This window comes from Streptomyces sp. SolWspMP-5a-2, from assembly GCF_900091845.1.
GTDB lineage: Bacteria > Actinomycetota > Actinomycetes > Streptomycetales > Streptomycetaceae > Streptomyces > Streptomyces doudnae.
The window spans coordinates 1-56,976 of record NZ_FMCI01000175.1 but is presented as its reverse complement, the minus strand read 5'-3'; the positions used below and the strand labels follow the sequence as shown (position 1 = coordinate 56,976).

Here is a 56,976-nt window from a genome sequence, read left to right as displayed (position 1 = left end):
TGAGCCCGTGTGGTGCGGGGGCGGCCCCGTCCGCCGCCCCGCCTACTTGCCGACTGCGCCGTTGCGGCGACCGGGCGAACGTGAACGTAACAGCCAGGTAAGCGGCGCGAAAGACCTTGCTGAAAAAAATTGCAAGGGAATGCGGAAGTTATCCGCGTGTGATCTGTCGGCGATCGCCATGAGACGCTTGTTTACGGCGGTGGAGCGCCGAAGGACCGGTTGTGCAAGACTCTGCAAGCTCTTGCCATCATGTTCACGAGGGAGTGCGATGACCCAGCAGCCCGGACCGGGCCGCCCACCAGGCCGCACCAGGCGCGCTATTGGTGTGCAAGGGCAGAGACGACCGGTACAGTCCGGTGCCGTGACCACACGGCTAGCCGACATCGCCGCCCAGGCGGGGGTGAGCGAAGCGACCGTCAGCCGCGTCCTGAACGGGAAGCCGGGCGTCGCCGCCACCACCCGCCAGTCCGTGCTCGCCGCCCTCGACGTGCTGGGCTACGAACGCCCGGTACGGCTGCGCCAGCGCAGCGAGGGCCTGGTCGGCCTGATCACCCCGGAGCTGGAGAACCCCATCTTCCCGGCGCTGGCCCAGGTCATCGGGCAGGCGCTGACCCGGCAGGGCTACACCCCGGTGCTGGCCACCCAGACGCCGGGCGGGTCCACCGAGGACGAGCTGACCGAGATGCTGGTGGACCGCGGGGTCGCCGGGATCATCTACGTCTCCGGGCTGCACGCGGACACCACCGCCGACATGGAGCGCTACGAGCGGCTGCGGGCGCAGGGCGTGCCGTACGTGCTCGTGGACGGCTTCTCGCCGAAGGTGCAGGCACCTTTCATCTCCCCGGACGACCGGGCCGCGATGACGCTCGCGGTGACGCACCTGGTCTCCCTCGGCCACACCCGGATCGGACTCGCCCTCGGCCCGAAGCGGTTCGTGCCCGTGCAGCGCAAGATCGACGGGTTCGTGCGCGCCATGCAGGACCAACTCGGCCTGAACCCGCAGGAGATCGAGGCGGAGCTGGTGCAGCACTCGCTGTACACGCTGGAGGGCGGGCAGGCCGCGACGGCCGCGCTGATCGAGCGGGGCTGCACGGCGGTGGTGTGCGCCAGCGACATGATGGCACTGGGTGCCATACGGGCGGCGCGGCAGCGGGGCCACGAGGTCCCCCGGGATGTCTCGGTGGTCGGTTTCGACGACTCGCCGCTGATCGCCTTCACCGACCCGCCGCTGACCACGGTCCGCAAGCCGGTGCCCGCGATGGGGCAGGCGGCGGTGCGCACGCTCCTGGAGGAGATCGGCGGGACGCCCGCCCCGCACAGCGAGTTCGTGTTCATGCCGGAACTGGTGGTGCGCGGCTCCACGGCGTCGGCCCCCGGCGAGCGGAATCGTCCCTAGGACGGAGACGACGGGCCCTCCGTACCGCGCGGAAGGGGGGCCGCAACGGTCCTTCAGGCGTAGGACATGCGACCCGGACCCGACCAGGGGATGATCGGTGGGGGAAGCTGTTTCTGGCAGAATTGACGCCTATGGGTGACTCGACCGTGACCAGTCTGGAAGACCGCGAACCGGTGGCCGTCCCGGACTCCGCCACGGGCCGCAGAGGGCGGGATCTGCTGCGCCGGATGCGTACGCCGCGGCGCCCCCGGCTCTGGTTCGAGATCCTGCTGATCGCGGTGAGTTACTGGACGTACTCCCTGATCCGCAACGCGGTTCCGGAGCAGCGGGCCGAGGCGCTGCGCAACGCCGACTGGATCTGGCGGATCGAGCACGACCTCGGGATCGCCGTCGAGGATTCCGTCAACCACGCGGTGAACTCGGTGCCCTGGCTGATCGTCGGGATGAACTACTACTACGCGACACTGCACTTCGTCATCACGCTGGGTGTGCTGGTCTGGCTCTACCGCAGTCATCCGGGCCGCTACGCGGCGGCCCGGCTCGTGCTGTTCGCGACCACGGGCGTGGCCCTGGTCGGCTACTACCTGTTCCCGCTCGCGCCGCCCCGGCTGATGCGGGGCGGTGACTTCGTCGACACGGTCGCGGTCCACCAGACCTGGGGTTCGATGGCCTCGGGCGATCTGAAGCACATGTCGAACCAGTACGCCGCGATGCCGTCCATGCACATCGGCTGGTCCCTGTGGTGCGGGCTGACGATCTTCGCCCTGGCGAGCGTGCCGTGGGCGCGGGTGCTGGGGCTGCTGTACCCGGCGCTGACGCTGCTGGTCATCGTCTCGACCGCGAACCACTTCTGGCTGGACGCGGTGGGCGGCGTCGCCTGTCTCGCCTTCGGCTTCACGGTGTCCCGGCTCTGGTACGGCGCCCTGCCGTACCGGCTGCCGCGGACGGTGGAGCGGACACCACCACGCGACCGGGAGCCGACGGACGCGGGGGCGCGCGAGCGCGACCGCACGTGATCCCGGCTCACCCCTCCCGGTGACGTGCGGTCGCCGGGGTGTCACCCCTGGCGGTGACGGGGGGGCGGACGGCGACAGAGGCGCCACCGTGACCAGGGACGTCCCGGACGGCGTCAGGGCCCAGGAGCCGCGTGCCGGGCGCGGGCCCGGTGTCAGGCGCCGTAGAACAGGTCCTCGACGACCGTGCGGGCCCGGCGGGCGGTGCGGCGGTAGGCGTCCAGCATGTCGCCCACGTGTCCGGGCCCGTACCCCAAGTACCGTCCGACCGCCGCGAGTTCGCGCCCGTCGGTCGGGAAGGTGTCACCGGCCCTGCCGCGCACCAGCATCACCGCGTTGCGCACCCGGGTGGCCAGCACCCACGCCTCGTCCAGGGTCTCGGCGTCCTCCGTCGACAGCAGACCGGCCGCGCGGGCCGCGGCGAGCGCCTCCCGGGTCCTGGTGGTGCGCAGGCCCGGCTCGGACCAGCCGTGCCGCATCTGGATCAGCTGCACGGTCCACTCGACGTCCGACAGGCCGCCGGGGCCCAGCTTGGTGTGGAGCTTGGGGTCGGTGCCGCGCGGCAGCCGCTCCGACTCCATGCGCGCCTTCAGCCGCCGGATCTCCCGCACGGCGTCCTCGCCGAGGCCCTCCGGCGGGTAGCGCAGGGGGGCGATCAGGTCGACGAAGCGGCGCCCCAGGTCCGCGTCACCGGCGACGGGTTCGGCGCGCAGCAGCGCCTGGGACTCCCAGACCAGCGACCAGCGGCGGTAGTACGCCTCGTAGGACTTCAGCGTCCGCACCAGCGGCCCCGACTTGCCCTCGGGACGCAGGTCCGCGTCGATGAGCAGCGGCGGGTCGGCGCTGGGGATCTGGAGCAGCCTGCGCATCTCGGAGACGACCTTGTTGGCGGCGTCGGACGCCTCCCGCTCGGGGACGCCCTCGCGCGGCTCGTGCACGAAGAGCACGTCCGCGTCGGAGCCGTAGCCGAGTTCGTGGCCGCCGAAGCGGCCCATGCCGATGACGGTGAAGCGGGTCGGCAGGGTGTCGCCCCAGCCGCGGCGCACCACCGCGCGCAGGGTCCCGGCGAGGGTGGCCGCGGTCAGGTCGGAGACCGCGGCGCCGACCACGTCGACCAGGGCTCCCTGGTCCGCCTCGACGGGCCTGGTCTCGGTGCCGTAGGAGCCGACGATGTCGAAGGCCGCGGTGCGGAACAGCTCGCGGCGGCGCACCCCGCGGGCCGCGGTGACGCCCTGCTCGGCGTTCTCGGCGCGGCCCGCGGCGGCCAGCACCTCCTGCTCCAACGGGGCCCGCCCGCGCGGCTGGAGGTCGCCGCCGAGCAGCGCGACCGCCTCCGGGGCGCGCATCAGCAGGTCGGGGGCGAGGCGTCCGGCGGAGAGCACCCGGGCGAGGTTCTCGGCCGCGGCGCCCTCGTCCCGCAGCAGCCGCAGGTACCAGGGCGTCTTGCCCAACGCGTCCGAGACGTTGCGGAAGTTGAGGAGTCCGGCGTCGGGGTCGGCGGAGTCCGCGAACCAGCCGAGCAGCACCGGCAGCAGGGTCCGCTGGATCGCCGCCTTGCGGGTCACGCCGGACGCCAGCGCCTCCAGGTGCCGCAGCGCGGCGGCCGGATCGACGTAGCCGAGCGCGACGAGCCGTTCGCGGGCCGCCTTCGGACTCAACCGCACTTCGCCGGGCGCGAGTTGGGCGGCGGCGTCGAGCAGCGGGCGGTAGAACAGCTTCTCGTGCAGCCGGCGCACCACGCCCGCGTGCCGCCGCCACTCGCGGTTCAGCTCGGCGACCGGGTCGGCGCGCAGGCCCAACGAGCGCCCGATGCGCCGCTGGTCGGCCTCGTCCTCGGGCACCAGGTGGGTGCGGCGCAGCCGGTACAGCTGGATGCGGTGCTCCATGGAGCGCAGGAAGCGGTACGCCTCGTCGAGCTGGACGGCGTCGGACCGCCCCACGTAGCCACCGGCGGCGAGCGCCTGCAGGGCGTCCAGGGTGGTGCCGCTGCGCAGCGTCGCGTCGGCCCTGCCGTGCACCAACTGGAGCATCTGGACGGCGAATTCGACGTCGCGCAGCCCGCCGGGGCCGAGCTTCAGCTCGCGGTCTATCTCGGCGACCGGGATGTTCTCGACCACCCGGCGGCGCATCTTCTGCACGTCGGCGACGAAGTTCTCGCGTTCGGCCGCCTGCCAGACCAGCGGGGCGAGGGCGTCGACGTAGGCGGCGCCGAGGTCGGGGTCGCCCGCGACCGGGCGGGCCTTCAGGAGGGCCTGGAACTCCCAGGTGTTGGCCCAGCGCTGGTAGTAGGCGAGATGGCTGCTGAGGGTGCGCACGAGGGGCCCGTTGCGGCCCTCGGGGCGGAGGTTGGCGTCGACGGGCCAGATGGAGCCCTCGACGGTGGTCTCGGAGCAGATCCGCATCAGGTGCGCGGCGAGCCGGGTGGCGGCGGGCACCGCCTTCGCCTCGTCGACGCCCTCGGCCGCCTCGCCGACGAAGATGACGTCGACGTCGGAGACGTAGTTGAGTTCGTGGCCGCCGCACTTGCCCATCGCGATCACGGCGAGCCGGCAGAGCGCGGCGTCCTCGGGGGCGGCGGCGGACGCCAGGGCGAGGGCGGCGCGCAGGGTGGCGGTGGCGAGGTCGGCGAGTTCGGCGGCGGTCTGCGGGACGTCGGTGGTGCCGCAGACGTCCCGGGCGGCGATGGACAGCAGGCAGCGGCGGTAGGCGACGCGCAGCGCGACGGGATCGGCGGCCTCGGCCAGCCCGTGCTCGAACTCCAGCACACCGGGGTGCAGATCGCTGGGCTCGTAGGTGACCAGCACCTCCCAGTCGCGGGGGTGCCGGGCGAGGTGGTCGGCGAGCGCGGCGGAGGCCCCGAGGACGCCGAGCAGGCGGTCGCGCAGCGGTTTGGCCGCTATCACCGTGTCGAGCAGCTCCCGCCGGGCGAGGGAGCCGGGCTGCGCCTCCAGCAGCCGCACCAGGCCGAGCAGGGCGAGATCGGGGTCGGCGGTGGCACCGAGTGCCTCAAGCAGCACCGGGTCGTCGCGGACGGCGGCCAGTTCGGCGCTGTCCAGGAGCCGTTCGGCGGCGGAGGGATCGGTGAAGCCGTGCCGAAGCAGCCGCGTGAAGGTACTGCTCCTGCGCCCCGGCGCCGTCATCCCGGCCCTCCCTCGGATCAAGGTCGTACGGGGACGAGCCTAATGGCTGAGCTGGTGGGAGGCGCTGGAGCGACGACGGGGAGTCCGGCGGGGGGGCGGGCGCGACGGGTTCCCGGAGAGCGGGGCGCCCTTGCCGCCGGGGCGACCTCCGGCCGGACCACTGCACTGTCGGCAACCCGGCCACCGGAACGCCGTACCGCCGGGCACCCGACCGCCGGGCCTTTGCCCATCTGTCCCAAGCACCCCAGCCCCAAGCCCCCCAAGCTTCCCCATCCCCCGGGTGACCGTAGGGCCCACTCCCCCGTCGGCGGCGGCTCACGGCGAGCGCTCACCCCGGTCGCGCGTTCGCGGTGCTCCCCCGCCGGTCGGGGGGGCAGCAGTTCACCGGGTCTTCATCCGGCGGGTTGGGTGCCGTGGGGCGCGGGCATGTTGGCGTGTGCATGCTCAGTCCGCACCGCCAACCCCGCCCCACCCCCCTCCGGAGGTTGATGTGTCCGGCACCCCCGTGTCCCGCACCCCCGTGTTCCGTCGCGGCCGTACGGCCGTGGCGTCCGCGCTCGCCTTCACCGCGGCCGCGGCCGGCCTGTGGACCGGGCTCGGCGGCTCCCCGTCCGCGTCCGCCGCGACCGGCGTCCCCCACCCCGACCACGTGGTCGTCGCCGTCTTCGAGAACCACGCGTACAGCCAGGTCATCGGCTCCTCCAGCGCGCCCTACATCAACAGCCTGAAGTCCGGCGGCGCCAACCTCACCCAGGCGTACGCCGAGACCCACCCGAGCCAGCCCAACTACTTCGCCCTCTTCTCCGGCTCCACCCAGGGCGTCACCGACGACAGCTGCTACACACCCGGCTTCTCCTCGGCCGCGAACCTCGCCTCCGAGGTGATCGCCGCGGGCGGCAGCTGGGCCAGCTACAACGAGACCCTGCCGAGCCAGGGCTCGACCACCTGCTCCAGCGGGAACTACGCGCGCAAGCACAACCCCTGGTTCGGCTTCGCCAACGTCCCGACCTCCACGGCCCGCACCTTCGCGCAGTTCCCCACCGACTACAGCACCCTCCCCGACGTCTCCTTCGTCGTCCCCGACCTCTGCGGCGACATGCACGACTGCTCCGTCGCCACCGGCGACACCTGGCTGAAGAACAAGCTCGGCGCGTACGCGACCTGGGCCAGGACCCACAACAGCCTGCTGGTCGTCACCTTCGACGAGGACAACCGGCTCAGCGGCAACCGCATCCCGACGGTCCTGTACGGGCAGCAGGTCACCGCGGGATCGTCCAGCGCGACCACGTACAACCACTACGACCTGCTGCGCACCCTGGAGGACGGCCAGGGCCTGACCACGCACGCGGGCAACGCGGCGACCGCGAAGGACATCACCGGGATCTGGGCGTCCTGACGTGTACGTGGCGGACAGCCGCGCGACGGCGCCGGAGTCCGCGGAGCACGCCGCCCGGGCCACCCGCGCCGGGCGGCGGCGCACCGCGGTCGCCCCCACCGTGCTCGCCCTCGGCACGGTCAGCCTGGTCACCGACGTCTCGTCCGAGATGGTCACGGCCGTGCTGCCGCTGTACCTGGTGGCGGGCCTCGGCCTCTCCCCGCTGGGCTTCGGCCTCCTGGACGGTGTCTACAACGGCTTCTCGGCGCTGGTGCGGCTGGCCGGGGGCCATCTGGCGGACCGGGGCGGCGGACGGCACAAGTGGGTGGCGGGGATCGGGTACGGCCTCTCGGCGGTCTGCAAGCCGCTGCTGCTGCTCGCCCACACGCTCACCCCGATCGGCCTGGTCCTGGCCGCCGACCGGACCGGCAAGGGCCTGCGCACGGCGCCCAGGGACGCGCTGATCTCGCTCTCCAGCACGCCGGAGACGCGCGGCCGGGCCTTCGGGACGCACCGCGCGATGGACACCGCGGGCGCGCTGCTCGGCCCGCTCGCGGCGTTCCTCGTCCTGCGGGCGACGGTGGACGGCTACGACGCGGTCTTCACGGTGAGCTTCTGCGTGGCGTCGGCGGGCGTCCTGGTCCTGGTCCTGTTCGTCCCCTCCCCCACCCCGGCAGCGGGCCGCGCCGCCGCCCCCGCCTCTTCCCCCGCTCCCGCCCCGGCCCCCGCCCCGGCCCCCGTCCCGGCCGGGGAGCGTCCGACGCTCCGGGCCGCCCTCGGCCTGCTGCGCCGCCGCGAGCTGCGCCGTCTCGCGGTCTGCGCGCTGCTGCTGGGGCTGGCCACGGTGAGCGACTCCTTCCTCTACCTGCTCCTCCAGCACCGGCTGGGGGTGCCCGACCGCTGGTTCGCGCTGCTCCCGCTGGGCACGGCGGCCGCGTTCCTGCTGCTGGCGCTGCCGCTCGGCCGGATCGCGGACCGCTGGGGCAGCCGCCGGGTGTTCCTCGCGGGCCACGGGGCGCTGCTGCTCGTCTACGTGCTGCTGCTGTCGCCGTGGCACGGTCCCGCGCTGCCGTACCTGGTGCTGGCGCTGCACGGGACGTTCTACGCGGCGACCGACGGCGTGCTGATGGCGGCGGCCTCCGAACGGGTGCCGCGGGCGCTGCGCTCGTCGGGTCTCGCCCTGGTCCAGACGGGGCAGGCGCTGGCCCGTTTCGCCTGCTCACTGGCGTTCGGGGCGGCCTGGACGTGGTGGGGCGACCGGACGGCGCTGACGCTCTCCGCGGCGGCGCTCGCCCTCTGCGTGACGTACGCCCTCACCGCGCTGGGCCCCGCGAGGGCGGCCGGGCGATGACCATCACCGACGCCACCCGGAAGGTCCCGTCATGACGCTCGCACTCCGCACCCGGCTCCTGGTCCTGGTGACGGCGCTGGCCGTGCTCGCGGGGATCGCGGTGGCGGCCGTGGAGCACGCGTCGGCGCGCGCGGAGCGGCGCGACCGGGCCGCGCCGGACGGCCCCCGGGTCGCCTCGGGCCGGGTGACGCTGGACGCCCCCGGCGCGCTGGTCTTCCGCAACCTGGCGTGGGGCCCGCACCGCGACGAGCTGACGACGGTCCCGGCGGCGTCCCCGGCCGGGCCGCGCACGGCGTCGGGGGTGCGGTGCCTGCGCTTCCACGCGGCGGCGGGCACCGGGCTCTGCCTCCAGGCGGTCCACGGGGCGGTCTCGGACAGCTACCGCGCCCTGGTCCTGGACGCGCGGCTGCGGGAGCGGGCCCGCTACGACGTGCCCGGCATCCCGTCCCGGGCCCGGGTCTCGCCCAGCGGGCACTGGGTGGCGTGGACGGCGTTCGTGGGCGGCGACTCGTACGCGGGCACGGACTTCTCCACGCGCACGGCGCTGGTGGACGTCCGCACGGGCCGCCTCACGCCGTCCCTTGAGGCGTTCCGGATCGTCCTGGACGGGCACGGGTACCGCGCGCCCGACGTCAACTTCTGGGGCGTGACGTTCGCGCCCGACGACCGCACGTTCTACGCGACGCTGGCCACGAAGGGCCGCACGTACCTGGTCAGGGGCGATCTGCGGACCCGCACGGTGACGACCCTGCACGCGAACGTGGAGTGCCCGTCCCTCTCCCCGGACGGAACCCGCGTCGCGTACAAGAAGCGGGTGCCCGGCCTCCCGGCGGACGCGCCCTGGCGGCTGTACGTCCTCGACCTGCGGACCCTGCGGGAGACGGCGGTGGCGGAGTCCCGCAGCGTCGACGACCAGGCGGCCTGGCGGGACGAGCGCACCCTCGTCTACGCCCTGCCGGGCGACTACGGGGCGGACCTGTACGAGATCCCGGCCGACGGCACGGGGGCACCCCGCAGGACACTCCGGGCGGCGGTCTCCCCGGCGTACCTGCGCTAGCACCCCCGGACACCCCGGACACCCCCGGCGGCCGCGCGCCCGCCGGGGTCCGCCTAGGGAGCGGCCTACGGCCGCGCGTCTCTGGGCTCGCTCCGCTCGCGCGCCGGTCACCGTCCATGGCGAGCGCCACACGCGGCTGCGGCGCCCTGGCCGCGCGAGGAAGGCTCTACCCTCCCAGTGAGGTTTTTCCAACCTCGCGAGAGCGACTGCGAGTTGGACGGATCTGCAGAACGACGAAGCTCCTGGTAGACGAGTTGTCGACCAAGATCAACCGTCGTTCCAGGAGCTCCGTGTGCTTGTCTACCCGTCCGCCATCGATCTGCCCACCGTGCACGTGCGTCACCTGAGTCAGGTGCTGGATACGCGACGTCGGGAGATAGGCAGTCGATGACGGCGGCTGACTCCGCAGCGCCAGGCCCTGCCCGCCCTGGCCCATCTGCGGTGCGGCGACACGTACGCCCAGCTCGCGGCCGGGTTCGGTATCGGGATCGCCACCGTCTACCGCTACGTCCGCGAGGCGATCGACGTCCTGGCCGCGCTCGCGCCGACACTCGACGAAGCGATGGGGACGGCCCACATGAAGGCGTACGTCATCCTGGACGGCACCGTGCTGCCGATCAACCGAATCGCCGCCGACCGCCCCTACTGCTCCGGCAAGAACTGGCGCCTCCTGCGCAAGCTACGCTGCAGCACCCACCGCATCACCGCGATCGTCATGTCCGTCCTCACCCTTCACCTCGCGACCGCGTCAGGATGAAAACACCTCATTCTGCGAGCCCTAAGGAACAGCCGGAGGCAGCAGGACATGGGGAGTACATCTGACGTGCCGAGGCCCGGGGCGAATGTGACGGGAACCGCTCGTGAGCCCGTCGCGTCCATTTTGGGTACGCCACGAAGGGGACTGACATGGAGCCGGCCTTACGCAATTCGCCCCAGCCGCCCTCCTGCCCTCCCCGGCAGCCGAGACGGCCGGCCACCCCGCCTCCTGGTGCACCGTTGTGGCGGCTACTGCGTGAAGACGAGTGGCCCAGGCTGTCCGAGCTCCTCGCAGGGCGTCGGTCCAGGAGCCTGCGGCCCGTCGCGATCGTGCTGTTAGTGCCGTGCATGTGGTGGCTGACGGTCGCGCTCGTACTCTTCTACGAGGTTGCCAGGTCGGCTCGCAGCGTCGCCCGACGCTTCTTTCCCTGGCGCCCACAAGGGCGAGTCGAAGACGTTCCCGTACTGAGGGCACAGCGAGTAAGGGCGTGGGTCGCCCTCGTGGTATCGGGCGGGCTGCTGGCCGTCTACGGCGGCATGTCGGATGCGTGGGAACAGTTCCTGCAGCGCCTCTACCTCGCCCCGTGGCTGGCCCTGGCAAGCGCAGTACTGGTAGCGGGAGCACTCTACGGCGCAGCCCGGCCGCACAGAAGGCGGCTCATGCGCACCCACTTCAAAAGCGCCGGCCTCAGGATCCTGGGGTACGCAGGCGCCTGGATTCTCTTGCCGGCGCTGCTCATCGGTTCTCTCCTGGCCATGAGCGCAATGCTGGAGCCGGTCGCACAGACCTCCCTGCTTCTCGCGTACCTGATCGTGCTGGCTCTGTGGACGCCGTTCTGGTGGACCGTCCACTTCGTGTGTTTCGCCTCGGGTCCGGCGGTCCGCAACGCTTTCAGCCTCTCCGCCCTCCATCCCGCCCTGCCGCCCCTGACGACGAGTGCGGCGGTCTGGGTGTTCGTCCTCGTCAGCCAGTTGACGGGCGACCTTCCGCCGTTTCCGGAACCGATAGCGCTCTGCGCAGTCACAGGCGGACCAGTATCGGTGACCGCGGTGGCGTGCTGGGAGATCTACCGGCTACGGCGGCACCACGGTATGCAGTGGCGCGGCTGATCCGCCTGGCTCACGACGTCCGTCACTCGCCCGAGGAGGCAGCTTCGATGGTTGTCATATTTGGCATAGCCGGATCCTTCGCCCTCTACTTCGCCTTCCGGGAATCGCGGACACAACGCCATCTGAAGCGCGACGGAACACTCGTCAGGGGACGCGTGGTGCGCCACCGCATCGACTCTGCGGGAAGGGACGGCACCGCCACGTTCGCCGTCATCACGTTCGCCGACGCAGGCGGCGCCCGGCACACTTTCCAGGCACAGGCGTCAGGCGTCAGGCATCTGCCCGTGGGGGCCGAGGTCCCGGTGCGCTACCTGGACCGCAATCCCGGCGTCGCGCGCATCGACCTCACCGGAAAGAAGGTGGCGAATATCGCGATCCCCTTGCTCGTCGGCGTCCTGTTCTTCGGCGGCGCCGTGGCGGTAGCCGTGGATCAAGGTCACCGAAGCGGCCCCAGCCACGGCCGCTGAGCGCTGTGGAAACGTCGGGCGCGCTCGCCGCGGGGTCCCGGCCCGGCCGGCGCGCTTCCATGCCGGCGAGGCCGGTCGGCCGGAATGCCGACAGGATCAGTTTGGTGCCCTCACGGTCCGGCGCGGGCGTGGGCGTCGCTCGGCTCCGGCCACGCGGGGCCGATCGGCCCGACGACGCCCCGGTTACGGCCCAGTCCCGCTCCGGTCACGTCGTGCACGGGCAAGACGTGGGTCTCTGATGTCAGCGTGAGCCCCCGATGCCGCCTTCGATCAGTGAGCCTTTTCCAACCTGCGGTCTGCGCTGGTCACGGGTGTGCCGGTGAGTGGTCGTGTCCGGTGGGAAGGGATCAGGACCAATAGGTCCACAAGCGACCGTCGAGCGACGAACACTCCGCCAGGCATGGTCGGCGGACGCGCCGCTCAGCTACGTCACAGCTTCGGGTCGCTTGTCAGCGTGAGCTGCACCGTGCAGGGACTCCCATTCTGGGATCCTTCTGACGGCCCAGAGACGACCCCGGGGCCGCAAAGCGCGTTGGGCCGACAGTCCACAACAGTCGGCCCAACCAAGAGCGCCTAGCGACAAAAACGCTCTGACCTGCCCCTACAGCACCGGCAGGTTCTTCCGCAGCTCGAAGGCCGTGACCTCGCTGCGGTACTCCTCCCACTCCGACTTCTTGTTGCGCAGGAAGAAGTCGAAGACGTGCTCGCCCAGGGTCTCCGCGACCAGGTCGCTGCGCTCCATCAGGGTGAGGGCCTCGCCGAGGTTCTGCGGGAGGGGCTCGATGCCCATCGCGCGGCGCTCGGCGTCCGAGAGGGCCCAGACGTCGTCCTCGGCGCCCGGCGGCAGCTCGTAGCCCTCCTCGATGCCCTTGAGGCCCGCGGCCAGCAGGACCGCGTAGGACAGGTAGGGGTTGGCGCCGGAGTCCAGGGAGCGGACCTCGACCCGGGCCGAGCCGGTCTTGCCGGGCTTGTACATCGGGACCCGGACCAGGGCGCTGCGGTTGTTGTGGCCCCAGCAGATGTACGAGGGGGCCTCGCCGCCCGCGCCCGCCGTGCGCTCCGAGCCGCCCCAGATGCGCTTGTAGGAGTTGACCCACTGGTTGGTGACGGCGGAGATCTCCGCCGCGTGCCGCAGCAGCCCGGCGATGAAGGAGCGGCCGACCTTGGAGAGCTGGTACTCCGAGCCGGACTCGTAGAACGCGTTGCGGTCGCCCTCGAAGAGGGAGAGGTGGGTGTGCATGCCGCTGCCGGGGTGCTCGGAGAACGGCTTCGGCATGAAGGTGGCCTGCACCCCCTGCTCCAGCGCCACCTGCTTCATGACCAGGCGGAACGTCATGATGTTGTCGGCCGTGGAGAGCGCGTCGGCGTACCGCAGGTCGATCTCCTGCTGGCCGGGGGCGCCCTCGTGGTGGGAGAACTCGACCGAGATGCCCATCGACTCCAGCATGGTGATCGCCTGGCGGCGGAAGTCCATGCCGATGTTCTGCGGGGTGTGGTCGAAGTACCCGGAGTTGTCGGCGGGGGTGGGCCGCGAGCCGTCCAGCGGGCGGTCCTTCAGCAGGAAGAACTCGATCTCGGGGTGGGTGTAGAAGGTGAAGCCGAGGTCGGAGCCGCGGGTGAGGGCCCGCTTGAGGACGTAGCGGGGGTCGGCGAAGGACGGCGAGCCGTCCGGCATGAGGATGTCGCAGAACATCCGGGCGGTGCCGGGGGCCTCGGCACGCCAGGGCAGGATCTGGAAGGTGGACGGGTCCGGCTTGGCGATCATGTCGGACTCGTAGACGCGGGCGAAGCCCTCGATGGCGGAGCCGTCGAAGCCGATCCCCTCGTCGAATGCCTGTTCCAGCTCGGCCGGGGCCACGGCCACGGACTTCAGGAAGCCCAGCACGTCCGTGAACCACAGCCGTACGAACCGGATGTCGCGTTCCTCCAAGGTCCGGAGCACGAACTCCTGCTGCTTGTCCATCTTCCGCTTCCCCATCCTTGCTGGTCAGGCCACCTGTCTCCCGTACCACGGGAAGGCGGTCGGGCACCAGAGCATCCCACCACATCGCCATTTCATGCGCGTTGCCGACCATGATCCGGAAGCCGGCCCCGGTGTGAACGCCTCGGGTCCGGCGGGTGTACCGCTCCACCGCCCATAGTGCCTGCTCGCACCCCCGTACGTAATGCCCGGCCCGGGGGCCCGCTCCCCGGGCGCGGCCGCACGACACGCACAGGAGTTCTGGTCAATCCCGCGCCCGGACCGCGGCCGACCCCATCATTCCCCTTACGATCAGTTGACCCGATCGGCACCTTTTCCCAGAAGGACACACCTCATGGGTTCCGCCAAGGCCAAGAACAGCAGCAACGCGGCACGCAAGGCGCGTATAGAGGAGATGCGGCGGGCCGACCAGGCCCGGGAACGACGCAACCGGGTCCTGGCGATCGGCGGGAGCGTCGTGGCGGTCGCCGCGCTGGTCGTCGGCGTGGTCCTCGTCGCGCAGTCCCGGGACGACGGCGACGGCGACGGCGGCGGCAGCGCGACCAGCGACGCCAAGTCCGACGGGCACTTCACGACCGGCGCCGACGGGGTGAAGACCTGGAAGGGCACGCTGAGCCGCAACCACGTCACCAAGACCGTGCAGTACCCGACCGAGCCGCCGGTCGGCGGGGACCACGACCAGGTCTGGATGAACTGCAACGGCAACGTCTACACCAAGCCGCTGAACAACATGAACGCGGTGCACTCGCTGGAGCACGGCGCGGTGTGGGTGACGTACACCGGCAAGGCGGCCAAGGCGGACGTCGAGGCGCTGGCGGCGAAGGTGCGCAAGACGCCGTACACGCTGATGAGCCCGGACGACAAGCAGGCCGACCCGATCATGCTGACGGCGTGGGGCCACCAGCGGACGGTCAAGAGCGCGAGCGACCCGGACGTCGACGCGTTCTTCGAGAAGTTCGTGCAGGGCGAGCAGACCCCGGAGCCGGGCGCCGCGTGCACGGGAGGGCTGTCGCAGTGAGGCAGGTGGGCCTGGTCGCCGGGGCGGCGGCGGTGGCGCTGGTCGCGGCCGGCGCCATAACGTACGCGGTCGCCGAGGACGGCGGCGGCCCGGCGAAGACCCCGACCGCGGACTCGGCGGACGCCGGGTTCGCGCGGGACATGGCGGTCCACCACCAGCAGGCCGTCGAGATGTCGTACATCGTGCGGGACCGCACCGGGGACGAGGAGGTGCGGCGGCTCGCGTACGACATCGCGCAGACCCAGGCCAACCAGCGCGGCATGCTGCTGGGCTGGCTCGACCTGTGGGGGCTGCCGAAGGTGTCGTCCGACCCGCCGATGACCTGGATGGGAATGGGCGGCATGGTCTCCGGCGAGGACGGGGCGCTGATGCCGGGGATGGCGACCGACACGGAGCTGAAGCGGCTCGGCACGCTCAACGGGCGCAAGGCCGAGGTCTTCTTCCTCCAGCTGATGACGGACCATCACAAGGGCGGCATCCACATGGCCGAGGGCTGTGTCGCCAAGTGCACGGTCGGCGTGGAGAAGCGGCTCGCGCAGGGCATGGTCGACGCGCAGGAGTCGGAGATCCGGCTGATGGCCGATCTGCTCAAGGCCCGGCACGCCGCGCCCCGTTCGTAGCCGTCGGTCATGGCCGTCATCCGGAGGAAAGCCCCAATTCGCCCCGTCTGACGCTTCTTTGGGCTTCTCTTGGCTTCCGCATTCCCCTGGCATGAACGGTTCATCGCAAGAGTGTGCGCAACCGCGTGATCCTTTCCCGCGCCCCCGCCGCGGCGCGGACCCGGAGGGACCACCGCCGACCACACATGCGAAGAACCGCATCGCAGGGGGTTCTATGAGATCCAACCGCGCCCACATACGCGCCGGAGTGAGCATGGCGGCGACACTGCCGATGCTCGCCGGCGCGCTCGCGCTCGGCATCCCCGCGGCGCACGCCGCGGACAGCACCGGCCGGGACACCATCGCCGGCACCAAGCCCGCGTGGGCCACCGCGAAGGCGGACCGGGGCGCCGCCCCGGACGGCGCCCCGGTCTCCGCCCGGGTGTATCTGGCGGGGCGGGACGCCTCCGGGCTCGCGGCCTACGCCAAGGCCGTGTCCGACCCGGACTCCGCCTCCTACGGCACATACCTCACCGCCGCGCAGACCCGCTCCCGCTTCGGCGCCACCGGGGCCCAGGTGGCCGCCGTCCGCTCGTGGCTCACCTCGGCGGGCCTGAAGGTGACCGGCGTCAGCACGCACTACGTCTCCGTCTCCGGCGACGTGGCCGCCGCCGAGAAGGCGTTCGGCACCCAGCTGCACACCTACACCAAGGGCGCGGGGACCTACCGCGCCCCGGCCGGGACCGCCTCGGCGCCGGAGAGCCTGAACGGCGCCGTCCTGACCGTCACAGGCCTGGACAACGCGCCCCACAAGGCCCGCCACGCCGACACGCTCCCCGAGCCCGGCCTGGTGTTCAAGAACGCGGGACCGTTCTCCTCGTACTACGGCTCGAAGACGGCGACCACGCTGCCGAGCGCGTACGGCAAGAAGATCCCGTACGCCGTGAAGGGCTACACCGGCAAGCAGCTCCGGTCCGCGTACGGCGCGGGCGACTGGACCGGCCAGGGCGTGCGGGTCGCGATCACCGACGCCTACGCCTCCCCGACCATCGCCTACGACGCGGCCACCTACGCGAAGAAGCACGGGGACGCGGGCTGGAAGACCGGCCAGCTCCGCCAGTCGCTGCCGTCCGGGTACACCAGGACCGAGGAGTGCGACGCGTCCGGCTGGTACGGCGAGGAGACCCTGGACGTCGAGGCCGTGCACGCGGTCGCGCCCGCCGCGAACGTCACCTACGTGGGCGCCGCCTCCTGCTACGACGACGATCTGCTCGACTCGCTCAGCAAGGTCGTCGACAACCACCTCGCCGACATCGTCTCCAACTCGTGGGGCGACATCGAGGCCAACCAGACGCCCGACCTCGCCGCCGCCTACGACCAGGTGTTCCAGTTCGGCGCGGTCGAGGGCATCGGCTTCTACTTCTCCTCGGGCGACAACGGCGACGAGGTCGCCAACACCGGCACCAAGCAGGTCGACACCCCGGCCGACTCGGCGTGGGTGACCGCGGTCGGCGGCACCTCGCTGGCCGTCGGCAAGGGCGACACGTACCTCTGGGAGACCGGCTGGGGCACCCAGAAGGCGAGCCTGTCGGCCGACGGCAAGAGCTGGACCGCCTTCCCCGGCGCGTTCACCTCGGGCGCGGGCGGCGGCACCAGCGCGACCGTGGCCCAGCCCTTCTACCAGAAGGGCGTCGTGCCGAACCGGCTCGCCAGGGCCCGCAGCGCGGCCGGCAACCGCGTCGTCCCGGACATCGCGGCGATCGCCGACCCGAACACCGGCTTCCGGGTCGGCCAGACCCAGACCTTCCCCGACGGGTCGCAGCAGTACGCCGAGTACCGGATCGGCGGCACCTCGCTCGCGGCCCCGGTGGTCGCGGCCGTCCAGGCGCTGGCGCAGCAGGCGCGCGGCGGCAAGGCGCTCGGCTTCGCCAACCCGGCGATCTACGCCAAGTACGGCACGAAGGTCTACCACGACGTCACCGACAACCCGACCGGCTCGGGTCTCGCGGTGGCCCGGGTGGACTTCGCCAACGGCTACGACGCCACCGAGGGACTGCTGACCTCGGTCCGCAGCCTCGGCAAGGACAGCTCGCTGTCGGCGAGGAAGGGCTACGACGACGTCACCGGCGTGGGCTCGCCCGCGAAGGGCTACGTCGACTCGTACCGCCGCCACTGAGCGGCCGGCCGGCCTGCCTCTGATGGGGTGGCGTGGGGTGCACCACACCCCGCGCCACCCCATCGCGTCGCTCTGACGATTACACTGGCGGAGTGCCTCAACTTCGTCTCGCCCTGAACCAGATCGACTCGCGGGTCGGCGACATCGCCCGGAACAGCCAGACGATCCTCGACTGGACCCGGCACTCCGCCGCCCAGGGAGCCCACCTCGTGGCGTTCCCCGAGATGGCGCTGACCGGCTACCCGGTGGAGGACCTGGCGCTGCGCTCCTCCTTCGTCGAGGCCAGCCGCACGGCCCTGCGCACGCTCGCCGCGCGCCTCGCCGAGGAGGGCCTCGGCGACCTGCCGGTCGTCGTCGGCTACCTCGACCGCTCCGCCACCGCCCAGCCCCGCTACGGCCAGCCGGCCGGTGCCCCGCGCAACGCGGCGGCCGTCCTGCACGGCGGTGAGGTCGCCCTCACCTTCGCCAAGCACCACCTGCCGAACTACGGCGTCTTCGACGAGTTCCGCTACTTCGTGCCCGGCGACACCCTGCCGGTGGTGCGGGTGCGCGGGGTCGACGTGGCGCTGGCCATCTGCGAGGACCTCTGGCAGGACGGGGGCCGGGTGCCCGCGGCGCGCTCGGCGCGGGCCGGACTGCTGCTGTCGGTGAACGCCTCCCCCTACGAGCGCGACAAGGACGACACCCGGCTCGAACTGGTCCGCAAGCGCGCCCAGGAGGCCGGCTGCACCACCGCCTACCTGGCGATGATGGGCGGCCAGGACGAGCTGGTCTTCGACGGCGACTCGATCGTCGTCGACCGGGACGGCGAAGTGATCGCGCGGGCCCCGCAGTTCGAGGAGGGCTGCGTGGTGCTGGACCTGGAGCTGCCCGCCGCCGAGCCCGACGCGCCGACCGGCACCGTCGACGACGGGCTGCGGATCGACCGGGTCGTGCTCTCCGCGGACCCGGTCCCGGCCTACCCGCCGGAGGTCCCCGGCGGCCAGGCGCAGCGTCTGGACGACGACGAGGAGATCTATTCGGCGCTGGTCGTCGGGTTGCGGGCGTACGTCGTCAAGAACGGCTTCCGCTCCGTGCTGATCGGCCTCTCCGGCGGCATCGACTCGGCGATCGTGGCGGCCATCGCCTGCGACGCGCTCGGCGCGGAGAACGTGCACGGCGTGTCGATGCCGTCCAAGTACTCCTCGGACCACTCGAAGGGCGACGCGGCGGAGCTGGCCCGGCGGACCGGGCTCAACTTCCGCACCGTGCCGATCGCGCCGATGTTCGACGCGTACATGGAGTCGCTGGGGCTGACCGGGCTCGCCGAGGAGAACCTCCAGGCCCGGCTGCGGGGCACCACGCTGATGGCGATCTCCAACCAGGAGGGGCACATCGTGCTGGCGCCCGGCAACAAGTCCGAGCTGGCGGTGGGCTACTCCACGCTGTACGGCGACGCGGTGGGCGCCTACGGTCCGATCAAGGACGTCTACAAGTCGTCGGTGTTCCGGCTCGCCGAGTGGCGCAACCGGGCCGCCGCCGCGCGCGGGCAGACCCCGCCGATCCCGGAGAACTCGATCACCAAGCCGCCCAGCGCGGAGCTGCGCCCCGGCCAGGTCGACACGGACTCGCTGCCCGACTACCCGGTCCTGGACGCGATCCTGGAGCTGTACGTCGACCGGGACCAGGGCGCCGACGCGATCGTGGCGGCGGGGTTCGACCCGCAGCTCGTCGCGAAGACGCTGCGGATGGTGGACACCGCGGAGTACAAGCGGCGCCAGTACCCGCCGGGCACGAAGATCTCGCCGAAGGGGTTCGGCAAGGACCGCCGCCTGCCGATCACCAACGGCTGGCGCGAGTCGCTCTGAGCCCGGGGCGGCTCAGACCGGGTCCGGCACGGGGGCGCCGAACCGTTCGACGAGCATCCGCACGCAGTCGAAGGCGGGCTTGGGCGTGTAGTCGTCGGTGGTGAGCCCGAAGCGGTGGAAGAGACCGGCCCTGGCGGTGTCGGCGTCGCGGAGCGCGAAGTGCGTGTAGCCGCTCAGGTGGAGGCGCTCGCGCTGGGCGGCGAGCGCCTCGACGACGGTCTCGACGACGTCGGCCTGCCGGTGCTCGGGGCGCCCGGGTCCGGTCGGCCAGCCGTGCTCGGTGATGTGCAGCGGCAGCCGCCCGAGCCCCGCGGGCGCGAGCACCGCCTCCCGGTGGTGGCGCAGCAGCCCCTCGACGGCGCCCGCGAGGTCGGACGCGGCGACGGGGTGGAAGACGTCGGGGAAGAAGTCCAGGCCGACATAGTCCAGGGCGTCGGTGAACTCCGCTCCGCCGAGGCCGGTCAGCTCGGTGACGAAGGAGGCCGCGGGGCCGAGGAGCGGGGTGGTGTTGAAGCCGAACCGCAGGTGCGTGTGGCCGAGTTCGCGGGCGCGGGCACGCGCGGCGGGCACCCCGCGCACGATCGCCTCGCGCACCCGCGGGTAGCAGCCGTCCAGCACCGGGTTGGACGTGACGTCGGGTTCCTCGGCCACCTGGAGCGTGTCGGTGACCGCGCCGTACTGCTCGACCAGCTCGCACAGGAAGGCGCAGTAGCCGTCGACGTCACCGGTCAGGGACCGGTACTGCGCCACCAGGTCGAGACGGCGGCCGCGGACGGCGTACCGGGCGGCGTCGGCCGGGGCCGCGGTGGCGTGCGGTCCGCCGGGGCGGGTGATGTCGTCGAAGGCGGTGTAGGCGCGGACCAGGAACGGGCGGCCCGGCCTGCCCTGGAGGCGGTCGAGCAGGTACGACACCCGGGCCGGGTCGTCGGGCGGGCCCTGGGCCAGGCCCCCGGTGTCGTCACCGGCGGCTCCGCCCGGGTAGATCCCGAAGAGGAGGCCGTCATGCGTGGTCGGTGTCACTCGTCCGATTCCTTTCGGTACGGCGTCACGGGGGTGTGGAGGTCGGCGCCGGGCCGGTGGGCGGCGCCAGGGAGCCGGTGCGCAGCTCCTCGACGACCGACGCGATCCAGGCCGCCTCGGCGCGCGCGAGGCTGAGCGCGTACTCGGCCTCGATGACGTGCAGGCGGGGCACCCCGGCCGCCAGGGCCGCCGCTAGGCGCTCCTCGTCGGCGGCCGTGCGCGAGCGCAGCCGCCGCAGCCGCTCGGTGAGGGCGTCCGCGGCGCCGTCCGTGCCGAGGGCGCCGAGGTGGGCGACCGCGCCCAGGAAACGGGGGAACTCCCGTTCCGGGGTGCGGATCTGGGAGTCGAGCCGCCGGACGAGTTCGCGCCGGCCGTCCTCCGTGAGGGCGTAGACGGTCCGCTCCGGGCGGTTCCCCGAGCGTTCCCTGGCCCGTGGGGCGAGCCAGCCCGCCCCGGTCAGGGCGGCGACGGTGTTGTAGAGGGTGCCCCGGGTGATCGCGGCCGCGTGGTGGTCGCTGCGTTCGCGCAGTGCGGCGAGCATCCGGTGCGGGTGCGCGGGCCCTTCGAGCAGCAGGCCCAGCACCGCGAGGACGATGGGGTTGTCGAGGGCGCGACGCGACATGGTCGAAACGTATCAGTCCAAATGGACTGCCGTAAGCCCGAGCGCCCACCCGATGGACCGGGGGGTCCGCTGGATGGGCGCGGGGTGGGGCGGGGCCACGGAGGGTGCGGTCAGGTAGCAGGTGCCCCGGGCAGCACATGAGGCCGGGGAGCGGATGTCCCCGGCCTCACCGGTTGTGCGCGGGCGGTCAGTTGGGCTGGTGGGTTCGTTCCTGGTGGTGCGGCAGGTGCGCGGCCACCACGCGTTCGCGGCCCGGTACGGCCCTCCGCCGGTCCACGACCGCCGCCGTCGCCGCCACCGCGAGGCCGAGCACCGCGAGGGCCGCGCCCGCCAGGGCCGGGGACGTCGTCCCGAAGCCCGCCGCGAGGGCCAGGCCGCCGATCCAGGCGCCGCCCGCGTTGGCGAGGTTGAAGGCCGCCTGGTTGGCGGAGGAGGCGAGGGAGGGCGCCGTCGCGGCCTTCTCCATCACCATGAGCTGCAGGGGCGAGCCGGTGACGAAGGCCGCCGCGCCCAGCAGCACCACGGCGAGCGCCGCGCTCCACTCGGCCCGCATCAGGACCGGGAACAGGGCGAGGACGACCACGAGGGACGTCAGGCCGCCGAAGAGGGTGCCGCGCACGGCGTGGTCGGCGAGGCGTCCGCCCGCCAGGTTGCCGATGGTCGCGCCGACGCCGAAGAGGGCGAGCAGCACGGTGACGCTGCCCGCGGCGAACCCGGCCGCGTCGGTGAGCATCGGCGCGATGTAGCTGTAGGCGGCGAAGAGCGCGCCGAACCCGGCGACCGTGGTGCCGAGCGCGAGCCAGACCGGCAGCGAGCGCAGCGCGGCGAGTTCGCCGCGCAGGCCGGCGGCGGGGGCGTGCGCGCGGTCGTGCGGGATGAGCAGGGCGAGCGCCGTGATGGCGAGCAGGCCGATCGCGCCGACGCCGAGGAAGGCGGCCCGCCAGCCGAGGTGCTGGCCGACCAGGGTGGCCGCGGGGACTCCGGCGATGTTGGCGATCGTCAGGCCGAGGAACATCAGGGAGACCGAGCGGGCCCGGCGTTCCGGTGCCACCAGGCCGGTGGCGACGACCGCGCCGACGCCGAAGAAGGCGCCGTGCGGGAGACCGCTGAGGAAGCGGGCGGCGAGCAGGGTGTGCTGGTCGGGCGCGAGCGCGGAGAGCGCGTTGCCCACGACGAACAGGACCATCAGGCCGATGAGAACCGTGCGGCGGGACATCCGCGCGGTGACGGCGGCGAGCAGCGGCGCGCCGATGACGACGCCGAGCGCGTAGGCCGAGACCAGGTGTCCCGCGGTGGGGAGGGAGGTGTGCAGGTCGTCCGCGACGTCCGGCAGCAGCCCCATCATGACGAATTCGGTGGTGCCGATGCCGAAGGCGCCCACGGCGAGGGCGAGCAGGGCCAGGGGCATGAAGTGCCTGAGCCTTTCCGGTAGTGCGTTCCGTCTCTGTATGTTCAGGGACGGAACAAAGCCTCCCAGGCTCAGTATTCCGGCGGGTTACGAGTCCGTGTCGAGCTTCACACGGGCAGCCACCGGGAGGTGGTCGCTCCCGGTCCTCGGCAGCGTCCAGGAGGTGATGGGCTCCACGTCCTTGACCATGATCTGGTCGATCCTGGCCATCGGGAACGCGGCGGGCCAGCTGAACCCGAACCCGTTGCCCGCGGCGCCCTGGGTGGAGCGGAGCTGCGAGGTGACGCCGTTGAGGGAGCGGTCGTTCATGGTGCCGTTCAGGTCGCCGAGGAGGATTTTCCGGGAGAGCGGCTCGTCGGCGATCGCCTCGCCCAGGGCGTCGGCGCTGGTGTCGCGCTGCCGGGCGGTGAACCCGGCCTCCAGCTTCACCCGCACCGAGGGCAGGTGGGCGACGTAGACGGCGACGGCGCCCTCGGGGGTGTCCACGGCGGCGCGCATCGCGCGGGTCCAGCCGAGCTTGATGTCGACGGACTTCACGCCGGTCATCGGGTACTTGCTCCAGAGCCCGACGGTGCCCTGCACCGAGTGGTAGCGGTAGGTGGAGGCGAGGGCCTTCACGTAGACCGGGGCGGCCGAGGTGGAGAGTTCCTCCAGGGCGACCACGTCGGCGCCGGAGGCGGCCACGTCGCGGGCGGTGCCGGACGGGTCGGCGTTGTCGGCGTTGACGTTGTGGGTGGCCACCGTGAGGTCGCCGGAGGTGCCCGCGCCCTCGGCCTTGTCGAACAGGAGCCCGCCGAAGAGGTTCAGCCAGACCGCCCCGGGCAGCACCACGGCGATCAGCGCCGTCGCCGACCTGCGCACCAGGGCGAGCAGGAGCAGCAGCACCACGAGTACGCCGATCCAGGGCAGGAACGTCTCGGTGAGGCTGCCGAGGTTGCCGATCCGGTTGGGGATCTGCGCGTGCAGCACCATCACCAGCGCGAGGACCGCCGCGATCGCCGCGAGCACCAGGCCGCGCCGCCAGATCCGGGGGTCGCCGCGCCAGCCGGACACCCCGCGGGACACCAGGCGCCGGAACCGGGTCACCCGGCGCTCGGGACCCGAGCCGCCGTCGTCCGTCTCCGTCACGTACGCCTGTTGCGCCATACCGTCGCCTCACTGCCTGCCGTGCATGCCGTCCGTCCCCCCGTGTCCTGAAGACCCTAGGGGATGATCGGGTCCGTTCCGCCGTCCCATGACGGCCGTACGGGCAAAGGACGAACGGACGGGTGCCGGGAGTTCCGTCCGCGGCGGGGAAACAGCGCTCTGTGACACAACGCTCACAGCGGCGCTACGCGCTGGGCGAACTGACGGGGCGTAGTCCGGCGAGCAGGGTGTCGACGATCTGCTCGGAGAGTCCGGCGGGCAGTTCGGCGTCCGGGCGCATCACCGTGCGCACCAGCATGGGACCGACGAAGCAGTCGTTGAGGAGGTCGATGTCGACGTCGGCGCGGAGTTCACCGGCCGCCTGGCCGCGGCGCAGGATCTCCAGCTGGAGTCTGCGCCGCGGGTCGACGACCGCCGCGTGGTAGGCCTTCCAGACCTTGGGGCTGCTCTTCATCTGCGCGAACACGTTGTGCAGCAGGACCGAGGAGCGGCTCACCAGACCCCGTCTGCGCAGTTGTTCGAGGACGGCGACGAGGTCGTCCCGCATCGAGGTGCCGGGCAGCTCCGGGTCGGCGGGCTCGGCGCACCGGACGACGTCGACGAAGAGTTCCTCCTTGCCCGGCCAGCGCCGGTAGATGGTGGCCTTGCCGACGCCCGCGGTCCTGGCGATGCGCTCGATGGACAGCTCGGCGAGCGGGACGCCGTCCTCCAGGAGCTTCATCACGCCCTCGACGATGGCCCGTTCGGCTGCCTCGCTGCGGGGGCGTCCGCGTGCGGGGCCACCGGATTCGGCTGCGCTGTCGGCCAGGCTCACCCTTGCGTCCCTTCCTCGACGTGGAGCGATTGTCCCCCGTGCGCCGGTGCCGGCGAACCGTCACTCCCGGGCGGCGGCCAGCTCCTTCTCGTCGGCGTCCTGCGGGCGGGCCTGCGGCCTGCCGGGCAGGAAGAGGGCCACCACGACGGCGCCGACGAGCGCGACGCCCGCGCCCCAGACGGCGGTGACGTGCATCGCGTGCAGGAAGGCGTCGTGGGCCGGGGTGACCAGGGCCGCGCCGCGCGGGCCGAGCTTCTCGGCGATGCCGAGGGTGGCCTCGATGGACTCGCCCGCGGTGCCGCGCAGCCCGGCCGGGAGGGCGCCGAGGCTGCCCTCGATGCCGTTGCGGTAGGCGGTGGAGAGCACCGAGCCGAGGACGGCGATGCCGAGCGCGCCGCCGACCTGCCGGAAGGTGTTGCTGAGCGCGGACGCGGAGCCCGCCTTCTCGCGGGGCAGGGCCTGCATGATGACGACGCTGGTCGGCGTCATGATGTGCGCCATGCCGGTGCCCATGAGGAAGAAGATGACCTCCAGGAGCCAGATCGGGGTCTTCGCGTCGAGGGTGGCGAAGGCGGCCAGCATCGCGGCGATGATCAGCATTCCGGCGGTGGTGGTGGCCCGGTTGCCGAACCGGTCGACGACCAGCCGGGCGCGCGGCGCGAAGATGAGCTGCGCGACGGCCAGCGGGAGCATCAGCAGGCCGGTCTGCAACGGCGTGTAGCCGCGCACGCTCTGGGTGTAGAAGACGGCGAAGAAGGTGACGCCCATCAGCGCGAAGAAGACCAGCGCGATGGCGGCCATGGCGGCCGAGAAGACCTTGTTGCGGAAGTAGGTGACGTCCAGCGAGGGGTGGTCGCTGCGCTTCTCGAACACCACGAAGGCGATGAGGACGGCGATGCCCGCGCCGATGGTCGACAGCACCTTGGCGTCGGTGAAGTCGGCGAGTTCGCCGCCCTTGATGATGCCGTAGACGAGCAGGACCAGGCCGACGACGGAGAGCACGACGCCGACCGGGTCGATCCGGCCGGGGCGCGGGTCGCGGGAGTCGGGCACCAGCCACACCATCAGGACGAGCGCGATCAGCACGATCGGCACGTTGATGAGGAAGACCGAGCCCCACCAGAAGTGGTCGAGGAGGACGCCGCCGGTGATCGGGCCGATGGCGATGGCGAGGCCGACGCCGCCCGCCCAGATGCCGATGGCCTTGGGCTGCTCCTCGCGCTCGAAGACGTTCATGAGGACGGCGAGGGTCGCCGGCATCACGAACGCGGCGCCCAGGCCCATGACCGCGCGGAACGCGATGAGCTGGGCGGGCGTGCCGGACTCGGCGGCGAGGGCGGAGCCGAGGCCGAACACGACGAGGCCGCCGAGCAGGATCTTCTTGCGGCCGAGCCGGTCGCCGAGGAGCCCGGCGCTGAACAGCAGGCCCGCGAAGACGAGGGTGTAGGCGTTGATCGCCCACTCCAACTGGCTCTGGGTGGCGCCCAGTCCGGTGGGCGCGGGGGTGGAGATCGTCTTGACGGCGACGTTCAGGATCGAGTTGTCGAGCACCACGATCAGCAGGCTCAGCATCAGCACGCCGAGGATCGCCCAGCGGCGCCGGTGCACCGCCTCGGGTATCCGGGGGGCTTCGCCGACCCGGTCGGCAGGAGTAGTCATGGGCACGACCCTAGAAGCAATTCCAATACGGAACCGTCTCGTATTGGAAATCCTTTACGGAGTGCCGTCGAACCTTTGCCCGATCCTTGGAATCGGACCTAGGCCGCCGGTCGTAGGCCCCGGGGTGACCGACCTCGCGCGCACCGGTCTGGCAGCGCGCCACCCGGGATGCCACCATGGAGGAGATCCGGGGACGCCGTCAGGGTGCCTCGAGATGACTTGAAGGAGCCGTTGCGATGACGCAGCTTTCGGCTGCCCACGACAAGCCCTCCGACAGCGGCAAGGCGCTGTACGGGGGCAAGGGCACACGTCGCATCACCGTGCGCGACATCACCCTCGCCAAGGAGCGCGGCGAGAAGTGGCCCATGCTCACCGCCTACGACGCGATGACCGCGTCCGTCTTCGACGAGACCGGCATCCCGGTCCTGCTCGTCGGCGACTCGGCGGGCAACTGCCACCTCGGGTACGAGAGCACCGTGCCCGTCACCCTCGACGAGATGACGATGCTGGCCGCCGCGGTGGTCCGCGGCACCCGGCGCTCGCTGATCGTCGGCGACCTCCCCTTCGGCTCCTACCAGGAGGGCCCGGTGCAGGCGCTGCGCTCGGCGACCCGGCTGGTCAAGGAGGCCGGGGTGGGCGCCGTCAAGCTGGAGGGCGGTGAGCGCTCGCACCGGCAGATCGAGCTGCTCGTCGAGTCCGGCATCCCGGTCATGGCGCACATCGGCCTCACCCCGCAGTCCGTGAACGCCATGGGCTACCGGGTGCAGGGCCGCGGCGAGGAGGCCGCGCAGCAACTCCTGCGGGACGCGAAGGCCGTGCAGGACGCGGGCGCGTTCGCGGTCGTCCTTGAGCTGGTGCCCGCCGAGCTGGCGGCCGAGGTCACCTCGGTGCTGCACATCCCGACCGTCGGGATCGGCGCGGGCCCCGACACCGACGCCCAGGTCCTGGTCTGGACCGACATGATGGGGCTGACCCCGGGCCGGGTGCCGAAGTTCGTCAAGAAGTACGCCGGGCTGCGCGAGGTGATGGGCGACGCGGTGCGCGCCTTCGCCGACGACGTGGTCGGCGGCGCGTTCCCGGCGGAGGAGAACTCCGTCCACTGATCCACTGCGGCACGGAGCGGCCCGCCGGACTTCCCCCACCGGCGGGCCGCGCCGCCGTCCGCCCCCCTGTCGGTGGCCGGCGGGTCGCTGTAGGTCCGCTGTCGGTCGTTTGTCGGTCGGCGCTGCCAGTCTGTGCCCCATGACGCGAATCGACGACAACCCCAGCGGCGCGGGGAGCGCTGTCACCGTACGGGGGCTGGTCAAGCACTACGGCGAGACCAGGGCGCTGGACGGTGTCGACCTGGACGTGCGCGAGGGCACCGTGATGGGTGTGCTCGGACCCAACGGGGCGGGCAAGACCACCCTGGTGCGCATCCTCTCCACCCTGATCACCCCGGACACCGGCTCGGCCACCGTGGCCGGGTACGACGTGCTGCGACAGCCGCGGCAGCTGCGCCGGGTGATAGGTCTGACCGGGCAGTACGCCTCGGTCGACGAGAAGCTGCCCGGCTGGGAGAACCTGTACATGATCGGGCGGCTGCTCGATCTGCCCCGCAAGACCGCGCGGGCCCGCGCCGACGAGCTGCTGGAGCGGTTCTCCCTCACCGAGGCCGCCAAGCGCCCGACGTCCACCTACTCCGGCGGCATGCGGCGCCGCCTCGACCTCGCCGCCTCGATGATCGGGCGCCCCCAGGTCCTCTTCCTCGACGAGCCCACCACCGGTCTCGACCCGCGCACCCGCAACGAGGTGTGGGCCGAGGTCACGTCGATGGTCGGCGAGGGCGTCACCGTGCTGCTGACCACCCAGTACATGGAGGAGGCCGAGCAGCTCGCCTCCGAGCTGACCGTCGTGGACCGCGGCAAGGTCATCGCGGGCGGCGCCATCGACGACCTGAAGGCGAAGGTCGGCGGCCGGACCCTGCGGGTGCGGCCCGCCGATCCGCTGCGGCTGCGCGCGCTCGCCGCCCACCTCGACGGCCTCGGCATCACCGGGCTCGCCAGCACCGTCGTCGACACCGAGACCGGGAGCTGCCTGGTCCCGATCCTCAGCGACGACCAGCTCACCGCGGTGGTCGGCGCGGTCACCGCGCTCGGCGTCACGATCGGCTCCATCACCACCGAACTGCCCAGCCTGGACGAGGTGTTCCTGTCGCTCACCGGCCACCGCGCCAGTGCCCCGCAGGACACCGTGCCCGCCGAGACCCGCGAGGAGGTCGCCGTATGAGCGCCGCCACCGTCACCCCGCCCGGCACCGCCGACGCCCGCATCCCGCTGCGCGGGCACCTGCGCCACACCGGCGCCCTGATCCGCCGCAACCTGCTGTGGATCCGGCAGGACCCCGAGTCGATGTTCGACGCGCTGCTGATGCCGATCGTCTTCACCCTGCTGTTCGTGTACGTCTTCGGCGGCTCGATCGGACAGGCCCTGGGCGGCGGCCAGGACGGCTACGTGCAGTACGTCATCCCCGGCATGATCGCGATGATGAGCATGACGCTGTCGCAGGGCGTCGGCACCGGGTTCAGCCAGGACTTCAACTCCGGTGTCATGGACCGGTTCCGGTCGCTGCCGATCGGACGCGGCTCGGTGCTGTTCGCGAAGATCTCGGTGGAGCTGACGCGGATGCTCTTCGCGACGGCCGTGCTGATGATCGTCGCCGTGCTGGTCGGCTTCCACATCACGAGCTGGACCGGGCTGCTCGGCGCGGTCGCGCTCTCCACCGTGTTCGCCTCGTCGATCATGTGGGTGTTCCTCACCCTGGGCGTGGTCCTGAAGAGCGCGCAGTCCGTGCAGGCGATGGGCTTCCTGGTGCTGTTCCCGCTCCAGTTCGGCTCGTCGATCTTCGCGCCGACCCAGTCGATGCCGGGCTGGCTCCAGCACTTCACCGACTACAACCCGCTCTCCACGCTGGCCGACGCGGCGCGCGGTCTGATGGTGGGCGGCCCGGTCGCCCACGACCTGTGGATCACCCTCGGCTGGTCGGTGGCGATCACCGCGGTGATGGCGCCGATCGCGATCCACAAATTCCGCACCAAGAGTTGACCCTGACGGCTCGTCAGACCAGGGCGGCGGCCTCCCGGACGGAGAGGCCGCCGCCCTCGGCGTACCCGGCCGCGTACTCCGCCTCGCCCAGGACCGCCCGGGTGCGGCGCACCGCCCGCTCGTAGACGTCCCGTTCCAGGCTGTTCCTGACGTGCCCCGGCTGAAGGTCCGCGTCGGCCGCGCCCAGGCAGCGGGCGGCGTCCCCGGCCCGGCCGCCGCCGTCGAGCGCCGCGAGCGCGGAGGCCGCGACGGTCAGGTAGAAGGCGGGCATCTGGGGGGCGAGCGTCATGGAGAGCGGGTCCTCCGAACCGGCGAGCGCCGCCCGCGCCTTCTCCAGGGCCGGTTCCCAGCGCTCGTCGGCGATCTCCAGGCAGGACTCCGCGCCGAGGATCAGGGCGTCGAAGACGACGAAGTGGGCGATGCCGAACTCGTTGCGCAGCAGCCGCAGTTGCTCGCGGGCCTCGCCGATGCGGCCGGTCATGCCGAGCCAGCCCGCGAGGAACAGCCGGGCCGCGGGCATCGCCTGGTTGGCGAACCCGTCGCTCCGGTCGATCACCTCCCGCAGCATCCGCTCGCCCCGCTCGATGTCGCCGCCCTCCAGCAGCGCGCTGCCCAGCCGGGACTCCAGGACCGCGATCTGGGCGCGGGCACCGAGGTGCTCGGCGTGCTCCATGGCGGACCGGTAGTCGGCGGCGGCCCGCGCCCACTCCCCCTTGCGCTCGTGGGACTCACCGCGCGCCGAGAGCGCCTCCGCGGTGCCCCAGCGGTCGCCCAGGCGCCGGTAGATCTCCAGCGCCTCGTCGGCGTCCCGGGTCGCGCTGCCCGCCCAGTCGGAGCGGTTGGCGAGGATGTTGGCCCGCATCTGGAGACCGGCGGCCAGCTCCCACTCGTACCCGGGGGTGGCGCGGCAGGTGCGGACGGTGGCGTCGACGATCTCGCGCACGCCCGCCATGTCGCGGGTGAGCATGACGGCGAAGAACCAGTACGAGCCCGGGATGCGGCAGGTCTGCGGCATGCCCGGCTCGTAGGTCGCGGCGATCGCGGCCAGCCTGTCCCGGGCGGCGTCGCTCTGCCAGGCGTCCAACTCGGTGTCCATGCAGGCGAGATGGACGAGGTGCAGACCGCGCCTGGCCTCCGCGAGGACCGCGCCGCTCCAGGGCGGCGCGGTGTCCGTGCAGCGCTCCCAGAGCGGCTCGGCGCGGCCCGCGGTGCCGTCGAAGGGGTCGGGGCCGAGCGTGATGATGTCCTGGGACCAGTTGCGGGCCTCGATCCGCAGGTCGCGCATCTGCCAGTACCAGGCGAGCGACAGGACGAGGCAGATCGCGTCCTGCTCGGACCCGGTGACGACGGCGTGCCGCAGCGCGGTGCGCAGGTTCTCGTACTCCCGCTCCAGCGTCCTGACGGCGGCGAGCTGCCCGGCGCCGCGCAGCGCCGCGTCGGTGGTGCGGGCCAGTTCGCGGTAGTAGACCAGGTGGGCGCGCTCCGCCTCGGCCCGGCCCCCGGACTCGTCGAGCCGTTCGCCCGCGTACTCGGCGACGGTCTCCAGGAGCCGGTAGCGCATCGCGCCGTCGTCCGAAGGGGCCGCCACCACCAGGGACTTGTCGACGAGCGTGCCCAGCGACTCCAGGGCGGCCGGGCCGCGGACGGCCTCGGCCGCGGGCAGGTCGCAGCCGCCCGCGAACACCGAAAGGCCGCAGAGCACGGCCCGTTCGTCCGCGTCCAGGAGGTCCCAGGACCAGTCGACGACGGCGCGCAGGGTCTGCTGGCGCGGCAGCACGGTGCGGCTGCCGGAGGTCAGCAGGCGGAAGCGGTCGTCGAGGCGGTCGGCGATCTGGCGGGGGGTGAGCATCCGCAGCCGGGCCGCGGCCAGTTCGATGGCGAGCGGCAGGCCGTCGAGACGGCGGCAGATCTCCGCGCAGGCGCGGGCGGTCTCCTCGTCGGCGTCGACGCGGAAGCCGGGGCGGGCGGCGGCGCCCCGGTCGGCGAGCAGCCGCAGCGCGACCGGCTCGGGCAGTGGTTCCACCGGACGCAGCAACTCCCCCGGCACTCCCAGGGGTTCGCGGCTGGTGGCGAGGACGGTCAGCTCGGGGCAGCGTTCCAGCAGCTCCTCGACGAGCCGGGCGGCCGCGTCGACGACGTGCTCGCAGTTGTCGAGGACGAGCAGCATCCGGCGCCGTCCGCAGTGCTCGGCGAGCCGGTCCACCGGGTCGTCGTGCCGGTCGCCACCGGCCCGCAGCGCGTCGGCGCCCGCGCCGTACAGGACCGTCTCGCGGGCGCCGACGGCGGTGAGCACCGCCTCGGGGACGGCGGCCGGGTCGTCGACGGGTGCCAGTTCGGCGAACCACAGGCCGTCCCGCGCGGTCCGCCGGGCGCTCTCGGCGGCCTCCTGGGAGAGCCGGGTCTTCCCTGCGCCACCGGGCCCCAGCAGCGTGACCAGGCGGGCCGCGGCGAGGTCCTGCCCGATGGTCTCGATGTCGGCCTCGCGTCCGACGAAGGAGGTGAGACGGGCGCGGAGGTTGCCGGGGACGGGCCCGGCGCCCGGCGCCCCGGCCGGGGGCGCGGCGCCGGTGTCGAGCAGCTCCGCGTGCAGGGCGCGCAGTTCGGGCCCCGGGTCGGAGCCGAGCCGGTCGGCGAGGAGCCTGCGCACCTCGTCGTAGGCGGCCAGCGCCTCGGCGGAGCGGCCCGCCTCGCGCAGCGCGCGCAGCCGCAGCGCCTGGAGGGGTTCGTCGAGCGGGTGGCTGTCGCACAGGGCGGTCAGCTCGGGCAGCGCCTGCTCGGCGTGGCCGAGGGCGAGGGCGGCGGTGTGCCGGGCGCGCAGGGCGTCCAGGCGCCTGGCCTCCCAGCGGGCCGCCTCGGCGGTGCGGTCGGGCAGGTCGGCGAGGGCGGGGCCGCGCCACAGGGCGAGGGCGTCGTCGAGGACGACGGCGGCCTTGGCGGGGTCGCCGTCGGCGAGCGCGCGGGTGCCCTCGCCGGTGAGCCGCTCGAACCGGTGCAGGTCGATGTCGTCGGGGGCGGCGGCGAGCCGGTAGCCGCCCTCGGCGGAGGCGACGGCGTCGGCGCCGAGGACCCGGCGCAGCCGTCCGACCAGAGCCTGCACGGCGGCCGGGGCGTCGGCGGGCGGGGCGCCGTCCCACACCTCCTCGACCAGCAGGCCGACGGGCAGGGCGCGGCCGGCCCGCAGGGCGAGCACGGTCAGCAGCGCGCGCAGCCGCGCCCCGCCGACCGGGACGGGGCTGCCGTCGGGCCGGAGTGCCTGGGTGGTGCCGAGGATGCGGTAGCGCACGGGATCCATTCTCTCCGGTGACGCGGGAACGGGTCACGGGGTTGCCGAGGGTCGGCGGGGCGGGGGCGGCGACGGCGGTCGGCCGGGCCGCCGTCAGGGACGGCCGGGTCCCGGAACCCCGGGGCGGGGCGAGGCGTTCCCCGGGCGGGGGCGGTACGGTCGGGCGTCCCACCGCGCGTACGAGAGTCAGGGAGCCCCATGACCACCGCCACCTCCCGCCGCAGCGAGCGGCGGGTCAGTCCCGTCTTCCTCGGCATCCTGGCCGTGACGGCGGTCACGGGCTGGGCCACCTGGACGGGGTTCGCCGAGCAGCCCGGTGTGGCCGTGTTCCTGTTCGTGACGGCGGCCTGGATCGTCTCGCTGTCCCTGCACGAGTACGCCCACGCCCGCACCGCGCTGCACAGCGGGGACATCACGGTCGGCGCCAAGGGGTATCTCACGCTGAACCCGCTGAAGTACACGCACGCGCTGCTGAGCATCGTCCTGCCGGTGGTGTTCCTGATCATGGGCGGCATCGGTCTGCCCGGTGGGGCCGTGTTCATCGAGCGGGGCCGGATCAGGGGGCGCTGGCGCAACAGCCTGGTCTCGGCGGCGGGGCCGCTGACGAACGTCCTCTTCGCGCTCGTGTGCACGGCCCCGTTCTGGCTGGACGCGCTGGACGGCGTGCCGGCGGACTTCCGGTTCGCGCTGGCCTTCCTCGCGCTGCTCCAGGTCACGGCCGCGATCCTGAACTTCCTGCCGGTGCCGGGCCTTGACGGCTACGGCGTGCTGGAGCCGTGGCTGTCCCACGGGGTCAAGCGCCAGGTCGAGCCGTTCGCGCCGTTCGGCCTGCTGTTCGTGTTCGCGCTGCTGTGGGTGCCGTCGGTCAACACGGCGTTCTTCGACCTCGTCCACACCGTGCTCTGCGGCCTGGGCGTCCAGGAGCCGGACACCTACTGCGGGCGGTCGCTGTACCAGTTCTGGCAGGAGACGAACGAGTACTGCCGGATCATCCGGTGACGGACCGGCGGACCTTCTCGCGCTTGACGTAGTACCAGCACATGTTGCTGGTCAGCCCGGCCAGCAGCACCCACACGACGCCGAGCCAGCTTCCCTGGACGAACGAGACGACCGCGGCGGCCACGGCGAGCACGCACAGGACGAGGGTGCAGAGGGCGAGGCGGGGCATGGCGGTCGGCTCCTGTCGGGGGACACTGCTGGCGGCCACCAGTGTCCCCCATCGGCTCAGACGTCGGTGACCCGGAGCCCGGCGTGCGCCTTGTAGCGGCGGTTGACCGAGATCAGGTTGGCGACCAGCGACTCCACCTGGTGGGCGTTGCGCAGGCGGCCCGCGAAGACGCCCCGCATCCCGGCGATGCGCCCGGCCAGGGCCTGCACGATCTCGACGTCGGCGCGCTCCTCGCCGAGCACCATGACGTCGGTGTCGATCTCCGCGATCTCCGGGTCCTGGAGCAGCACGGCCGACAGGTGGTGGAAGGCGGCGGCGACCCGGGAGCCGGGCAGCAGGGCGGCGGCCTGCTCGGCGGCGCTGCCCTCCTCCGGCTTGAGGGCGTAGGCGCCCTTCTTGTCGAAGCCGAGCGGGTTGACGCAGTCGACGACGAGCTTGCCCGTCAGTTCCTCGCGCAGCGATTCGAGGGTCTTGCCGTGGCCCTCCCAGGGCACCGCGACGATCACGACGTCGCTGCGCCGGGCGGTCTCGGCGTTGTCGGCGCCCTCGACGCCGTGGCCGAGCTCGGCGGCGGCGGTCCGCGCGCGGTCGGCGGCCCGGGAGCCGATGATCACCCGCTGTCCGGCCAGGGCGAGCCGGTAGGCGAGTCCCTTGCCCTGCGGGCCGGTCCCGCCGAGCACCCCGACGACGAGCCCGGAGACGTCGGGCAGGTCCCAGGGGTCCTTGGCGGGGGCCTTCGCGGGGGTCTGTGCACTGTCGCTAGAGGTCATGGGCCGACTGTACGTCCGGGCACGTGGGGGCGGCGGGCGGCCGTGGGGCAGGTGAGGCGCGTCACGGTCGGCGCGCGGGCGGCCGCTCGTCACCGGGACGGGGGAACCGTCCGCGAACGGCCGGTGCCGGGGCGGGGTTTGGGGCAGGATGCGCGGACATGGACGCCGTACGGGTCGCGCTGCTGCGTGAAGTGCTCGCCGGGACCGAGTGGTTGGGGGCCACCCGGGGGTTCGCCGGGGCCCTGCGCGGGTCGGTGGTGTCGCACGGGGGCGGGCTGCTGCTCGTCGGGACACCGGGGTACGAGCCGTGGCACCTGGCGGCCCATCTGGTGGACGAGGCGGCCTGGTCGGGGACGCCCGAGCTGACACCGACGCTGGTGCGGCACGGGGCGCGGGCGGCGGACCCGGCGCATCTGGCGGTGGGGCTCGGACGGCTGGCGGCGGCCAGGCGCGGGGAGACGCTGCTGGTGGTGTCGGCGGGCGGGCCGGGGGCGCCGCTCCTGGAGCGGGTGCACGACGCGCGGCGGGCCGGGGCGACGGTGCTGGCGCTGGGTCCGGGTGAGGGGCCCGAGGACGCCGACCTGGCCTCGATGGCGCACGAGACGCTGGCCGTGCCCGAGGGCGCCGAGCTGGACCTGGACACCGTGCAGCATCTGGTGAGCGCGGCGGTCGGTGAGCAGCCGCTGCCCGCGCCGCGCGGCCGCCGCGGGCTGCGCGACCGGCTCTCCCGCCTCGCCGAGCAGTTGACGTCACCGCCCCCGGCCCGCTGGTGAGCGGTGCCGCGCGGACGGCGCAGCCCCGGCCGGTCCCGGCGGAAAAAGTGTTTGCCCGCGGCGGCGGTTCCGGCTGATCATGACCTGTTGTGACCGATGACGCCCCCTCCTCCCGTCTGCGCGCCCTGCTGCCCGATCTCACCCCGTGGCGGGCCTCCGCCGACTTCCGGCGGCTGTGGATCTCCGGGGCGATCTCGACGTTCGGCAGCTTCCTGACCTTCGTCGCGCTGCCGGTGCAGATCAAGGAGCTGACCGGCTCGGCGGCCGCGGTCGGCGCGATCGGGGCGGTGGAGCTGGTGCCGCTGCTCGTGTTCGGGCTCTACGGCGGAGCCCTCGCCGACGCCATGGACAAGCGGAAGCTGATCGTCTGGACGGAGGCGGGGCAGGGGGTGCTGAGCGTGGCGCTGCTGGTCAACGCGCTGCTGCCGCGTCCCGTCGTCTGGCCGCTGTACGTGGTCGCCGCGCTCTCCTCCGCGCTGGTCTCGGTGCAGCGCCCGGCGCTCGACTCGCTCTTCCCGCGGCTGGTCGCGCACGAGCACCTCCCGGCGGCCGCCGCGCTGAACTCGCTGCGCTGGACCGTCGGCGGGGTCGCGGGCCCGGCGCTGGCCGGTGTGGTGGTGGCGTACGCGGGTCTCGGCTGGGCGTACGGCGCCGATCTGCTGACGTTCTTCCTCTCGGTGCTGCTGATCCTCAGGCTCGCCGCCGCGCCCGCCTCCCACGAGGCGGTGAAGCCGTCGCTGCGGGCGATCGCCGAGGGCGCGCGGTACGCGTGGCGGCGCAAGGAGCTGCTGGGCACCTACGCGGTGGACCTCGCCGCGATGTTCCTGGCGATGCCGCTGGCGGTGCTGCCGTTCCTCGCGGACGAGCTGGACGCCGCCTGGTCGCTCGGCCTGATGTACGCGGCCGTCCCGGCCGGTGCCCTGGTGGTGAGCCTGACCAGCGGCTGGACCTCACGGGTCGACCGGCACGGCCGGATGGTGGTGCTCTCGGCCGCGCTGTGGGGGCTGGCGATCGCGGCGGCGGGGGTCGTCGGCAACGTCTGGCTGGTGCTGCTGTTCCTGGCGGTGGCCGGTGGCTGCGACATGGTCAGCGGGATCTTCCGGGGCGCCATGTGGAACCAGACGATCCCGGACGAGCTGCGCGGGCGGCTCGCCGGGATCGAACTGCTGTCGTACTCGGTGGGTCCGACCGTCGGGCAGGTCCGCTCCGGCGGTCTCGCCGCGCTCTACGGCGTGCGCGCCTCGGTCTGGTCGGGCGGGCTGCTGTGCGCGGGGGCGGTCGGGCTGCTGGCGCTGTGCCTGCCGCAGCTGATGCGGTACGACGTGCGCACGAACGAGCACGCGGTGCGGATGCGCGACCGGCGGGCCGCCGCCCAGGACGCCGTCCCGCCGGCCGCCGGGGCCCCGGCCCAGGCGTAGCGCCCGGGACGCGGCACGGCGGCGCGGCTCAGTCGTCCCCGCCGCCGGCGGGGGCGTCGTGCCACTTGGGGTCGGTCTCCCACTCCTGGTTCCGCTCGCGGGCGGTCTCCATCGCGTGCTGCGCCTCCGACCGGGAGGCGTAGGGACCGAAGCGGTCCTTCGCGGGGCACTCGGGCCCCTCCTCGACCTTCTTGTGCTCCAGGCAGTAGTACCACTCGCCCGGTTTGCCGACGGTCCGCTTCTTGAACAGCGCCATGATCTGCTCCTCTCGCCACCCACATGTTCCCCCAAGCCCGCTGGTTAGACTCCCTGACATGTCTGGCCAGTCGCTGCTCGTACCAGGGGAGCTCTCTCCCACCCGCCCGGTGCCCGGGAACATCCGCCGTCCCGAGTACGTCGGCAGGCCCGCGCCGACCCCGTACACCGGGCCGGAGGTGCAGACCCCGGAGACCGTCGAGGCGATGCGCCGGGCCGGGCGGATCGCCGCCCGCGCGATGGCGGAGGCCGCGAAGCTGATCGCGCCGGGGGTCACCACGGACGCGCTGGACGAGGTGGCGCACACCTACATGTGCGACCACGGCGCCTACCCGTCGACGCTGGGCTACCGGGGCTTCCCCAAGTCGCTGTGCACCTCCGTCAACGAGGTGATCTGCCACGGCATCCCGGACTCGACGGTGCTGCGCGACGGCGACATCGTCAATCTGGACGTGACGGCGTACATCGGCGGGGTGCACGGCGACAACAACGCGACGTACCTGGTGGGGGACGTCGACGAGGAGAGCCGCCTGCTGGTGGAGCGGACCCGGGAGGCCCTGGACCGGGCGATCAAGGCGGTCAGGCCCGGCCGGCAGATCAACATCATCGGCCGGGTCATCGAGTCGTACGCCAAGCGGTTCGGGTACGGCGTGGTCCGCGACTTCACCGGGCACGGCATCAACTCGTCGTTCCACTCGGGCCTGATCGTGCCGCACTACGACAGCCCGCACGCGACGACGGTCATCCAGCCCGGGATGACCTTCACGATCGAGCCGATGCTGACGCTCGGCACCCACGAGTACGACCTGTGGGACGACGGCTGGACGGTCGTCACCAAGGATCGCAGGCGCACCGCGCAGTTCGAGGAGACCCTGGTGGTCACGGAGACCGGCGCGGAGATCCTGACCCTGCCGTAGCCCCGGCGCGAGCCCGTGGACCCGCCCCCCTGCTGGGGGCGGGTCTTTTCTTGTACGCTTTTACCGACAGGACGTCGGGAAAGCATTGACTTAGGTAAGGCTTACCTTAGATGATTCGTCCCATGGAGTCCTTCTCGACAGTCATCCGCACCGCGTCCCACGAGCAGCACGTCGAGGCGGAGACCTCGACGTTCATGAGCGACCTGCTCGGCGGCCGGCTCGGCGTGGACGCGTACGCGCGCTACACCGAGCAGCTGTGGTTCGTGTACCAGGCACTGGAGGAGGGCGCCGGGCGGCTGGCGTCCGACCCGGTGGCCGGCCCCTTCATCAGACCCGAGCTGTTCCGCACCGAGGCCCTGGAGCGCGACCTGGCCCATCTGCGCGGCGACGGCTGGCGCGGCGGTCTGACCGCCCTGCCCGCCACCCGCGCCTACGCGGACCGGGTGCGCGAGTGCGCCGAGCGGTGGCCCGCCGGGTACATCGCCCACCACTACACCCGCTACCTCGGCGACCTCTCCGGCGGCCAGATCATCCGCGACAAGGCGGAGAAGACCTGGGGCTTCGAGCGCAAGGGCGACGGCGTGCGCTTCTACGTCTTCGAGGGCATCGACAACCCGGCGGCGTTCAAGCGCGGCTACCGCGAGCTGCTGGACGCCGTCGAGGCCGACGACCTGGAGAAGCAGCGGATCGTGGCCGAGTGCAAGAGGGCGTTCGCGCTCAACACCGGCGTCTTCGCCGCGCTGGGCGAGGAGTTCCCGCTCTCCGCGTGAGCGCTCCCCCGTCCGGGGCCCGGCGGCACACCGTCCGCCGGGCCGTCGCCGTCCCCTCCTACCGCTCCAGACGGACCCGGCCGCCGACCTCCACCCAGCCGCCCGGCTGCGGGGCGGTCAGGAGCTGGGAGCCCGCTCCCTGGGTGATGTTGAGCGCCCGGCCGAGCCGGTCGGTGAGCAGGATCGCCGCCGCGCCCGTCGCCTCGTCCTCGTCGATGCCGTCGTCCCGGCCGGGGAAGGCGCGGGCGCGGACGCGTCCCGCGGCCTCGTCCTCCCACGCCCAGGCGTAGATCCACTCCCCCGGCGGCGGCACCGGGAGGGCGTCCACCTCGGCGGCCGTGGCGTACCGGCGCAGGGTGCGCGGCGGGATCCAGTCGGCGCGCGCCTCGATCCAGCTGAACTCGCCGTCCAGGCGCACCCCCACCACCCCGGCGGGCGTGACCAGTTCGGGCACGTCGAGCAGCCAGGCGGTGCCGACGCAGGGGTGCCCGGCGAACGGCAGCCGCGTGGTGGGCGTGTAGATGTCGATGACCCCGCGCTCCGGGTCGTCCACGAACACCGTCTCGCTGAAGCCGAGTTTGGCGGCGAGTTCCTGGCGTCCGGCGCGCTCCGGCAGCACCGAGCCCTCGCGGATCACGCCCAGTTCGTTGCCGTAACCGCCCCTCGGGCCGCAGAAGACACGCAGTACGTCGTAGTCGCTCACGCGGGCATTTAAGCATCACGGCGGGAGGGCGGGAGCCGCGTGCGCTCCCGCCCTCCCGCCGTGCGCGCGCTACTGCGCGGTACGGCGGCGGCGCATCGCGACGACGACGCCCGCGCCCGCCGCGACGGCCACCGCGGCGGCCGTGCCGAGCGCGGCGACCGGGACGTCGGAGCCGGTGGCGGCGAGGCCGCCGGTGATGCCTCCCGTGGTGGAGCCGGTGACTCCGCCGGAGACCGAGCCGGTGCCGCCGGTGCCGCCGGTCGTGCCGGTGCCCCCGGTGGAGCCCGAGCCGCCGGTCGAGCCGGAGCCGCCGTCCTCCGGGAGGTCGGCGTCGTCGCTCAGGGCCACCGACAGGGCGACCGGGTCGAGCACGGCGCCCGCCTGGTAGTAGCCGCTGAACGCGCCGGCGCCCGCCTCGGTGAGGGTGGCGGTGACGTCGTCGACGGTGATGACGTCACCCTCGGCGGTCAGTCCGGCGGAGGGGGCCTTGAGGTCGGCCAGGACGACGTCCTCGGTCTTCTTGCCGAGGCTGGTGACGTCCGCGGTCAGCTCGCCCGCGCCGCCGTCGAGGCTGACGTGCAGGTCGCTGAGGGTCAGGTCGAGGGCGTAGGTGCCGTTGGTCTCGTGGCCCTTGAAGTTCACGGCGCCCTCGAAGGCGGCGGAGAGGCTGCCCGCGTCGGTGTCGTAGGTGCCGGTCGCCTTGACGAAGGTGAACGCGCCGTTGCCGGTGGCCTGGGTGGCGCCGCCGGAGGCGGAGATCTTCCCGTGGGCGACGGTGCCGACGACGTAGCTGCGGAAGGACTCCTTCACGCCCCAGCCGAGGCGGCCGTCGACGATGTCGCCCTTGGTGGCGGGCTCGGTGGCGGACGCCGAGGGGCTCGGGCCGGTGCTCGGTGCGGCGCTGCCGGTCGGCGAGGCGGAGGCGCTCGGGGAGCCGGTCGGCGAGGGGGACGTCTCCGGGTCGCTCGGGCCGGTCGACGGGGAGGGCTCGCCGGTGGGCGACGGCGACCCGGAGGCGGGCGGCTCGGAGGTCGGCGGCGTCGTCTGGACGACGGTCAGCGGGTCACCCGCGGCGTTGGCGTAGCTCGCGCTGCCGAAGACGTCCGCGGCCTCCTCGGTGAGGGTGGTCGCCATCTCCTTCATGTCACGGGTGACGGTGACGGTGGCGAGCGGGACGTCGTCCGTGGTCGTGCCGTTGCGGGTGACGTCGGCGGTGATCTCGGCGTCCTTGCTGTCGAACTTGATGTCCGACAGGGCTATCTCGAACCCGTGGGCCTTGGACTCGATCTTCAGGCCGCCCTTGAAGGCGAGGGCGAGGGTGTGGCCGGTGGAGTCGTAGCTGCCGGCGCCGTCCACGAAGGTGAACGCGCCGTTGCCCGCGGCCTGCGTCGCACCGGCCGACGGGGTGAAGCTGCCCTGGGCGTAGGTCGCCACGTAGGTGCGGTAGGACTGCTTGATGCCCCACGTCAACTCGTAGCCGCTGAGGGGTACTTCGGCGGCGGACGCGGTGGTCGCGCCGGCCGTGGCGAGCGCGGTGGCGCCGAGCGCGGCGGCCGTGGCCACGGCGGCGGCGAGAGCGGTGGAACGTCGTCGTCTGACGGGCATGTCGGTGGTTCTCCTCGTGTGGTCCGCCGTCCGGCGGATGCGGTGAAGTGCGTGGGGGGATCAGCCCCGCGGTCCGGGGCCTGCGCCCGTGCCGGGGCCGCCCTCCGCCGCGGGGCCGGTGGCCTTGTCGGGTGCGGTCTCGACGGCGAGACGGGTGCGGCGGGCCCGGACGACCGCGTAGGCGGCCCCGGCCAGCAGCAGCGCCCCGGCGCCGAGGCCGACGGGCAGGGCGGGGAAACCGCCGCCGTCACCGGTGCTGCTCGCCACCGGCTCGGCGGACTCCCGCGCGGCCGAAGGGGAGGCGCTGGGCGACGCGCTCGCGGTGGGGGTGCTGCCCAGGTCGGGGAGGGCGGGCAGGGCGGCGGACGCGGTGAGGGCCACGGCCAGCGAGACCGGGTCCATCTCGGTGCCCGCCTGGTACATGCCGCCGAAGGCCGCCGCGCCCCTGGAGGTGAGCTTCGCCGGTGCCTCGGTGACCTTCGCGAGGCCGTCCTTCGCCTTCAGGCCCTTGGCCGCGAACGTGACCAGCGGGACCTTCTTGCCGGTGAAGTCGGGGCTGGTGACGTCGGCGTAGAGGGTGCCCCTGCCGTCCTCGACGACCGCGCGGACGCCGCCGAGCCGCAGATCGAGGCCGTTCTCGCCAGTGAAGGCGACGGTCCCGGCGAACGACGCGTGCAGGTCGCCCTTCTCGAAGGTGCCCTCGCCCTTCGGGAAGCGGAAGAGGGCGCCGCCGTCCTGGGCCCCGGCGGAGAGCTTCCAGCCGCCCCGCGCGATGTCGCCGGTGACGTACTCGCGGAAGGTGCGGCGCACCCCCCAGTCGACGGCGCCGTTCTTCAGCTCGCCGCCCGAACTCTTCTTCTGCGCGGGCGACTTGGACGCCTCGGGGGTCGTGGTCGGCTTCGGGGACGCCGCCACCGCCGCGGGCCTGACGTCCGCCGACAGGCTCACCGGGTCGAGCGCGGTACCGGCCGTGTAGTACCCGGCGAAGGAGGTGGCGCCCTGTGCGGTGAGGGTGGCGGGCAGGTTGTTGAGGACGACCTCGTCGCCGTCGCCGCGCATGTCGATCCCGCCCAGGGACAGCGTGGCGAAGGGCACCTGACGGGACGTCGTGACCGCCCCGGTGTCCTTCGCCTTGCTGACGACGTCCAGGTAGAGCGTGCCGGAGGAGCCGGAGACGCTCACCGTGGGACGGCTGAGGGTGAGGTCGAGCTGGTAGGCGCCGGAGTCGGTGCGGTGGCCGAGGAAGCGGACCCCGCCCGAGAACCCGGCCCGGAACGCGCCCGTCGCGCCGTCGTAGGAGCCGCTCGCCGAGTGGAAGCGGAAGCCGCCGCCGATGGTGGCCGCGCCGCCGGTGAGGGAGTAACTCCCCTTGGCTATCGGCCCGGTGACGTAGGACTGGAAGGACGCCTTGATGCCCCAGTCGAGCCTGCCGCCCTGCACGGTGCGGCTCGCGGCGTGGGCCGTCGCCGCGGGAAGGAGGGCGCCGAGGACGGCCGCGCAGAGCACGGTCACCAGGGCACGTAGGCGCGCGGGCATGAAAGGTCCTCCGGATACGACAGCCGGTAGCGAGCGAAGGTAAGGCTAACCTAAGCTTTGCCGGAGCCATACCGGCAGTGGCCGAAAGAAAGGAACGGACCAGACAGTGCGACGCTTGCGCACACGACTGGCGGGAGCACTGGTGTCCGTGCTCGCCCTCACCCTGACCGCGACCGCCTGCGGCCCGGCGGCGGACGCCGAGTCCCCCTCGCCCACCGCCTCCACGGCGGCCGCGAACCGGGTCGAGCCGCTGACCGGCACCGTCACCCCCGCCCTCCCCGTGACCGTCGGATCGGCCGACGGGCGGAAGGTGACCGTCCGCGAGGCCGAGCGGATCGTGCCGCTCTCCGGCAGCCTCAGCGAGATCGTCTTCACGCTCGGCCTCGGCGACCGCGTCGTCGCCCGGGACATCACCGCCACCTTCCAGCAGGCGTCCGGACTGCCCGTGGTGACCCGCGGCCACGACGTCTCCGCCGAGAGCGTGCTCTCCCTCCGGCCCGACCTGGTGATCGCCGAGTCCACCTCCGGGCCCGAGGAGGCCATGGACCAGATCCGGGCCGCCGGGGTCCCGGTCCTGACCGTCGCCGCCGCGCGGGGCCTCGACGACGTGGGCCGCCGGATCGGCGCGGTCGCCGGGGCGCTCGGCGTGCCCGACGCGGGCAAGCGGCTCACCGCCCGCTCCGAGGGCCGGATCGCCGCCGTGCGCAAGGGAGTTCCGCACCAGAAGAAGAAGCCCCGGGTGGCCTTCCTCTACCTGCGCGGCTCCGCCTCGGTCTATCTGATCGGCGGCGAGGGCTCGGGCGCCGGGTCCCTCATCGAGGCGGCGGGCGGCGTCGACGCGGGCGCCGAGTCGGGCCTGACCAAGGACTTCACCGCCATCACCAGCGAGGCCCTGGTGAAGGCCGCCCCGGACGCGATCCTGGTCATGACCAAGGGACTCGAGTCCGTCGGCGGGATCGACGGCCTGGTGAAGATCCCCGGCGTGGCCGAGACCCCGGCGGGCATGGACCGCCGGATCGTCTCCGTCGAGGACGGGGTGCTCCTCAACTACGGGCCGCGCACCGACCAGGTGCTGACCTCCGTGGTGACGCAGCTCTACGGCGAGGACGGCGCGAAGTGACCGTGCTCGACCGCCCCTCCGGGACCGGGACGGACGCCGCCGCGCCCCCGAGGCGCCGCCGCTCCACCACCGGGCTGCTCACCGCCGGGCTCGCCCTCGCCCTCCTCGCGCTGATCCCGGTCGCCGCCTCGCTGGGCGCCTACCCGGTGCCGGTCGGTGACGTCCTCGCCTCGGCGCAGCACCGGATCGGGCTCGGCGGCACCGGACTCGACCGGGTCGCGGAGTCCGTGCTGTGGAACGTGCGGTTCCCGAGGATCGTGCTCGCGCTGCTGGTCGGCGCCTCCCTCGGCTGCGCGGGCGCGCTCATGCAGGGTGTCTTCGGCAACCCGCTCGCCGAGCCGGGTGTGATCGGCGTCTCGTCCGGGGCTGCGGTGGGCGCGGTCGGGGCGATCGCCTTCGACCTCACCTTCCTCGGCACCTGGACGGTGACCCTGTTCGCGTTCGGCTCCGGGCTCGCCACCTCGCTGCTCGTCTACACGATGTCCAGGTCGGGGGGGCGCACGGAGGTGGTGACCCTGATCCTGACCGGCATCGCGGTGAACGCCTTCGGCGGCGCCCTGATCGGCCTGTTCCTCTTCTTCGCGGACACCGCGGCGGTCAACCAGATCACCTTCTGGCAGCTCGGCTCGCTCTCGGCGGCCACCTGGCCCAAGGTGCTCGCGGTGCTGCCGTGCGCGGTGCTCGGCCTGGCCGTGGCGCCGCTGTACGCGCGGCGGCTCGACCTGCTGGCGCTCGGCGAACGCCCGGCCAGGCACCTGGGCGTGGACGTGGAGCGGCTGCGGCTCGTCCTGGTCCTGGTGATCGCCCTGCTGACGGCGGCCGCGGTGAGCGTCTCCGGCATCATCGGTTTCGTCGGCCTGGTCGTCCCGCACCTGCTGCGGATGCTGGCGGGCCCCGGGCACCGCTTCCTGGTCCCGGCGAGCGCGCTGCTGGGCGCCCTCGTGCTGCTGGCCGCCGATCTGACCGCCCGTACCGTCGCGGCCCCCGCCGAACTCCCGCTGGGCGTCCTGACCGCGCTGCTGGGCAGCCCGTTCTTCTTCTGGCTGCTGCGCAGGACGCGCCGCAGGCAGGGAGGCTGGGCGTGAGCGCCGCCGCCCCGCGTCCACTCCGGCCCGCCCATCCCGACCCGGCACCCCCTACCCCGAGGACCCGTCGCATGCGGTTTCCGCGCACCCGCCCCGCTCCCCCCGCCCCCGTCGCGCCCGGCGGCACGGTCGCCGAGGCCGCGTCGGTGCGGGTCGCCCTCGGCGGGCGGCCGGTCCTCGACGGCGTGAGCGTCACGGTCAGGGCCGGTGAGGTGCTGGCACTGGTCGGCCCCAACGGCGCCGGGAAATCCACCCTGTTGGGGGTGCTGGCGGCCGATCTCCCGGTCTCCGCCGGGGAGGTGCGGATGCACGGCCGCCCGGTCACCGGGTTCTCCGCGCCGGAACTCGCCCTGCGGCGGGCGGTGTTGCCGCAGTCGGCGGTGCTCTCCTTCCCGTTCACGGTCGAGGACGTGGTCCGGATGGGCCGCGCCCCGCACGCCTCCTCCCCCGCCGAGGACGATCGCGCGGTGGCCGACGCGATGGCCGCGACCGAGGTGACCGCGTTCGCGGCCCGCCCCTTCTCCGCGCTGAGCGGCGGGGAACGGGCGCGGGTGGCGCTGGCCCGGGTGCTCGCCCAGCGGGCGCCCCTGCTGCTGCTCGACGAGCCGACCGCCGCGCTGGACCTGAGACATCAGGAGCTGGTGCTGCGGCTGTGCCGGGAGCGGGCGGGGGCGGGGGACGCCGTGGTGGTCGTCCTGCACGACCTGGGGCTCGCCGCCGCCTACGCGCACCGGGTGGCCGTCCTGGCGGCGGGCCGGGTGGCCGCGGACGGGCCGCCGGCCGAGGTGTTCGCCGAGACGCTGCTGTCGCGGGTGTACGACCAGCCGGTCGAGGTGTTCCCGCACCCGCGCACGGACGCCCTTCTGATCACCCCTCAGCGGAACCTTTGAATTCCCTTTGACCCCGACTTGGTGAGCATTTTGAGCCACCGTGATCGACTCGTGCCCACCTGTCACACATGAGAGCTGAATCACCGCATGCGTGGGTATCACCGAGGTGAGGCTTGGATAAGTTAGGCGAGCCTCACCAACCCCGCGTGAGCCTGGACCGGCGTTTTCTCGCCATCCCTGTCGCCCCTTTGGAGCCTGCATGCGAGCCGTCAGAGTCTCGTTCGTGACCGCCGCCGCGACCGCCGCGGCCCTGACCGCGGTCACCGGCTGCACCGAGAAAAGCGCGGCCGACGGCGACGGCGTCATCCAGGTGACCGCCGCCGACTCCACCTGCGAGACGTCGACCACCTCGGTCCCGGCCGGTCAGGTCACGCTGAAGATAGCCAACAAGGGCTCCCGGGCGACCGAGGTCGAGATCCTCTTCCCGGACGACCGGATCGTCTCCGAGAAGGAGAACATCGGCCCCGGCACCAAGTACACGCTGACCGCCGAGGTGAAGGCCGGCGCGTACGAGATCGCCTGCCGCCCCGGCATGAAGGGCCTCGGCGTCCGGCAGAAGCTCACCGTCACCGGCGGCGGCAAGGCCGCCGCCCGCGACCCGAAGCTCGACAAGGCGGTCGCCGCCTACCGCGAGTACGCGCAGGAGCAGGCCGACGCGACGATCCCCGCGGTCGAGACGTTCGCCAAGGCGGTCGACGCCGGTGACCTCGAAGCGGCCAGGAACGCCTACGCCCCCTCGCGCGTCGGCTGGGAGCGCACCGAGCCGATCGCCGAGTCCTTCGGCGACATCGACCCGAAGACCGACACCCGCGCCGACGGCCTGGAGAAGGGCCAGAAGTGGACCGGCTGGCACGCGCTGGAGAAGGCGCTGTGGCAGGACAAGAAGATCGGCGCCGAGCAGAAGACGCTGGCCGCGCAGCTCGTCACCGACCTGAAGGACTGGCAGCGGCGGGTCGGCAGGGCCGAGATCACCCCCACCTCGATGGCCAACGGCGCCAAGGAGCTGCTCGACGAGGTCGCCACCGGCAAGGTCACCGGCGAGGAGGACCGCTACTCGCATACCGACCTCAGCGACTTCCGCGCCAACGTCGAGGGCGCGCAGAAGGCGTACGAGCTGCTGAAGCCGGTCGCCGCGAAGAACGACGCCGCCCTCACCACCGAACTCGACAAGCAGTTCGCCGCGCTCGACGCCCTGCTGGACACCCACCGTTCCACCGACGACGCCGCGCAGAACGGCTACACGGCCTACGACAAGGTGACCAAGGAGCAGCGCAAGGAGCTGTCGGACGCGGTCAACGCGCTGGCGGAGCCGCTCTCCAAGCTGGCCGCCGCCGTCGTGAAGTAGCGGCGGACATGACCGAGACCCAGGACCCGGCGGCGGGCACCGCCCGTCCGTCGCGGCGGGCGCTGATCGGCTGGGGCGGTGCCGGGCTCGCGCTCGGCGCCGCCGCGACCGGCGGCGCGATGGCCCTCGCGACCACCGGCGACGGCCGGTCGGCGCCCGACGCGGTGGACTTCCACGGCCCCCACCAGGCGGGCATCGCCACCGCGGTGCAGGACCGGCTGCACTTCGCCGCGTTCGACGTGCGCACCGACGACCGCGCCGCGTTCGTCCGGCTGCTGAAGGAGTGGACGGCCGCGGCCCGCCGGATGACGGCGGGCGAGGAGGTCGGCGACGGCGCCCACGGCGGGCTCCCCGAGGCGCCGCCCGACGACACCGGCGAGGCCCTGGGTCTGCGGGCGTCCCGGCTGACCCTGACCATCGGCTTCGGGCCGTCCCTGTTCGCGAAGTTCGGGCTGGCGGACCGGCGTCCGGCCGCGCTCGTCGACCTGCCGCACTTCCCCGGCGACAACCTGGACGCCGCCCGCACCGGCGGCGACCTGTGCGTGCAGGCGTGCGCCGACGACCCGCAGGTCGCCGTGCACGCCATCCGCAACCTGGCCCGCATCGGCTTCGGCACCGTCGCCGTCCGCTGGTCCCAACTCGGCTTCGGGAAGACGTCGTCGACCACCCCCGACGCCCAGACCCCGCGCAACCTCATGGGGTTCAAGGACGGCACCCGCAACATCGCGGGCACCGAGACCGGACGGCTGGGGAAGTTCGTGTGGGTCGGCGACGGCGACGGGCCCGCCTGGATGACCGGCGGCTCCTACCTCGTCGCCCGCCGCATCCGCATGAACATCGAGACCTGGGACCGCGCCTCGCTCCAGGAGCAGGAGGACGTCTTCGGCCGCGACAAGGGCGAGGGCGCCCCGGTCGGCAAGGCCCGTGAGCACGACGCGCCGTTCCTCAAGGCGATGAAGCCGGACGCGCACGTCCGGCTGGCGCACCCCGACTCCAACCACGGGATCACCATCCTGCGCCGGGGCTACTCCTTCACCGACGGCACCGACGGCCTCGGGCGGCTGGACGCGGGCCTGTTCTTCCTCGCCTACCAGCGCGACGTCCGCGAGGGGTTCGTGCCGCTCCAGCGTTCCCTGTCGGCCCGCGACGCACTCAACGAGTACATCCAGCACGTCGGTTCGGCGGTCTTCGCCGTCCCGCCGGGCGTCCGCGACGCGGACGACTGGTGGGGCCGCACGCTCTTCGCCAAGGAGGCGTAACCGTGTTCTCCAACTATCTGATCGGTCTGCGGGAGGGCCTGGAGGCCAGCCTCGTCGTCTGCATCCTGATCGCCTACCTGGTCAAGACCGGGCGCCGGGACGCCCTGCGCCCGGTGTGGACGGGGATCGCCGTCGCCGTGCTGATCGCGATGGGCTTCGGCTGCGCCCTCGAATTCGGCTCCCAGGAGCTGACGTTCCAGGCGCAGGAGGCCCTCGGCGGCTCGCTGTCGGTGATCGCGGTGGGCCTGGTGACGTGGATGGTGTTCTGGATGCGGCGCACCGCGCGGCACCTGCGCACCGAACTGCACGGGCGGCTCGACGCGGCCCTGGCGATGGGCACCGGCGCGCTGGTCGCCACCGCGTTCCTCGCGGTGGGCCGGGAGGGCCTGGAGACGGCCCTGTTCGTGTGGGCGTCGGTGCACGCGGCCGGTGACGGCACCCCGCGCCCGCTCATCGGGGTGGCGCTCGGGCTGGCCACGGCGGTGCTCCTGGGCTGGCTGTTCTACCGGGGCGCGCTGCGCATCAACCTGGCCAGGTTCTTCACCTGGACCGGCGGCATGCTGGTGGTCGTCGCGGCGGGCGTGCTCGCGTACGGCTTCCACGACCTCCAGGAGGCGGGCTGGCTGCCGGGCCTGACGGACCTGGCCTTCGACATCAGCGACACGATCCCGCCCGACAGCTGGTACGGCACCCTCCTGAAGGGCGTCCTCAACTTCCAGCCGGACCCGACGGTTCTCCAGGTCACGGTGTGGCTGCTGTACCTGGTCCCGACGCTCGCCCTGTTCTTCGCCCCGGTAGGGTTCGCCTCCGGGAAGGGGAAGGTGACGACACCTGATGAGCAGGGATCTCGGCCCTCGAAGGCCCCGCAGGCTTGACCGACGCGTCCTGGTGGCGGCCTCGGTGACCGCTTTGTCGCTGACGGCGAGCGGGTGCGTGGTGGTCCACGGGGAGCGCGAGGTGCTCCCCGCCACCACGCGTGCCGAAGCCGCCGTCGCGCTGCGGGAGTTCACGGCCGCGTACAACAAGGCCGATGCCGCGTACGACAGTTCGCTGGACGCCGACCACGTCACCGGCGCCTTCGGGGACATCGACGCGGCGCGCCTGAAGGCCGGCCGGGTGAACAACCCGGGCGGCAACTCGGCCCACCGGGACCTGGAGTTCAGCGACGCCGTCTACACCATCCCGCAGAAGGCGGGCTGGCCGCGCTGGTTCGTGGTGGAGGCGCAGGGCAACCGGGGCGGCGACCGGCACTGGCTGCTGGTGTTCACCCGGGACGGCGCCGCCGGGACCTGGCGGGCCGCCTATCTGACGCTGGTGGCGCCCGGCGCGCTGCCCGAGATCCGCAAGAACGCCGACGGCTGGGCCGAGACGGTGCCCGCGAACTCCACCGAACTGGCCGTCGCGCCGGACGACTTGAGCACGCGGTACGCGGCCTATCTGAAGGACGGCGGCGCGGGCTTCACGGCGAACGCGCACACCAGCGGCTGGCGGGCGCAGCGCGCGAAGGCGGCGAAGCGGCCGGGGCTCGCCACCCAGTACATCGACGAGCCGGTGACCGGCGGCGGTCACGCGCCGCTGGCGCTGCGCACGGTGGACGGCGGGGCGCTGGTGTTCTTCACGCACCGCCGCTACGAGAAGCAGACGGCGTTCGCGGGCACCTCGATCCCGGAGCCGAACCCGAACGTGAAGGCGCTGACCGAGGGTGAGGTGCGGCAGTCGCTGACGATGGAGTTCATGTCGAACGGCGTGGCCGTGGACCCGGCGCGGGGTGCGGCGGGCGGCACCGACGTGACCGTCGTCTCCCGGCTGGAGGGCCTGATCTCGGCCCAGGGCGGCTGACCGGGCTCAGTGCCGGGGCGGCCAGCCCGCGCCGACCTGGCCCGCGTCCTCCCGGCCCGCGTGCCGGGTGCCGACGTCGGTGAGGACCTCCAGCAGGCTCAGCGGGTCGGGCAGCTCGTGTTCCGGGCCGCGCACCCAGTGCACGCTGCGGCCCTCGTCGCCGGGCAGCCGGGCGGGCGGCACCAGGACGTAGGAGCCGCGGCAGTGCCAGCGCAGGCCGGGGTGCTCGTCCATCGTCTCGGGGTGGCAGTCCAGCTCGCACGGCCACCACTCGTCCTCGTCCTCGGGGGTGCCGCGGGTGAGGGTGAAGAACAGGAGCCTGCCGTCGTCGCTCTCGGCGACCGGGCCGACCTCGACGCCCGCGTCCAGGAGCCGCTCCAGCGCCTCGCGACCGGCCGCGAGGGGCACGTCGAGGACGTCGTGGACCATGCCGGTCGCGGTGATGAAGTTGGCCTGCGGCTGGTGGCGGGCCCAGCGCTCGATCTGGGCGCGGTCGGTGGTGGACTGCGTCTGCCAGGCGAACGAGACGGGGTGGCGGGCGGGGGTGGGACAGCCGACGCGGTCGCAGGAGCAGCGGTAGCCGGGGGCCGGGTGGGCGGCGGGCGCGAGCGGCAGCCCCGCTCCGGCCGCGGCCAGCAGCAGCGCCTCCCGGCCCGCGGGGTCGGCGGCCTCCTTCGGGCGGCGTCCGCGCAGCCACTGGGAGAGCCTGCCCTGACGTCCGCCGCGGCCGTCGTGCGCCGTGTTCTCCCCGCTCATCTACCCCTCACCTCGCTGTCGTGCGGAACAGCATGCCTCATGGTCCCACCGACCCGTGCCCCGGGGTGCCAGAAGGGACATCCGGGGTACGGGGGGCGAGTCCGCCGAGCGCGTAGTCGACGAGGGTGTCCGTGTAGGCGTAGGAGATGGGACCGGTGTACTGGAGCCAGCGCTGGGCGAGCGGGGCGATGAAGAACTCCAGGGCGATGCGGGGGTCGATGTCGGCCCGTACCTGTCCGGCCTCCTGCGCGGCGCGCAGCCGGTCGACGTAGAGGAGGATGGCCGGTTTCAGCAGCGTGGTCATGTACTCGCGGCCGACCTGTTCGTTGACGACGCCCTCGGCGGCCAGCGCCCGGGAGGGGATCTCGAACCGGGGGTCCTTGAGCTGGTCGACGGTGGCCCGCAGCACCGCCTTGAGGTCGGCGGCGAGGTCGCCGGTGTCCGGGATGGCGCGCGGTTCCCGGCCGCCGTCCCCGCCCGTGCGGGCGCTCAGGTCGAGGAACGCCTCCAGCAGGACGTCCGCCTTCGAGGACCACCAGCGGTAGATGGTCTGCTTGCCGACCCCGGCGCGGGCGGCGATGCCCTCGATCGTGGTCCTCGGGTAGCCGACCTCCGCGACGAGGGCGAGGGCGGCGTCGTAGATGGCGCGACGGGACCTCTCGCTGCGGCGGGGGGTGCTGGGGGCGGGCTTCTTGACCATGGGTCGACGGTATCGCCGACCGGGCGGCCGTCGGCTCCCGTGCCCGCTACGGCGCCCGCTGCCCCTCGTCGTACGGCGGCCAGGGGTCGCCCCAGACCGCGTCCCTGGCCGCCTTGTACAGGTCGCCGTGGCGCTTGGTGACGGTGTCCCGGCGCAGCGCGGGGCCGCTCCCGCACAGGTCGAGCAGGACCTGGCCCTTGCGGATCTGCGGGCGGCGCACCACGCGGGCGGCGGCCGGGGCGAGCGGCGTCCGGGTGGCGGCGACGTAGCTGAACTTCTCGTCCTCGTAGGCGAGGGAGCCGCCCTTGACCTGGCGGTGCAGGGAGGAGCGGCTGACCCGGGCGGAGAAGTGGCACCAGTCCTCGCCCGGCACGATCGGGCAGGTGTCGCCGTGCGGGCAGGGCGCGGCGATCCGGAACCCGGCGGCCAGCAGGCGGGTGCGGGCCTCGATGATCCGGGCGTAGCCGTCGGGGGTGCCCGCCTCCACGACGACGACGGCCCGTGCGGCGCCCGCGGCGGCGTCGACGAGGGCGGCGCGGTCCGCCTCGGTGAGTTCGTTCAGGACGTAGGAGACGGTGACGAGGTCGGTGGGGTCGAGGGCGAGGGCGGTGCCGATGCGGGCGCGCTGCCAGCGGGCGCCGCGCAGCGCGGGGTGGGCGGCGGCGAGTTCGCGGCCGAGGGCGAGGGCGGGCTCGGCCCAGTCGAGGACGGTGGTCTCCCGGGCGCCGTCCCAGGTGGCGGCGGCGGCCCAGGTGGCGGCGCCGGTGCCGCCGCCGACGTCGGTGTGCCGCTCGGGCGTCCAGTCGGGGACGGCGTCGGCGAACGCGGCGAGGGCGGCCCTGACGGCCTCGAAGGTGGCCGGCATCCGGTAGGCCGCGTAGGCCGCCACGTCGGCGCGGTCGCGCAGGATGGGGGCGTCCGTGGGCGTCGCGCCGCGATAGGTGGCGATCAGGCGGTCGACCGCCTGCGCGGCCTGGCGGGGCGGGAGGCCGTCCAGGACGTCGGCGAGCGTGCGGCGGAGGGTCTCGGCCGGGGCGGCGTCGTTCACCCGCCGATCCTAGTGCCCTGACCGGAAAGGTACGCCGGCGTACCTTTCCGGTCAGGGCACTAGGTCAGGCCCTGGAAGGGGGCGGACGACCGTTTCCCCGCCCCCTGGCCCCGTCCGGTCAGGCCCTCGGCCGCGGTGTCCCGGGGGCCCCCGGGCCGGTGCGGGGCCGCGCGCACGGCCCGTGCCAGGCGGGTCGCGGCCTGGGCCCTGGGGGCGTTGTCCGGGGGGCGGCGGCGCGGGTGGACGGTGTTGGCCAGCAGGACCAGGAAGGTGTCCGTCGCCGGGTCGAGGACCAGGGACGTGCCGGTGAAGCCGGTGTGCCCGGCCGCGCCGCCGCCCGCCAGCTCGCCCATGAACCAGGGCTGGTCGAGCGCGAAGCCGAGGCCGGGCGGGGTGAGCAGGAGGTCCACGAAGTCGGGGCCGAGGATGCGGGCCGGGCCGTAGGAGCCGCCCGCCAGCAGGGTCCGGCACAGGACGGCGAGGTCGCGGGCGGTGCCGAAGAGTCCGGCGTGGCCCGCGACGCCCCCGAGCGACCAGGCGTTCTCGTCGTGCACGACGCCCCGCAGCATGCCCCGGTGGGCCTTGGCCCAGGGCAGCCGCTGGTCCTCGGTGGCGGCCGCGCCCGGACAGGGTCCGAAGTGGGTGGCGGTCATGCCGAGCGGGCGGGTGATGCCGTCGCGGATCAGGACGTCGAGGGGGCGGCCGGTGACCCGTTCCAGGACGTGCTGGAGGAGCAGCAGGTTGAGGTCGGAGTAGGTGTGGGTGCCGGGCGCGGTGGCGGGGGCCTCGGCGCGCAGCAGGGCGAGGCGTTCGGCGTCGTCGGCGCAGGCGTGCAGCGGGAGTTCGGGGCGCAGGCCCGAGGTGTGGGTGAGGAGTTCGCGGACGGTGGTGCCGTGCCGGGCGGCGGCCCGGAAGTCGGGGAGGTAGTCGCCGACCCGGGCGTCGATGCCGAGGGTCCCCCGTTCGAGCTGCTGCACGGCGGCGACGGCCGTGAACAGCTTGGTGAGGGACGCCAGGTCGAAGGGGGTGGCGGTGGTCGCCGGGACCCGGGCCCGGTGCGGGAGTTCGACACCGTTGTCGGTGTCCGGGTCGTAGCCGGAGTAGCGCACGGCCCAGCCCGCCGCCCGTTCCACGGCGATCACCGGGCCGCGTCCGGCCACCACGACGGTGGCCGCGGCCCAGGGGCGCTCGCCGACGGTGAGGTCGTGGACCTCCTCGACGAGCAGGCGCAGCTCAGCGGGGTCGAGCCCCGCCCGCTCCGCCGTGTCGCCCCTCAGTCTCGGTGCGCTCAGCTCCCCGCTCCCTCCACACCCGCACGTTTGTTCCAGGGACGGCACATTCCCACGAAGAAGGCCAGTGCCACCAGTGCGGCCGCCAGTTGGACGACGGCCATCGGGACGGCGGTGTGCTCGCCCGCGACGCCGACGAGCGGGGAGGCGACCGCGCCGATGAGGAACGACGACGTGCCGAGCAGCGCGGAGGCCGAACCGGCGGCCTGCCGGGTCCGCATCAGGGCGAGGGCCTGCGCGTTGGGCAGGGTGACGCCCATCGCGGACATCAGCACGAAGAGCGCGGCGGCGACGGGCAGGAGGCCCGCCTCGCCGAAGACGCCGGTGGTCATGAGGAGCAGGGCGGCCGCGGCGGCGATGACGACGAGCAGGCCCACGCCGAAGACCCGGTCCAGGCGGGCCCGGCCGACCAGCACCTTGCCGTTGAACTGGCCCACCAGGACCAGGCCGATGGAGTTGACGCCGAAGAGCAGGCTGAAGGTCTGCGGGGAGGCGCCGTAGATCTCCTGGATGACGAACGGGGAGGCGGCCACGTACGCGAAGAGCGCGGCGAAGGTGAAGCCGCCCGCCAGCATGAAGCCGGTGAAGGGGAGGTCGGCGAGGAGCCCGCGCATGGCCCGCAGCGCGTCGCCGACCCCGCCCGCGTGCCGGTCGGCGGCCGGGAGGGTCTCGGGCAGCCGCGTCCAGACGACGGCGGTGAGCAGGACGCCGACCCCGGTGAGGACGACGAACACGCCCCGCCAGTCGGTGATCCGCAGGATCTGCCCGCCGATCAGCGGCGCGACGATCGGGGCGACGCCGGAGATCAGCATCAGGGTGGAGAAGAAGCGGGCCATCTCCATGCCGTCGTACAGGTCGCGGACGACGGCGCGGGCGATGACGATGCCGGCCGCGCCCGCGAGCCCCTGCACGAGGCGGCAGGCGACGAGGAGTTCGACGGTGGGCGCGACGGCGCAGAGCGCGGTGGCGACGACGTAGACGCCGAGCCCGGCGAGCAGCGGGCGGCGGCGGCCCCAGCGGTCGCTCATCGGGCCGACCACCAGCTGCCCGAGGGCCATGCCCAGCAGGCAGGCGGTGAGGGTGAGCTGCACGGTGGCGGCGGGCGCGTGCAGGGCGCGGGTGACCTGCGGCAGCGACGGGAGGTACATGTCCATCGCCAGCGGTGGTGTGGCGGTGAGCCCGCCCAGGATGAGGGTGACGAGGAGTCCGGCCCGGCGGGCGGCGAGCGGTGGCGCCGCCGTCGGGTCGGGGCCGGGTACGCCCGCGGCGTCGGTCGTCTGCGCGGTGGTCGTCGGTATCGGCGTGCGGCTGCGGTCCTGCATGGATGCCCCCTGGTCGGGCATGTGCCCCTCCCTCTGCGAGTGCTGCGCCACCTATGCTCTCAGCTCGTACGGAGTGCCGAGGGTCACATGAGCGAGGGGTGGGAGCAGGGATGACGGCTCAGAGCGTGCGGTGGGGGATCCTCGCGACGGGCGGGATCGCCGCCGCGTTCACGGGAGCGCTGGTGGACCTGCCGGACGCGGAGGTCGTGGCGGTCGCCTCGCGCACGGAGGCGTCCGCGAAGGGGTTCGCGGAACGGTTCGGCATCCCGCGGGCGTACGGCGACTGGGCCTCGCTGGCCGCGGACGAGGACGTCGACGTGGTGTACGTCGCCACTCCGCACTCGGCGCACCGGGCCGCCGCCGGGCTCTGCCTGGAGGCCGGGCGCGACGTGCTGTGCGAGAAGGCGTTCACGCTGAACGCGCGCGAGGCCGGGGAGCTGGTGGCGCTGGCACGCGCGCACGACCGCTTCCTGATGGAGGCCATGTGGATGTACTGCCATCCGCTGGTGCGGCGGCTGAAGGCGCTGGTCGACGACGGCGCGATCGGCGAGATCCGCACGGTGCAGGCGGACTTCGGGCTCGCGGGCCCCTTCCCGCCGTCGCACCGGCTGCGCGACCCGGCGCAGGGCGGGGGCGCGCTGCTCGACCTCGGCGTCTACCCGGTGTCGTTCGCGCAGTTGCTGCTCGGGGAGCCGTCGGAGGTGGCGGCGCGGGCGGTGCTCTCGGAGGAGGGCGTGGATCTCCAGACGGGCGCGGTGCTGTCCTTCGACAGCGGTGCGCTGGCCACGGTGCACTGCTCGCTCACCGGGGGCACGCCGGTCGCCGCGTCGGTCACCGGCTCGGCGGGCCGCATCGACGTCCCGGACGGTTTCTTCTTCCCGGAGCGGTTCGTGCTGCACCGGGACGGCCGCGACCCGCAGGAGTTCACCGCGGACCCGGCGGACGGTCCCCGGGACACGCTGCGCCACGAGGCGGGCGAGGTGATGCGCGCGCTGCGGGCGGGCGAGCGGGAGTCGCCGCTGGTGCCGCTGGACGGCAGCCTCGCCGTGATGCGCACGCTGGACGCGGTCCGGGAGCGGATCGGGGTGCGCTACCCGAACGAGGCGTGAGCCTAGGCTGCGGCCCCATGGATGCGAAGCAATCGAAGGTCGCGGTGGTGACCGGCGCGGGATCCGGGATCGGCCGCGCGGTCGCCGTGGAACTGCTGCGCGCGGGCTGGTCGGTGGCGCTGGCCGGACGGCGGGCCGGTGCGCTGGAGGAGACGGCGGCCCTGGTGCCGGACGGCGCCTCGGCCGCCGTCCGCACGGACGTCTCCCGGCCGGAGGAGGTGGCCGCGCTGTTCGCCGCCACCGCGGACCGGTTCGGGCGGGTGGACCTGCTGTTCAACAACGCGGGGACGTTCGGGCCCGGCGGGGTGCCGGTGGAGGACCTGCCGTACGAGGCGTGGCGGCACGTGGTGGACACCAACCTGCACGGGGCGTTCCTGTGCGCGCAGGCCGCCTACCGGCGGATGAAGGAGCAGGACCCGCGCGGCGGGCGGATCATCAACAACGGGTCGGTCTCCGCGCACGCGCCCCGGCCGCACTCGGTGGCCTACACGGCGACCAAGCACGCGCTGACCGGTCTCACCAAGTCGCTGGCGCTGGACGGGCGGGCGTACGGGATCGCGGTCGGGCAGATCGACATCGGCAACGCGGCGACCGACATGACCGAGGGGATGCGGACCGGCGCGCTCCAGGCCGACGGGCGGGTGGCGGTGGAGCCGGTGATGGACGTCGCCGACGTGGCGCGCACGGTCCGGCACATGGCGGAGCTGCCGCTGGAGGCGAACGTGCAGTTCGCGACGGTGCTGGCCACCACGATGCCGTACGTGGGCCGGGGTTGACGGCGCGGTCCGCCCCAACTCCGTGATGTGCACAATCGGAATTTGACCATCCGCACCATTGCGGCCGGTCACTGACTTATGCTCAAATCTCCTCCATAAGAGCTTCACATCTGGAGCACCTGGTTTCCTCGACCACACCGAGGGGGGAGGCGGCGGCCGCCGCCCGGCGTCGGATGGGGGTGGGCCGCGCGGGAGACCGCGC

General features: G+C 73.2%; 47 protein-coding genes and 2 pseudogenes. 29 read left to right on the top strand and 20 right to left on the bottom strand.

Features of this window, described 5'->3' with window-relative positions:
- Positions 1 to 361: 361 nt before the first annotated feature.
- Both GA0115242_RS18175 and GA0115242_RS18170 read left to right on the top strand, forming a co-directional pair.
- A complete protein-coding gene (locus GA0115242_RS18175; protein ID WP_093829723.1) occupies positions 362 to 1,396 on the top strand; it encodes a LacI family DNA-binding transcriptional regulator in 1,035 nt (344 codons plus the stop codon).
- A gap of 131 nt (positions 1,397 to 1,527) precedes the next feature.
- Positions 1,528 to 2,412, top strand: coding sequence for a phosphatase PAP2 family protein (locus tag GA0115242_RS18170; protein WP_093829721.1), 885 nt, complete (start codon positions 1,528 to 1,530; stop codon positions 2,410 to 2,412).
- Positions 2,413 to 2,564: 152 nt separating this feature from the next.
- Here the strand turns inward: GA0115242_RS18170 and GA0115242_RS18165 are convergent, their stop codons facing one another.
- The gene (locus tag GA0115242_RS18165) at positions 2,565 to 5,549 is read right to left on the bottom strand and encodes a bifunctional [glutamine synthetase] adenylyltransferase/[glutamine synthetase]-adenylyl-L-tyrosine phosphorylase (RefSeq protein WP_093829719.1); all 2,985 of its coding nucleotides are present in this window, start codon (positions 5,547 to 5,549) and stop codon (positions 2,565 to 2,567) included.
- 520 nt (positions 5,550 to 6,069) lie between these two features.
- Between GA0115242_RS18165 and GA0115242_RS18160 the strand changes: the two genes are divergently transcribed.
- From GA0115242_RS18160 to GA0115242_RS18135, 6 genes and pseudogenes are all read left to right on the top strand, one after another.
- Positions 6,070 to 6,945 (top strand): alkaline phosphatase family protein, encoded by an 876-nt coding sequence (locus GA0115242_RS18160; protein ID WP_370672296.1) that lies wholly within the window; start codon positions 6,070 to 6,072, stop codon positions 6,943 to 6,945.
- Position 6,946: 1 nt separating this feature from the next.
- Positions 6,947 to 8,275: an MFS transporter gene (locus GA0115242_RS18155; RefSeq protein WP_176729847.1), complete on the top strand. Its 1,329-nt coding sequence runs from the start codon at positions 6,947 to 6,949 to the stop codon at positions 8,273 to 8,275.
- Between the two features lie 31 nt (positions 8,276 to 8,306).
- A complete protein-coding gene (locus GA0115242_RS18150) occupies positions 8,307 to 9,332 on the top strand; it encodes a TolB family protein (protein WP_093829717.1) in 1,026 nt (341 codons plus the stop codon).
- A gap of 292 nt (positions 9,333 to 9,624) precedes the next feature.
- Positions 9,625 to 10,089: pseudogene (locus GA0115242_RS18145) on the top strand (transposase family protein).
- Between the two features lie 347 nt (positions 10,090 to 10,436).
- Positions 10,437 to 11,198 (top strand): hypothetical protein, encoded by a 762-nt coding sequence (locus GA0115242_RS18140; RefSeq protein ID WP_202555466.1) that lies wholly within the window; start codon positions 10,437 to 10,439, stop codon positions 11,196 to 11,198.
- A 47-nt stretch (positions 11,199 to 11,245) separates the two neighbouring features.
- Positions 11,246 to 11,665, top strand: coding sequence for a DUF3592 domain-containing protein (locus GA0115242_RS18135; protein WP_093829815.1), 420 nt, complete (start codon positions 11,246 to 11,248; stop codon positions 11,663 to 11,665).
- Positions 11,666 to 12,266: 601 nt separating this feature from the next.
- Here the strand turns inward: GA0115242_RS18135 and glnA are convergent.
- Entirely contained in the window at positions 12,267 to 13,628 is a 1,362-nt protein-coding gene (glnA, locus tag GA0115242_RS18130) for a type I glutamate--ammonia ligase (RefSeq protein ID WP_093829713.1), read from the bottom strand.
- 352 nt (positions 13,629 to 13,980) lie between these two features.
- On the opposite strand from glnA, the gene GA0115242_RS18125 reads away from it, so the two are divergent.
- The 4 genes from GA0115242_RS18125 to GA0115242_RS18110 all read left to right on the top strand — a co-directional run bounded on the left by GA0115242_RS18125 (position 13,981) and on the right by GA0115242_RS18110 (position 19,286).
- Entirely contained in the window at positions 13,981 to 14,664 is a 684-nt protein-coding gene (locus tag GA0115242_RS18125) for a DUF3105 domain-containing protein (RefSeq protein ID WP_093829711.1), read from the top strand.
- Positions 14,661 to 15,284 carry a DUF305 domain-containing protein gene (locus GA0115242_RS18120; RefSeq protein WP_093829709.1) on the top strand — a complete coding sequence of 208 codons (624 nt, stop codon included), beginning with the start codon at positions 14,661 to 14,663 and terminating at the stop codon, positions 15,282 to 15,284. Before GA0115242_RS18125 ends, GA0115242_RS18120 begins: the two co-directional genes overlap by 4 nt.
- Positions 15,285 to 15,537: 253 nt before the next feature.
- The gene (locus tag GA0115242_RS18115; RefSeq protein ID WP_237549143.1) at positions 15,538 to 17,439 is read left to right on the top strand and encodes a S53 family peptidase; all 1,902 of its coding nucleotides are present in this window, start codon (positions 15,538 to 15,540) and stop codon (positions 17,437 to 17,439) included.
- Positions 17,440 to 17,531: 92 nt separating this feature from the next.
- Entirely contained in the window at positions 17,532 to 19,286 is a 1,755-nt protein-coding gene (locus GA0115242_RS18110) for an NAD+ synthase (protein ID WP_093829705.1), read from the top strand.
- Between the two features lie 12 nt (positions 19,287 to 19,298).
- On the opposite strand, the gene GA0115242_RS18105 is transcribed toward GA0115242_RS18110, so the two are convergent.
- The 6 genes from GA0115242_RS18105 to GA0115242_RS18080 all read right to left on the bottom strand — a co-directional run bounded on the left by GA0115242_RS18105 (position 19,299) and on the right by GA0115242_RS18080 (position 25,955).
- Positions 19,299 to 20,306, bottom strand: coding sequence for a hypothetical protein (locus tag GA0115242_RS18105; protein WP_093829703.1), 1,008 nt, complete (start codon positions 20,304 to 20,306; stop codon positions 19,299 to 19,301).
- Between the two features lie 25 nt (positions 20,307 to 20,331).
- Positions 20,332 to 20,928: a PadR family transcriptional regulator gene (locus tag GA0115242_RS18100; RefSeq protein WP_093829701.1), complete on the bottom strand. Its 597-nt coding sequence runs from the start codon at positions 20,926 to 20,928 to the stop codon at positions 20,332 to 20,334.
- Between the two features lie 187 nt (positions 20,929 to 21,115).
- Positions 21,116 to 22,336, bottom strand: coding sequence for an MFS transporter (locus tag GA0115242_RS18095; protein WP_093829699.1), 1,221 nt, complete (start codon positions 22,334 to 22,336; stop codon positions 21,116 to 21,118).
- 87 nt (positions 22,337 to 22,423) lie between these two features.
- On the bottom strand, positions 22,424 to 23,482 hold the full coding sequence (locus GA0115242_RS18090) for an endonuclease/exonuclease/phosphatase family protein (protein ID WP_093829697.1): 1,059 nt from the start codon (positions 23,480 to 23,482) through the stop codon (positions 22,424 to 22,426).
- A 184-nt stretch (positions 23,483 to 23,666) separates the two neighbouring features.
- Positions 23,667 to 24,296 (bottom strand): TetR/AcrR family transcriptional regulator, encoded by a 630-nt coding sequence (locus GA0115242_RS18085; RefSeq protein ID WP_093829695.1) that lies wholly within the window; start codon positions 24,294 to 24,296, stop codon positions 23,667 to 23,669.
- 60 nt (positions 24,297 to 24,356) lie between these two features.
- Positions 24,357 to 25,955, bottom strand: coding sequence for an MFS transporter (locus GA0115242_RS18080; RefSeq protein WP_176729846.1), 1,599 nt, complete (start codon positions 25,953 to 25,955; stop codon positions 24,357 to 24,359).
- 236 nt (positions 25,956 to 26,191) lie between these two features.
- Between GA0115242_RS18080 and panB the strand changes: the two genes are divergently transcribed.
- The 3 genes from panB to GA0115242_RS18065 all read left to right on the top strand — a co-directional run bounded on the left by panB (position 26,192) and on the right by GA0115242_RS18065 (position 29,038).
- Complete coding sequence (gene panB, locus GA0115242_RS18075) at positions 26,192 to 27,058, top strand: 3-methyl-2-oxobutanoate hydroxymethyltransferase (protein ID WP_093829691.1); 867 nt, start codon at positions 26,192 to 26,194, stop codon at positions 27,056 to 27,058.
- A 139-nt stretch (positions 27,059 to 27,197) separates the two neighbouring features.
- Positions 27,198 to 28,223, top strand: coding sequence for an ATP-binding cassette domain-containing protein (locus tag GA0115242_RS18070; RefSeq protein WP_093829689.1), 1,026 nt, complete (start codon positions 27,198 to 27,200; stop codon positions 28,221 to 28,223).
- Positions 28,220 to 29,038, top strand: coding sequence for an ABC transporter permease (locus tag GA0115242_RS18065; RefSeq protein ID WP_093829687.1), 819 nt, complete (start codon positions 28,220 to 28,222; stop codon positions 29,036 to 29,038). Before GA0115242_RS18070 ends, GA0115242_RS18065 begins: the two co-directional genes overlap by 4 nt.
- Positions 29,039 to 29,051: 13 nt before the next feature.
- On the opposite strand, the gene GA0115242_RS18060 is transcribed toward GA0115242_RS18065, so the two are convergent.
- Positions 29,052 to 32,330, bottom strand: a complete 3,279-nt coding sequence (locus tag GA0115242_RS18060; protein WP_093829685.1) for a BTAD domain-containing putative transcriptional regulator — start codon at positions 32,328 to 32,330, stop codon at positions 29,052 to 29,054.
- 189 nt (positions 32,331 to 32,519) lie between these two features.
- On the opposite strand from GA0115242_RS18060, the gene GA0115242_RS18055 reads away from it, so the two are divergent.
- Positions 32,520 to 33,320 carry a site-2 protease family protein gene (locus tag GA0115242_RS18055; protein ID WP_093829683.1) on the top strand — a complete coding sequence of 267 codons (801 nt, stop codon included), beginning with the start codon at positions 32,520 to 32,522 and terminating at the stop codon, positions 33,318 to 33,320.
- Here GA0115242_RS18055 and GA0115242_RS18050 read toward each other — a convergent pair.
- A pseudogene (locus GA0115242_RS18050) lies at positions 33,310 to 33,541 on the bottom strand (hypothetical protein). The gene GA0115242_RS18055 and the pseudogene GA0115242_RS18050 overlap by 11 nt on opposite strands.
- 4 nt (positions 33,542 to 33,545) lie before the next feature.
- Positions 33,546 to 34,259: an NADPH-dependent F420 reductase gene (gene npdG / locus GA0115242_RS18045; RefSeq protein ID WP_093829679.1), complete on the bottom strand. Its 714-nt coding sequence runs from the start codon at positions 34,257 to 34,259 to the stop codon at positions 33,546 to 33,548.
- A gap of 158 nt (positions 34,260 to 34,417) precedes the next feature.
- On the opposite strand from npdG, the gene GA0115242_RS18040 reads away from it, so the two are divergent.
- The gene (locus tag GA0115242_RS18040) at positions 34,418 to 35,032 is read left to right on the top strand and encodes a hypothetical protein (RefSeq protein ID WP_093829677.1); all 615 of its coding nucleotides are present in this window, start codon (positions 34,418 to 34,420) and stop codon (positions 35,030 to 35,032) included.
- Positions 35,033 to 35,121: 89 nt separating this feature from the next.
- Positions 35,122 to 36,450 carry an MFS transporter gene (locus tag GA0115242_RS18035; protein ID WP_093829675.1) on the top strand — a complete coding sequence of 443 codons (1,329 nt, stop codon included), beginning with the start codon at positions 35,122 to 35,124 and terminating at the stop codon, positions 36,448 to 36,450.
- A 28-nt stretch (positions 36,451 to 36,478) separates the two neighbouring features.
- Here the strand turns inward: GA0115242_RS18035 and GA0115242_RS18030 are convergent, their stop codons facing one another.
- Positions 36,479 to 36,706: a hypothetical protein gene (locus GA0115242_RS18030; protein WP_093829673.1), complete on the bottom strand. Its 228-nt coding sequence runs from the start codon at positions 36,704 to 36,706 to the stop codon at positions 36,479 to 36,481.
- A gap of 58 nt (positions 36,707 to 36,764) precedes the next feature.
- Here GA0115242_RS18030 and map point away from each other — a divergent pair, with 58 nt between their 5' ends.
- Together map and GA0115242_RS18020 are read left to right on the top strand one after the other, a co-directional pair.
- Entirely contained in the window at positions 36,765 to 37,622 is an 858-nt protein-coding gene (gene map / locus GA0115242_RS18025) for a type I methionyl aminopeptidase (protein ID WP_093829670.1), read from the top strand.
- Between the two features lie 122 nt (positions 37,623 to 37,744).
- Complete coding sequence (locus GA0115242_RS18020) at positions 37,745 to 38,392, top strand: biliverdin-producing heme oxygenase (protein WP_093829668.1); 648 nt, start codon at positions 37,745 to 37,747, stop codon at positions 38,390 to 38,392.
- A 58-nt stretch (positions 38,393 to 38,450) separates the two neighbouring features.
- Here GA0115242_RS18020 and GA0115242_RS18015 read toward each other — a convergent pair whose 3' ends face one another.
- The 3 genes from GA0115242_RS18015 to GA0115242_RS18005 all read right to left on the bottom strand — a co-directional run bounded on the left by GA0115242_RS18015 (position 38,451) and on the right by GA0115242_RS18005 (position 42,236).
- A complete protein-coding gene (locus GA0115242_RS18015) occupies positions 38,451 to 39,095 on the bottom strand; it encodes a PhzF family phenazine biosynthesis protein (protein ID WP_093829666.1) in 645 nt (214 codons plus the stop codon).
- Between the two features lie 69 nt (positions 39,096 to 39,164).
- On the bottom strand, positions 39,165 to 40,700 hold the full coding sequence (locus GA0115242_RS18010; RefSeq protein ID WP_093829664.1) for an HtaA domain-containing protein: 1,536 nt from the start codon (positions 40,698 to 40,700) through the stop codon (positions 39,165 to 39,167).
- Between the two features lie 60 nt (positions 40,701 to 40,760).
- Entirely contained in the window at positions 40,761 to 42,236 is a 1,476-nt protein-coding gene (locus GA0115242_RS18005; RefSeq protein WP_093829662.1) for an HtaA domain-containing protein, read from the bottom strand.
- A gap of 106 nt (positions 42,237 to 42,342) precedes the next feature.
- Between GA0115242_RS18005 and GA0115242_RS18000 the strand changes: the two genes are divergently transcribed.
- The 7 genes from GA0115242_RS18000 to GA0115242_RS17970 all read left to right on the top strand — a co-directional run bounded on the left by GA0115242_RS18000 (position 42,343) and on the right by GA0115242_RS17970 (position 49,774).
- Positions 42,343 to 43,356 (top strand): heme/hemin ABC transporter substrate-binding protein, encoded by a 1,014-nt coding sequence (locus tag GA0115242_RS18000; protein WP_093829660.1) that lies wholly within the window; start codon positions 42,343 to 42,345, stop codon positions 43,354 to 43,356.
- Positions 43,353 to 44,441, top strand: a complete 1,089-nt coding sequence (locus tag GA0115242_RS17995) for a FecCD family ABC transporter permease (RefSeq protein ID WP_093829658.1) — start codon at positions 43,353 to 43,355, stop codon at positions 44,439 to 44,441. Before GA0115242_RS18000 ends, GA0115242_RS17995 begins: the two co-directional genes overlap by 4 nt.
- A gap of 71 nt (positions 44,442 to 44,512) precedes the next feature.
- Positions 44,513 to 45,331, top strand: a complete 819-nt coding sequence (locus GA0115242_RS17990; RefSeq protein ID WP_093829656.1) for a heme ABC transporter ATP-binding protein — start codon at positions 44,513 to 44,515, stop codon at positions 45,329 to 45,331.
- Between the two features lie 199 nt (positions 45,332 to 45,530).
- Positions 45,531 to 46,676 carry an iron uptake system protein EfeO gene (gene efeO / locus GA0115242_RS17985; protein WP_093829654.1) on the top strand — a complete coding sequence of 382 codons (1,146 nt, stop codon included), beginning with the start codon at positions 45,531 to 45,533 and terminating at the stop codon, positions 46,674 to 46,676.
- A gap of 8 nt (positions 46,677 to 46,684) precedes the next feature.
- Positions 46,685 to 47,935 (top strand): iron uptake transporter deferrochelatase/peroxidase subunit, encoded by a 1,251-nt coding sequence (gene efeB, locus GA0115242_RS17980; RefSeq protein WP_093829652.1) that lies wholly within the window; start codon positions 46,685 to 46,687, stop codon positions 47,933 to 47,935.
- 2 nt (positions 47,936 to 47,937) lie between these two features.
- Complete coding sequence (gene efeU / locus GA0115242_RS17975) at positions 47,938 to 48,810, top strand: iron uptake transporter permease EfeU (protein ID WP_093829650.1); 873 nt, start codon at positions 47,938 to 47,940, stop codon at positions 48,808 to 48,810.
- Complete coding sequence (locus tag GA0115242_RS17970) at positions 48,770 to 49,774, top strand: hypothetical protein (protein ID WP_093829648.1); 1,005 nt, start codon at positions 48,770 to 48,772, stop codon at positions 49,772 to 49,774. Before efeU ends, GA0115242_RS17970 begins: the two co-directional genes overlap by 41 nt.
- Positions 49,775 to 49,780: 6 nt before the next feature.
- Here GA0115242_RS17970 and GA0115242_RS17965 read toward each other — a convergent pair whose 3' ends face one another.
- Genes GA0115242_RS17965 through GA0115242_RS17945 form a run of 5 tightly spaced genes read right to left on the bottom strand, consistent with a single transcriptional unit; the run spans position 49,781 to position 54,910 of the window.
- Positions 49,781 to 50,530: a bifunctional DNA primase/polymerase gene (locus GA0115242_RS17965; RefSeq protein WP_093829646.1), complete on the bottom strand. Its 750-nt coding sequence runs from the start codon at positions 50,528 to 50,530 to the stop codon at positions 49,781 to 49,783.
- Positions 50,531 to 50,567: 37 nt separating this feature from the next.
- Positions 50,568 to 51,230 (bottom strand): TetR/AcrR family transcriptional regulator, encoded by a 663-nt coding sequence (locus GA0115242_RS17960; protein ID WP_093829644.1) that lies wholly within the window; start codon positions 51,228 to 51,230, stop codon positions 50,568 to 50,570.
- Positions 51,231 to 51,276: 46 nt separating this feature from the next.
- Positions 51,277 to 52,278, bottom strand: a complete 1,002-nt coding sequence (locus GA0115242_RS17955; protein ID WP_093829642.1) for a small ribosomal subunit Rsm22 family protein — start codon at positions 52,276 to 52,278, stop codon at positions 51,277 to 51,279.
- A gap of 59 nt (positions 52,279 to 52,337) precedes the next feature.
- Entirely contained in the window at positions 52,338 to 53,615 is a 1,278-nt protein-coding gene (locus tag GA0115242_RS17950; RefSeq protein ID WP_093829640.1) for a serine hydrolase domain-containing protein, read from the bottom strand.
- A complete protein-coding gene (locus GA0115242_RS17945) occupies positions 53,567 to 54,910 on the bottom strand; it encodes a multidrug effflux MFS transporter (RefSeq protein ID WP_093829638.1) in 1,344 nt (447 codons plus the stop codon). Before GA0115242_RS17945 ends, GA0115242_RS17950 begins: the two co-directional genes overlap by 49 nt.
- A gap of 89 nt (positions 54,911 to 54,999) precedes the next feature.
- Here GA0115242_RS17945 and GA0115242_RS17940 point away from each other — a divergent pair, with 89 nt between their 5' ends.
- Positions 55,000 to 55,998 (top strand): Gfo/Idh/MocA family protein, encoded by a 999-nt coding sequence (locus GA0115242_RS17940; protein WP_093829636.1) that lies wholly within the window; start codon positions 55,000 to 55,002, stop codon positions 55,996 to 55,998.
- A gap of 17 nt (positions 55,999 to 56,015) precedes the next feature.
- Positions 56,016 to 56,774 (top strand): SDR family oxidoreductase, encoded by a 759-nt coding sequence (locus GA0115242_RS17935; protein ID WP_093829634.1) that lies wholly within the window; start codon positions 56,016 to 56,018, stop codon positions 56,772 to 56,774.
- Positions 56,775 to 56,976: the final 202 nt, after the last annotated feature.

Coding starts and splice junctions, on each gene's coding strand:
- GA0115242_RS18170 (WP_093829721.1), top strand. CDS start 1,528: ATGGGTGACTCGACCGTGACCAGTCTGGAAGACCGCGAACCGGTGGCC.
- GA0115242_RS18165 (WP_093829719.1), bottom strand. CDS start 5,549: ATGACGGCGCCGGGGCGCAGGAGCAGTACCTTCACGCGGCTGCTTCGG.
- GA0115242_RS18150 (WP_093829717.1), top strand. CDS start 8,307: ATGACGCTCGCACTCCGCACCCGGCTCCTGGTCCTGGTGACGGCGCTG.
- GA0115242_RS18140 (WP_202555466.1), top strand. CDS start 10,437: ATGTGGTGGCTGACGGTCGCGCTCGTACTCTTCTACGAGGTTGCCAGG.
- GA0115242_RS18135 (WP_093829815.1), top strand. CDS start 11,246: ATGGTTGTCATATTTGGCATAGCCGGATCCTTCGCCCTCTACTTCGCC.
- glnA (WP_093829713.1), bottom strand. CDS start 13,628: ATGGACAAGCAGCAGGAGTTCGTGCTCCGGACCTTGGAGGAACGCGAC.
- GA0115242_RS18125 (WP_093829711.1), top strand. CDS start 13,981: ATGGGTTCCGCCAAGGCCAAGAACAGCAGCAACGCGGCACGCAAGGCG.
- GA0115242_RS18115 (WP_237549143.1), top strand. CDS start 15,538: ATGGCGGCGACACTGCCGATGCTCGCCGGCGCGCTCGCGCTCGGCATC.
- GA0115242_RS18100 (WP_093829701.1), bottom strand. CDS start 20,928: ATGTCGCGTCGCGCCCTCGACAACCCCATCGTCCTCGCGGTGCTGGGC.
- GA0115242_RS18095 (WP_093829699.1), bottom strand. CDS start 22,336: ATGCCCCTGGCCCTGCTCGCCCTCGCCGTGGGCGCCTTCGGCATCGGC.
- GA0115242_RS18090 (WP_093829697.1), bottom strand. CDS start 23,482: ATGGCGCAACAGGCGTACGTGACGGAGACGGACGACGGCGGCTCGGGT.
- GA0115242_RS18080 (WP_176729846.1), bottom strand. CDS start 25,955: ATGACTACTCCTGCCGACCGGGTCGGCGAAGCCCCCCGGATACCCGAG.
- panB (WP_093829691.1), top strand. CDS start 26,192: ATGACGCAGCTTTCGGCTGCCCACGACAAGCCCTCCGACAGCGGCAAG.
- GA0115242_RS18070 (WP_093829689.1), top strand. CDS start 27,198: ATGACGCGAATCGACGACAACCCCAGCGGCGCGGGGAGCGCTGTCACC.
- GA0115242_RS18065 (WP_093829687.1), top strand. CDS start 28,220: ATGAGCGCCGCCACCGTCACCCCGCCCGGCACCGCCGACGCCCGCATC.
- GA0115242_RS18060 (WP_093829685.1), bottom strand. CDS start 32,330: ATGGATCCCGTGCGCTACCGCATCCTCGGCACCACCCAGGCACTCCGG.
- GA0115242_RS18055 (WP_093829683.1), top strand. CDS start 32,520: ATGACCACCGCCACCTCCCGCCGCAGCGAGCGGCGGGTCAGTCCCGTC.
- npdG (WP_093829679.1), bottom strand. CDS start 34,259: ATGACCTCTAGCGACAGTGCACAGACCCCCGCGAAGGCCCCCGCCAAG.
- GA0115242_RS18040 (WP_093829677.1), top strand. CDS start 34,418: ATGGACGCCGTACGGGTCGCGCTGCTGCGTGAAGTGCTCGCCGGGACC.
- GA0115242_RS18030 (WP_093829673.1), bottom strand. CDS start 36,706: ATGGCGCTGTTCAAGAAGCGGACCGTCGGCAAACCGGGCGAGTGGTAC.
- map (WP_093829670.1), top strand. CDS start 36,765: ATGTCTGGCCAGTCGCTGCTCGTACCAGGGGAGCTCTCTCCCACCCGC.
- GA0115242_RS18020 (WP_093829668.1), top strand. CDS start 37,745: ATGGAGTCCTTCTCGACAGTCATCCGCACCGCGTCCCACGAGCAGCAC.
- GA0115242_RS18010 (WP_093829664.1), bottom strand. CDS start 40,700: ATGCCCGTCAGACGACGACGTTCCACCGCTCTCGCCGCCGCCGTGGCC.
- GA0115242_RS18005 (WP_093829662.1), bottom strand. CDS start 42,236: ATGCCCGCGCGCCTACGTGCCCTGGTGACCGTGCTCTGCGCGGCCGTC.
- GA0115242_RS17990 (WP_093829656.1), top strand. CDS start 44,513: ATGCGGTTTCCGCGCACCCGCCCCGCTCCCCCCGCCCCCGTCGCGCCC.
- efeO (WP_093829654.1), top strand. CDS start 45,531: ATGCGAGCCGTCAGAGTCTCGTTCGTGACCGCCGCCGCGACCGCCGCG.
- efeB (WP_093829652.1), top strand. CDS start 46,685: ATGACCGAGACCCAGGACCCGGCGGCGGGCACCGCCCGTCCGTCGCGG.
- GA0115242_RS17970 (WP_093829648.1), top strand. CDS start 48,770: ATGAGCAGGGATCTCGGCCCTCGAAGGCCCCGCAGGCTTGACCGACGC.
- GA0115242_RS17965 (WP_093829646.1), bottom strand. CDS start 50,530: ATGAGCGGGGAGAACACGGCGCACGACGGCCGCGGCGGACGTCAGGGC.
- GA0115242_RS17960 (WP_093829644.1), bottom strand. CDS start 51,230: ATGGTCAAGAAGCCCGCCCCCAGCACCCCCCGCCGCAGCGAGAGGTCC.
- GA0115242_RS17945 (WP_093829638.1), bottom strand. CDS start 54,910: ATGCCCGACCAGGGGGCATCCATGCAGGACCGCAGCCGCACGCCGATA.
- GA0115242_RS17940 (WP_093829636.1), top strand. CDS start 55,000: ATGACGGCTCAGAGCGTGCGGTGGGGGATCCTCGCGACGGGCGGGATC.
- GA0115242_RS17935 (WP_093829634.1), top strand. CDS start 56,016: ATGGATGCGAAGCAATCGAAGGTCGCGGTGGTGACCGGCGCGGGATCC.